50 protein-coding genes and 1 pseudogene (1 of these 51 only partly in view) are annotated in these 55,615 nt (G+C 69.7%); 17 read left to right on the top strand and 34 right to left on the bottom strand.

Annotated elements, in window-relative coordinates:
- Positions 1–370: 370 nt before the first annotated feature.
- The 8 genes from Ahu01nite_RS44865 to Ahu01nite_RS44830 all read right to left on the bottom strand — a co-directional run bounded on the left by Ahu01nite_RS44865 (position 371) and on the right by Ahu01nite_RS44830 (position 7,715).
- Positions 371–724: a histone-like nucleoid-structuring protein Lsr2 gene (locus Ahu01nite_RS44865; protein ID WP_203842875.1), complete on the bottom strand. Its 354-nt coding sequence runs from the start codon at positions 722–724 to the stop codon at positions 371–373.
- 469 nt (positions 725–1,193) lie between these two features.
- Entirely contained in the window at positions 1,194–1,955 is a 762-nt protein-coding gene (locus tag Ahu01nite_RS44860) for a type III pantothenate kinase (RefSeq protein ID WP_203842874.1), read from the bottom strand.
- 11 nt (positions 1,956–1,966) lie between these two features.
- A complete protein-coding gene (gene nadC / locus Ahu01nite_RS44855) occupies positions 1,967–2,824 on the bottom strand; it encodes a carboxylating nicotinate-nucleotide diphosphorylase (protein ID WP_203842873.1) in 858 nt (285 codons plus the stop codon).
- 46 nt (positions 2,825–2,870) lie between these two features.
- Positions 2,871–4,523 carry an L-aspartate oxidase gene (locus tag Ahu01nite_RS44850; RefSeq protein WP_203842872.1) on the bottom strand — a complete coding sequence of 551 codons (1,653 nt, stop codon included), beginning with the start codon at positions 4,521–4,523 and terminating at the stop codon, positions 2,871–2,873.
- A 62-nt stretch (positions 4,524–4,585) separates the two neighbouring features.
- Positions 4,586–5,500, bottom strand: coding sequence for a septum formation family protein (locus Ahu01nite_RS44845; RefSeq protein WP_203842871.1), 915 nt, complete (start codon positions 5,498–5,500; stop codon positions 4,586–4,588).
- Between the two features lie 87 nt (positions 5,501–5,587).
- Positions 5,588–6,016 (bottom strand): aspartate 1-decarboxylase, encoded by a 429-nt coding sequence (gene panD / locus Ahu01nite_RS44840; RefSeq protein ID WP_203842870.1) that lies wholly within the window; start codon positions 6,014–6,016, stop codon positions 5,588–5,590.
- The gene (gene panC, locus Ahu01nite_RS44835) at positions 6,016–6,849 is read right to left on the bottom strand and encodes a pantoate--beta-alanine ligase (protein ID WP_203842869.1); all 834 of its coding nucleotides are present in this window, start codon (positions 6,847–6,849) and stop codon (positions 6,016–6,018) included. The genes panD and panC overlap by 1 nt, the downstream gene beginning before the upstream one ends.
- Complete coding sequence (locus Ahu01nite_RS44830) at positions 6,846–7,715, bottom strand: Rossmann-like and DUF2520 domain-containing protein (protein WP_203842868.1); 870 nt, start codon at positions 7,713–7,715, stop codon at positions 6,846–6,848. The genes panC and Ahu01nite_RS44830 overlap by 4 nt, the downstream gene beginning before the upstream one ends.
- A gap of 135 nt (positions 7,716–7,850) precedes the next feature.
- Here Ahu01nite_RS44830 and Ahu01nite_RS44825 point away from each other — a divergent pair, with 135 nt between their 5' ends.
- Both Ahu01nite_RS44825 and Ahu01nite_RS44820 read left to right on the top strand, forming a co-directional pair.
- Positions 7,851–8,813: an SAM-dependent methyltransferase gene (locus Ahu01nite_RS44825; RefSeq protein ID WP_203842890.1), complete on the top strand. Its 963-nt coding sequence runs from the start codon at positions 7,851–7,853 to the stop codon at positions 8,811–8,813.
- A gap of 21 nt (positions 8,814–8,834) precedes the next feature.
- Positions 8,835–9,959, top strand: a complete 1,125-nt coding sequence (locus tag Ahu01nite_RS44820; RefSeq protein ID WP_203842889.1) for an NADH-quinone oxidoreductase subunit D — start codon at positions 8,835–8,837, stop codon at positions 9,957–9,959.
- A 6-nt stretch (positions 9,960–9,965) separates the two neighbouring features.
- On the opposite strand, the gene Ahu01nite_RS44815 is transcribed toward Ahu01nite_RS44820, so the two are convergent.
- From Ahu01nite_RS44815 to Ahu01nite_RS44800, 4 genes are all read right to left on the bottom strand, one after another.
- The gene (locus Ahu01nite_RS44815; protein ID WP_203842867.1) at positions 9,966–12,080 is read right to left on the bottom strand and encodes a hypothetical protein; all 2,115 of its coding nucleotides are present in this window, start codon (positions 12,078–12,080) and stop codon (positions 9,966–9,968) included.
- 165 nt (positions 12,081–12,245) lie between these two features.
- Complete coding sequence (locus Ahu01nite_RS44810; protein WP_203842866.1) at positions 12,246–13,244, bottom strand: glycine betaine ABC transporter substrate-binding protein; 999 nt, start codon at positions 13,242–13,244, stop codon at positions 12,246–12,248.
- A 191-nt stretch (positions 13,245–13,435) separates the two neighbouring features.
- The gene (locus Ahu01nite_RS44805) at positions 13,436–14,152 is read right to left on the bottom strand and encodes an ABC transporter permease (RefSeq protein WP_203842865.1); all 717 of its coding nucleotides are present in this window, start codon (positions 14,150–14,152) and stop codon (positions 13,436–13,438) included.
- A complete protein-coding gene (locus Ahu01nite_RS44800) occupies positions 14,149–14,871 on the bottom strand; it encodes an ABC transporter permease (protein ID WP_203842864.1) in 723 nt (240 codons plus the stop codon). The genes Ahu01nite_RS44805 and Ahu01nite_RS44800 overlap by 4 nt, the downstream gene beginning before the upstream one ends.
- A 2-nt stretch (positions 14,872–14,873) precedes the next feature.
- Here Ahu01nite_RS44800 and Ahu01nite_RS44795 point away from each other — a divergent pair, with 2 nt between their 5' ends.
- A complete protein-coding gene (locus tag Ahu01nite_RS44795; protein ID WP_203842863.1) occupies positions 14,874–15,878 on the top strand; it encodes an ABC transporter ATP-binding protein in 1,005 nt (334 codons plus the stop codon).
- A gap of 41 nt (positions 15,879–15,919) precedes the next feature.
- On the opposite strand, the gene Ahu01nite_RS44790 is transcribed toward Ahu01nite_RS44795, so the two are convergent.
- From Ahu01nite_RS44790 to folP, 7 genes are all read right to left on the bottom strand, one after another.
- Complete coding sequence (locus Ahu01nite_RS44790; protein WP_203842862.1) at positions 15,920–16,411, bottom strand: hypothetical protein; 492 nt, start codon at positions 16,409–16,411, stop codon at positions 15,920–15,922.
- Positions 16,412–16,516: 105 nt separating this feature from the next.
- On the bottom strand, positions 16,517–16,801 hold the full coding sequence (locus tag Ahu01nite_RS44785; protein ID WP_203842861.1) for a hypothetical protein: 285 nt from the start codon (positions 16,799–16,801) through the stop codon (positions 16,517–16,519).
- Positions 16,802–16,829: 28 nt separating this feature from the next.
- On the bottom strand, positions 16,830–18,092 hold the full coding sequence (locus Ahu01nite_RS44780) for an ABC transporter permease (protein WP_203842860.1): 1,263 nt from the start codon (positions 18,090–18,092) through the stop codon (positions 16,830–16,832).
- A gap of 74 nt (positions 18,093–18,166) precedes the next feature.
- Positions 18,167–18,688: a DUF3180 domain-containing protein gene (locus tag Ahu01nite_RS44775; RefSeq protein WP_239159649.1), complete on the bottom strand. Its 522-nt coding sequence runs from the start codon at positions 18,686–18,688 to the stop codon at positions 18,167–18,169.
- Complete coding sequence (gene folK / locus Ahu01nite_RS44770) at positions 18,685–19,200, bottom strand: 2-amino-4-hydroxy-6-hydroxymethyldihydropteridine diphosphokinase (RefSeq protein WP_203842859.1); 516 nt, start codon at positions 19,198–19,200, stop codon at positions 18,685–18,687. The genes Ahu01nite_RS44775 and folK overlap by 4 nt, the downstream gene beginning before the upstream one ends.
- A complete protein-coding gene (gene folB / locus Ahu01nite_RS44765; RefSeq protein WP_203842858.1) occupies positions 19,197–19,556 on the bottom strand; it encodes a dihydroneopterin aldolase in 360 nt (119 codons plus the stop codon). The genes folK and folB overlap by 4 nt, the downstream gene beginning before the upstream one ends.
- Entirely contained in the window at positions 19,553–20,374 is an 822-nt protein-coding gene (folP, locus tag Ahu01nite_RS44760) for a dihydropteroate synthase (protein WP_203842887.1), read from the bottom strand. Before folP ends, folB begins: the two co-directional genes overlap by 4 nt.
- Positions 20,375–20,759: 385 nt before the next feature.
- Between folP and Ahu01nite_RS44755 the strand changes: the two genes are divergently transcribed.
- Genes Ahu01nite_RS44755 through Ahu01nite_RS44725 form a run of 7 tightly spaced genes read left to right on the top strand, consistent with a single transcriptional unit; the run spans position 20,760 to position 29,352 of the window.
- Positions 20,760–21,053: a hypothetical protein gene (locus tag Ahu01nite_RS44755; RefSeq protein ID WP_203842857.1), complete on the top strand. Its 294-nt coding sequence runs from the start codon at positions 20,760–20,762 to the stop codon at positions 21,051–21,053.
- 13 nt (positions 21,054–21,066) lie between these two features.
- Positions 21,067–21,429, top strand: a complete 363-nt coding sequence (locus Ahu01nite_RS44750) for a hypothetical protein (protein WP_203842856.1) — start codon at positions 21,067–21,069, stop codon at positions 21,427–21,429.
- A gap of 43 nt (positions 21,430–21,472) precedes the next feature.
- Positions 21,473–25,060, top strand: a complete 3,588-nt coding sequence (locus tag Ahu01nite_RS44745) for an ATP-binding protein (protein WP_239159648.1) — start codon at positions 21,473–21,475, stop codon at positions 25,058–25,060.
- Position 25,061: 1 nt separating this feature from the next.
- Positions 25,062–27,053 carry an MFS transporter gene (locus Ahu01nite_RS44740; RefSeq protein ID WP_203842854.1) on the top strand — a complete coding sequence of 664 codons (1,992 nt, stop codon included), beginning with the start codon at positions 25,062–25,064 and terminating at the stop codon, positions 27,051–27,053.
- Positions 27,054–27,068: 15 nt separating this feature from the next.
- Positions 27,069–27,608, top strand: coding sequence for a hypothetical protein (locus Ahu01nite_RS44735; protein ID WP_239159647.1), 540 nt, complete (start codon positions 27,069–27,071; stop codon positions 27,606–27,608).
- Positions 27,605–28,744, top strand: coding sequence for a M23 family metallopeptidase (locus Ahu01nite_RS44730; protein ID WP_203842852.1), 1,140 nt, complete (start codon positions 27,605–27,607; stop codon positions 28,742–28,744). Before Ahu01nite_RS44735 ends, Ahu01nite_RS44730 begins: the two co-directional genes overlap by 4 nt.
- An 11-nt stretch (positions 28,745–28,755) precedes the next feature.
- Positions 28,756–29,352: a hypothetical protein gene (locus Ahu01nite_RS44725; RefSeq protein WP_203842851.1), complete on the top strand. Its 597-nt coding sequence runs from the start codon at positions 28,756–28,758 to the stop codon at positions 29,350–29,352.
- A 1-nt stretch (position 29,353) separates the two neighbouring features.
- Here Ahu01nite_RS44725 and Ahu01nite_RS44720 read toward each other — a convergent pair whose 3' ends face one another.
- On the bottom strand, positions 29,354–29,878 hold the full coding sequence (locus tag Ahu01nite_RS44720; RefSeq protein WP_203842850.1) for a hypothetical protein: 525 nt from the start codon (positions 29,876–29,878) through the stop codon (positions 29,354–29,356).
- A gap of 170 nt (positions 29,879–30,048) precedes the next feature.
- Between Ahu01nite_RS44720 and Ahu01nite_RS44715 the strand changes: the two genes are divergently transcribed.
- The 3 genes from Ahu01nite_RS44715 to Ahu01nite_RS44705 are packed head-to-tail and all read left to right on the top strand — an operon-like array spanning position 30,049 to position 33,532.
- A complete protein-coding gene (locus Ahu01nite_RS44715) occupies positions 30,049–32,625 on the top strand; it encodes an FtsK/SpoIIIE domain-containing protein (RefSeq protein WP_203842849.1) in 2,577 nt (858 codons plus the stop codon).
- Entirely contained in the window at positions 32,622–33,260 is a 639-nt protein-coding gene (locus Ahu01nite_RS44710; RefSeq protein ID WP_203842848.1) for a hypothetical protein, read from the top strand. The genes Ahu01nite_RS44715 and Ahu01nite_RS44710 overlap by 4 nt, the downstream gene beginning before the upstream one ends.
- 11 nt (positions 33,261–33,271) lie before the next feature.
- Positions 33,272–33,532, top strand: a complete 261-nt coding sequence (locus Ahu01nite_RS44705; RefSeq protein ID WP_203842847.1) for a hypothetical protein — start codon at positions 33,272–33,274, stop codon at positions 33,530–33,532.
- Here the strand turns inward: Ahu01nite_RS44705 and Ahu01nite_RS44700 are convergent.
- The 7 genes from Ahu01nite_RS44700 to dacB form a co-directional block, all read right to left on the bottom strand.
- Entirely contained in the window at positions 33,529–33,936 is a 408-nt protein-coding gene (locus Ahu01nite_RS44700) for a RidA family protein (protein WP_203842846.1), read from the bottom strand. The genes Ahu01nite_RS44705 and Ahu01nite_RS44700 overlap by 4 nt on opposite strands.
- Before the next feature lie 4 nt (positions 33,937–33,940).
- A complete protein-coding gene (gene folE / locus Ahu01nite_RS44695; RefSeq protein ID WP_203842886.1) occupies positions 33,941–34,615 on the bottom strand; it encodes a GTP cyclohydrolase I FolE in 675 nt (224 codons plus the stop codon).
- Positions 34,612–36,651, bottom strand: coding sequence for an ATP-dependent zinc metalloprotease FtsH (gene ftsH, locus Ahu01nite_RS44690; RefSeq protein WP_203842845.1), 2,040 nt, complete (start codon positions 36,649–36,651; stop codon positions 34,612–34,614). Before ftsH ends, folE begins: the two co-directional genes overlap by 4 nt.
- A 396-nt stretch (positions 36,652–37,047) precedes the next feature.
- Complete coding sequence (gene hpt / locus Ahu01nite_RS44685) at positions 37,048–37,623, bottom strand: hypoxanthine phosphoribosyltransferase (RefSeq protein ID WP_203842844.1); 576 nt, start codon at positions 37,621–37,623, stop codon at positions 37,048–37,050.
- A gap of 127 nt (positions 37,624–37,750) precedes the next feature.
- Positions 37,751–38,722, bottom strand: coding sequence for a tRNA lysidine(34) synthetase TilS (gene tilS, locus Ahu01nite_RS44680; protein WP_203842843.1), 972 nt, complete (start codon positions 38,720–38,722; stop codon positions 37,751–37,753).
- A 3-nt stretch (positions 38,723–38,725) separates the two neighbouring features.
- Complete coding sequence (locus Ahu01nite_RS44675) at positions 38,726–39,784, bottom strand: zinc-dependent metalloprotease (RefSeq protein WP_203842842.1); 1,059 nt, start codon at positions 39,782–39,784, stop codon at positions 38,726–38,728.
- A 49-nt stretch (positions 39,785–39,833) separates the two neighbouring features.
- Positions 39,834–40,961, bottom strand: coding sequence for a D-alanyl-D-alanine carboxypeptidase/D-alanyl-D-alanine endopeptidase (dacB, locus tag Ahu01nite_RS44670; protein ID WP_239159646.1), 1,128 nt, complete (start codon positions 40,959–40,961; stop codon positions 39,834–39,836).
- A 264-nt stretch (positions 40,962–41,225) separates the two neighbouring features.
- Between dacB and Ahu01nite_RS44665 the strand changes: the two genes are divergently transcribed.
- Together Ahu01nite_RS44665 and Ahu01nite_RS44660 are read left to right on the top strand one after the other, a co-directional pair.
- Positions 41,226–42,080 carry a hypothetical protein gene (locus tag Ahu01nite_RS44665; protein ID WP_203842841.1) on the top strand — a complete coding sequence of 285 codons (855 nt, stop codon included), beginning with the start codon at positions 41,226–41,228 and terminating at the stop codon, positions 42,078–42,080.
- Between the two features lie 380 nt (positions 42,081–42,460).
- On the top strand, positions 42,461–42,961 hold the full coding sequence (locus Ahu01nite_RS44660; RefSeq protein WP_203842840.1) for an inorganic diphosphatase: 501 nt from the start codon (positions 42,461–42,463) through the stop codon (positions 42,959–42,961).
- A gap of 277 nt (positions 42,962–43,238) precedes the next feature.
- Here Ahu01nite_RS44660 and eccD read toward each other — a convergent pair whose 3' ends face one another.
- Complete coding sequence (eccD, locus tag Ahu01nite_RS44655) at positions 43,239–44,678, bottom strand: type VII secretion integral membrane protein EccD (RefSeq protein ID WP_203842839.1); 1,440 nt, start codon at positions 44,676–44,678, stop codon at positions 43,239–43,241.
- A gap of 170 nt (positions 44,679–44,848) precedes the next feature.
- Between eccD and eccCa the strand changes: the two genes are divergently transcribed.
- The gene (eccCa, locus tag Ahu01nite_RS44650; RefSeq protein WP_203842838.1) at positions 44,849–48,823 is read left to right on the top strand and encodes a type VII secretion protein EccCa; all 3,975 of its coding nucleotides are present in this window, start codon (positions 44,849–44,851) and stop codon (positions 48,821–48,823) included.
- A gap of 614 nt (positions 48,824–49,437) precedes the next feature.
- Positions 49,438–50,634 carry a type VII secretion-associated serine protease mycosin gene (gene mycP, locus Ahu01nite_RS44645; RefSeq protein ID WP_275411836.1) on the top strand — a complete coding sequence of 399 codons (1,197 nt, stop codon included), beginning with the start codon at positions 49,438–49,440 and terminating at the stop codon, positions 50,632–50,634.
- A 144-nt stretch (positions 50,635–50,778) separates the two neighbouring features.
- Here mycP and Ahu01nite_RS44640 read toward each other — a convergent pair whose 3' ends face one another.
- The 6 genes and pseudogenes from Ahu01nite_RS44640 to Ahu01nite_RS44615 form a co-directional block, all read right to left on the bottom strand.
- A complete protein-coding gene (locus Ahu01nite_RS44640; RefSeq protein WP_203842837.1) occupies positions 50,779–51,204 on the bottom strand; it encodes a hypothetical protein in 426 nt (141 codons plus the stop codon).
- A gap of 56 nt (positions 51,205–51,260) precedes the next feature.
- Entirely contained in the window at positions 51,261–52,439 is a 1,179-nt protein-coding gene (locus Ahu01nite_RS44635) for a MarP family serine protease (protein WP_203842836.1), read from the bottom strand.
- Positions 52,440–52,461: 22 nt separating this feature from the next.
- Positions 52,462–53,166 (bottom strand): NUDIX hydrolase, encoded by a 705-nt coding sequence (locus Ahu01nite_RS44630; protein WP_203842835.1) that lies wholly within the window; start codon positions 53,164–53,166, stop codon positions 52,462–52,464.
- A gap of 143 nt (positions 53,167–53,309) precedes the next feature.
- Positions 53,310–53,687 (bottom strand): annotated as a pseudogene (locus Ahu01nite_RS52115) (TlpA family protein disulfide reductase); the annotation flags it as partial.
- A 29-nt stretch (positions 53,688–53,716) separates the two neighbouring features.
- Positions 53,717–54,514, bottom strand: coding sequence for an endonuclease III (nth, locus tag Ahu01nite_RS44620; RefSeq protein ID WP_275411834.1), 798 nt, complete (start codon positions 54,512–54,514; stop codon positions 53,717–53,719).
- A 51-nt stretch (positions 54,515–54,565) separates the two neighbouring features.
- Positions 54,566–55,615, bottom strand: partial view of a CapA family protein gene (locus Ahu01nite_RS44615; protein ID WP_203842834.1) — the 3' portion only. It continues 144 nt past the right edge of the window; the window shows 1,050 of its 1,194 coding nt (coding positions 145–1,194); its start codon lies off the right edge, out of view — the gene reads right to left on this strand; it ends in the stop codon at positions 54,566–54,568.

Genomic DNA, 55,615 nt, shown 5'->3' with positions numbered 1-55,615 from the left:
CCCTCGTGCTCCTCACGTGCCGTGCGCCAATTAACTGGCGGGGCCAGCGCACGAACATCGGTGATGCCCGTGCTGTAACCACTCTATCGCCGCTGAGGGACTCTGCTGGGCCCTCGAGCCCGGCCGGAACGTCCCGCACCGATGATTTCCTCAACTTCGCACGCTCAGCGGCTGTTCCCCACCCCTACGGAGTACGCGCACAGCGAAATCCCGGCACCGGCCACGACCGGCGCCCCCGGCGTCCACAGCCTGTGGACAACGTCGTCCACCCCTGTGGATAACTTACGCAAGGGGTGCGAAGAACGAGCGAAAAGCAGCAGGGTCCGCAGCGCCGGAGCGCTGCGGACCCTGTGGAAAACGACGTGCGCGACTAGCGGCCGGGACCCTTTGCGTGGAACTCGTCCACGATCTCCTGGGGAATGCGGCCCCGGTCGGAGATGTCCTTACCGCTCTTCTTGGCCCACTCGCGGATGGCCTTGTTCTGCTCCCGGTCGGCGGTGGCGCCGCCACGACCCCGGGCAGCCCGGCCACCCACGACCACTCCGCCCCGGGCGACCTTCGCTCCGGCGCCCACGTAGGGCGCGAAGACGTCGCGCAATTTCGCGGCGTTCTTGTCGGACAGGTCGATCTCATACTGAATGCCGTCGAGCGCGAACTTGACGGTCTCCTCGGCGTCACCGCCGTCGAGGTCGTCGACAAGCTTGTGAATGATCTGCTTGGCCACGGGCCGTTATCCTCCCGAATACAGGTTCTACGTCAGACGTCAGGCAATCCCCACCGCAACAATAACGCCAAGCCCGCGTGATCCGTCAATGCGGGTTCGATATCTGCCCACGGAGCGCACCAAGGGGAACGCAGACGTTTCCCGAATACCCCGTCCGAGGCCGTTTCCTATTCCACGGCGGCGCCCCGGCTGACATTCCCCACGCCTTGACCCCGGTCAATCCGGACCGCGCGCCACCCACGGATCGTGCACCGTACCGGCTCCATGGTGTGACTCGTTGTCACTTCTGGACGCTGATACGGGGCAATTCCATCGAAGTGCGTCACCATCCGTGATGCGCTGCCGCGTCACGAAGTCGGGCGCCGACGCGGAATCCATTGCGGACAGTCGAAGAAAGCCCCGGATAGAGATCTATGTCCACCGCGTCGCGCAGAGTCACAAAAAATATCCGGGCAGAAAAAGCGCGTGGTCAGCCGACATTCCGCTCATAAACCATCCGCAACCCGATCAGAGTGATCATCGGCTCATACGCGGTGATGGTCCGGCAGGCGTCCTTGACCAGCCCGGCAAGCCCGCCGGTGGCGATCACCGCCCGCACGGAACCCAGCTCCTCGGTCATCAGGTCGACGATCCGATCGACCTGACCGGCCACCCCGAAATAAAGGCCGGACTGCAGGCACTCGACGGTGTTCTTGCCGATGACCGAACGCGGCTTCGCGGGCTCCACCTTGCGCAACTGAGCGGCCCGCGACGCCAGCGCGTCGAACGAGATCTCGATGCCGGGCGCGAACGCGCCACCGAGAAACTCACCGCGCGCGCTGATGACGTCAAAATTGGTCGTGGTGCCGAAGTCGACAACGATCGACGGCCCGCCGTAGAGGGCGTGCGCCGCCAGCGTGTTCACCACGCGGTCGGAGCCGACCTCCTTCGGATTGTCGATGGCCAGCTGCACTCCGGTCTTCACGCCGGGCTCCACGACGACATTCGGCAGATCCCGGTAATAACGCCCGAGCATCGTGCGTAACGTCCGCAGGGCAGCGGGCACCGTCGAGCATGCCGCCACCCCGGTGATCTCGACGGCATCGCCCGCGAGCAGGCCCCGCAGAATCAGGCCCAGCTCGTCGGCGGTGGACCTGGCATCGGTCTTGATGCGCCAGTTGTGAACCAGTTTGTCGCCGTCGAACGTGGCGAGAACCGTGTTGGTATTGCCGATGTCGATGCACAAAAGCACGGTCAAAACCCCTAACGCGCGACGCGCAAGTCCATGGCGATGTCGAGAATCGGCGAGGAGTGGGTCAGCCCGCCCACGGACAGGTAGTCCACGCCCGTGGCGGCGTACGCGGCGACTGTTTCCAGGGTGAGATTGCCCGTGGCCTCGAGCTCGGCCCGGTCGCCCACCGCGGCCACCACCTCGCGCAGCAGGTCCGGGGTCATGTTGTCGCAGAGCAGGAAGTCCGCGCCGGCCCCGACCGCCTCGATCGCCTCCGCCACCGTGGTCACCTCGACCTGCACCGGAACGTCCGGGAAGGTGGAGCGGACCAGCTCGTACGCTGCGGTGATGCTGCCCGCCGCGAGCTTGTGGTTGTCCTTGATCATGGCGACGTCGTAGAGGCCCATGCGCTTGTTGGTGCCGCCGCCGACGCGTACGGCGTACTTCTCCAGGGCCCGCAGACCCGGAGTCGTCTTGCGGGTGTCGAGCACGGTCGCCTTGGTGCCGGCGAGCTCGTCGGCCCACCTGCGGGTGTGGGTCGCGACGCCCGACATCCGGCACAGCAGGTTGAGCGCGGTCCGTTCCGCGGTCAGCAGCGAGCGCGTCGGGCCGGTCACGACCGCGAGGACGTCGCCGCGCGTCACCCGGGTGCCCTCCTCGACCCGCTGGTCGAAGGTCGCCGTGCCACCCGAGGTCGCCGCGAAGACCTGCGCCGCGACGGGCAGCCCGGCCACCACGCCGGCCGCTCGTGCGACCAGCTCGGCCGTGTCGACCTGGGCCGCCGGAATGGTCGCCTCGCTGGTCACGTCGCGGGGCGGGTCGCCCAGGTCCTCGGCGAGCGCGGTGTAGACAACCCGCTCCACCTCGGCAAGGTCCAAGCCGTCACTCATGCCGTCTCCTCAATGGTCTGCCGGCTGCGGGCCGAGGGAAGGTCACTCATGCCATCTCCTCGAAGGTCTGGGTGAGCCGGCCGCGGGGGTCGATCGAGTTCAGCAGGTGGCCGCGCCATTCGTCGGCCGCGTTGGGGTGGTCCTCGCGCCAGTGGCAGCCGCGGGTCTCGCGGCGCTCGGCGGCCGAGGCCACCAGGGCCGCCGCGACGGTGAGCAGGTTGGTGGCCTCCCAGGCGGCGTTGCGGGGGGTGCCGTGCTGCTCGCCGAGGCGGGTCAGCTCCTTGGCGGTGGCCGCGAGCGAGTCCGCCGAGCGCAGCACGCCGGCGCCGCGGGTCATGGAGCGCTGCAGCTCGGCGCGGATGGCCGGGGACACCACCCAGCCCTGGCCGGCCGATGCCGGGGTGGGCACCGGGTCGGCCTGCGGCGGCAGGTCGCGGGCGATGTCGTCGGCGATCCGGCGGGAGAAGACCAGGCCCTCGAGCAGGGAGTTGCTGGCCAGGCGGTTGGCGCCGTGGACGCCGGTGCAGGCGACCTCGCCGCACGCGTACAGGCCGGGGATGGAGGTGCGGCCGTGCAGGTCGGTGCGGACGCCGCCGGACGCGTAATGGGCTGCCGGGGCGACCGGGATCAGCTCGGTGGCGGGGTCGACGCCGGCCGCGCGGGTGGACGCCATGATCGTCGGGAAGCGCTGCTCGAGGAACTCGCGGCCGAGGTGCCGGGCGTCGAGGTAGACGTGGTCGGCGCCGGTCGCGCGGAGCACCCGGTGGATGCCCTTGGCGACCACGTCACGCGGGGCCAGCTCGGCGAGCTCGTGCTGGCCGACCATGAACCGCTCGCCGGCCTCGTCGACCAGGTGGGCTCCCTCGCCACGCAGGGCCTCGGAGATGAGCGGGCGCTGCACCGAGGTCACGCTCGCTGTTACGAACGAGGTCGGGTGGAACTGGACGAACTCCACGTCGGTGACGACCGCGCCGGCGCGCAGGGCGAGCGCGACGCCGTCGCCGGTCGAGACGGACGGGTTGGTGGTGGACGCGAAGACCTGGCCCATGCCGCCGGTGGCGAGCACGACCGCGCGGGCCAGGATCGCCCCGACGCCGTCCTCGCTGCCCTCGCCCAGCACGTGCAGGGTGATGCCGCAGGCCCGGCCGTCGGCGGCGCGGAGCAGGTCGAGCACGAGCGCGTGCTCGACGAGCCGGATCCAGGGGTCGCGGTGCACCGCCTCGTGCAGGGCCCGCTGCACCTCGGCACCGGTCGCGTCGCCGCCCGCGTGCACGATGCGGTCGGCGCGGTGGCCGCCCTCGCGGGTGAGCATGAGCGACCCGTCGGCGTTGCGATCGAACTCGGCACCGATGCGGATCAGCTCGCGGATCCGGGCGGGGCCCTCCTCCACCAGCACCCGCACCGCGGCCGGGTCGCAGAGGCCCACGCCGGCGATCTCGGTGTCGAAGGCGTGCGCCTCGGGAGTGTCGAGCGGGTCGAGCACGCCCGCGATGCCGCCCTGCGCCCAGCGGGTGGATCCGTCATCGATATTGACCTTGGTGACCACCGTGACGTGCAGGCCCTGCTCGCGCAGGTGCAGTGCGGCGGTGAGGCCGGCGACGCCCGAGCCGACCACCAGCACGTCGGTGGTTTCGGTCCAACCGGGCTCAGGGGCGGCCAATCGACGGGGAAGCGCCGGAAGGTCGGCGAGATGCGACATGAGATCAGTCAACATCGCGCGCGCGAGGAATTCATCGCCGGGGCACCACAAAGTGCCAAGCGTTACTGGTATTGAACGGGTAGCGACTTCTCGCCCTTGCCCTTGAGCGACGCGGTCAGGGTCGCGGTGTCCACCCAGAGATAGCAGCGCACCCCGCGGTCACCCATCGCCCACACGTCGTCGCCGCCCGGCAGGGACACCACGCCGGCACGATATTGCAGGTCAGCGTCGTCGGGCACATCGACGTACTTCGCGATCAACGCGCGACAACCGTCATGGAAGCCGTCCCAGTCCTTACTCAACTCCGGGTACGCCGTGGCCGCCCCCGCCTCCCACATCCCGACGAACTCCGCGTTGTGCGCGGCGGCGCACGGAGCCGAGGGCATCGTGCTGATCTTGCCCTCCTTGTCGAGCTGGACGGCGTAGCACGTGAGCAGCAGCGGCGAATTCGGTTCCTTGAGCGCGTTCCGCAGGCTGCCGACCCGTTGCACGAGACCCCCGTCATCCTCGACGGAGCTGCTCACGAGCACCTCGCAGCGGTACCAGCGGGCGCCGCCGCTCCAGGCCGCTTTCGTCGGCTGGGTCACCCCGATCCACAACCGGGCCGTACGCCAAGCCCCGCCCACGTACGCCGCGGTCTTGTCGTCGCAGGTCTCGTACGCCGCCCGCTGCCCCGCCGACTCGGCCTCGGGCGGGCTGTCCGCCTGTGATGCCGGTGCGGCGTACTCGCCCACGTAGACGGTCTCGGTGCGGTGCTTGATCTGACAGTCGACCTCCTCGTAGGAGGAGCGCGATCCGGAGGTCGAGAAGTTCGCCAGGTGACAGGTCTGGGACGCGGGCGTGAACCCGGCCGGCACGGAGATCGCCGCCCAGTTATTGGTGAGGTCGCCGTCTACACCCGGCGGATTCCCACAGCCGGCCGTGACCAGCACCAGGCTCAGCGCCGCGGCGACACCCCAACGGCTGACACGCAGCATGAACCCAGCCCTCCGACCATGTCCGATTTGTCGAGCATAGGGCAAAGGTCGGTACATCCACGTTGCTTTACTACGGAATCGAGTGCCTCAGTGGGCGGAAACGGTCAAGTCCCCGCGTACGAGATCGTCTGCCATGCCGGGGACCGCTGCCGCGGGATCCGTACCCAACTCGATGATCTGGTTTTTGGCATCGACATGGACCACCCGCGGCCGGAAGGTGCGCGCCTCGGCGTCGTCCATCTGGCCGTAGGAGATCAAAATGACCAGATCTCCGGGGTGTACGAGGTGGGCGGCAGCGCCGTTGATGCCGAGCACGCCGGTGCCCCGCTCGCCGGCGATCACGTACGTCTCGAGCCGCGCCCCGTTGGTCACGTCCACGATCGCGACCTGTTCGCCCGGGAGCAGGTCCGCGGCCTCCATCAGGTCCTCGTCGACCGTCACCGAGCCCACGTAGTGCAGGTCGGCCTGGGTCACCGTGGCCCGATGGATCTTGGACTTGAGCATCGTGCGGAGCATCAGCCGGCCTCGCCGAGGTGCACGGGGACGTTGTCGATCAACCGGGTCGCGCCGACCTTCGCCGCGACCAGCAGGCGCGCGGGACCCCCGGCCGGGGCGGGGCCGAGCAGCGGGTCGGTCAGGGCCAGGTAGTCGACGTGCACGCCGGGCTCGTCGCCGAGGATCTTGGTGGCAGCCTCGAGCACCCGCTGGGGGTCGTTCTGCAGCGCACCCTCGCGCAGCGCGTGCGAGAGGGCGAGCGCCGCCTGCCGCTGCTCCGCGGAGAGGAAGCGGTTGCGGCTGGAGAGCGCCAGCCCGTCCGCCTCGCGCACGGTCGGCACGCCGACGATCTCGGTCCGGATCTCCAGGTCCCGCACCATGCGCTTGATCAGGGAGAGCTGCTGGAAGTCCTTCTCACCGAAGAACGCCAGGTCAGCACCGGTGAGCAGGAGCAGCTTGGCGACGACGGTCAGCATGCCGGAGAAGTGGCCGGGTCGGCTGGCGCCCTCGAGGATCTCGCCCATCGGGCCGGCGTTGAGCGTCACCGAGGGGGTGCCCCCGGGGTACATCTCGTCGCGGTCGGGTGCGAAGACGAGGTCCACGTCCTCGGCCGTGCAGGCCTCGACGTCGGCGGCCAGCGTGCGCGGATACTTGTCGAAGTCCTCGTTGGGGCCGAACTGCAGCGGGTTCACGAAGACAGTGACGACCACGAAGTCGGCCTGCGCGCGTGCCTCGCGCATCAGCTGACGATGCCCCTCGTGCAGGGCACCCATGGTCATCACGACGGCTACCCTGCCGGGCGCGCCCGCGAGGCCGGCGGCGAGGTCGTTGCGGGTGTGGACGAGGGCGGTCATGCGGGGCTCCCAACGGTGGAGAGGACATCCAGCAGCAAAATCGCGTCCTGCGGCCGCAGCCGGCCTGCGGCTACGGCTCTTTCGGCGGTTCGTCGGGCGAGAGCCAAATACGCCGGCGCGGACTCCGGCGTGAGGTGATCCAGATGCTTGCGTACGGTCCCCGCGTCGCCGCGCGACACCGGCCCGGTGAGAGCCGCGTCGCCCATCGCGAGCGCGTTGTCGAGGGCAGCGTGCAGCAGCGGCGAGAGCACCACCTCGGGACGCTGAACCCCGGCGGCGCGCAGCAGGTCGGCGGCCTCGTTCACGAGCGTGACCAGGTGATTCGCGCCGTGGGCCAGGGCCGCGTGGTACGTCGGGCGGGCCTGCTCGGCGATCCACTCGGGGATGCCGCCGAGCTCGGTGACCAGGCGGGCGGCGAAGACGCGATCCCGCGCGGTGACTCCCCACGCGATGCCGGGCAGCCGGGCCAGATCGGCGTCCGTGCCGGTGAACGTCATCGCGGGGTGCAGGGCGAGGCCGTTGACCTCACCCAGGACGACGAGACCGTGGGCTCCGGAGGTGTGCGCGACGACCGTACGCGGAGAAAGCGCACCCGTCGCGGAAAGCCCCGCCACCACGCTCCGCAGCGCGTCGTCGGGAACGGAAAGCAGGAGAAGGTCGGTGGCGGCCCGGGCCACCTCGTCGGCCGGAAGAACCGCGGCCTGCGGCAGCAATCGCCGGGCCCGCTCCCGGGACGCGGTGGACACGGCAGCGGTGGCGACGACGTCATGCCCGGCGGCGGCGAGTGCGGCACCGATAACGGCTCCCACCCGGCCCGCGCCGACAACGCCGACGACAAGCTGACGCGCACGCAGCTTTGCGCTCATGTTCGGATCCAGTCCTCGATCAAGGGGTACCGGTCGAGGCAAGTATGCGCCGAGTTAACACGCTCGTGACAAGCACCTGTGAACTACTCCACGCCCTAGATTGAGACCGTGACGAGGGTTGGTTGGCGGGCAGCGATGACCACGGCGCTCTACGGGCCCGGGGGCTTCTTCACGCGCGCCTCGGAGGGGCCAGCGGACCACTTCAGGACCAGCGTGCACGCGTCGCCGCTGTTCGCCGGGGCGTTGCTGCGGCTGATCCAGCGGGTGGACGTCGCGCTGGGGCAGCCCCGGGTGCTGCAGGTCGTGGATGTCGGCGCGGGGCGTGGCGAGCTGCTCGCGGCGTTACGGGCGCTGGCCGACGGCACTGAGCTCGGCGCGCGGGTCCGGTTCACCGGGGTCGAGGTGGCGCCGCGACCGGACGGGCTGCCCGCGGAGATCGGCTGGCAGCCGGATGTGCCGCAGGACATCGTCGGGGTGCTGCTGGCGACCGAATGGCTCGACAACGTACCGCTGGACGTCGCCGAGGTCGACGAGGTCGGGCGGATCCGGCGGGTGCTCGTCGACCCGGTCGGCGGGCTCGAGTCGCTCGGGCCGGACATCGACGCCGCTGACCGGTTCTGGCTGGCGCGGTGGTGGCGCGGGGCCGGCCCGGGCGATCGGGTCGAGCTGGGCTGGCCGCGCGACGTCGCCTGGGCGGATGCCGTTTCTTCGGTACGCCGCGGGAGCGCACTCGCCGTGGACTACGGGCACCTGCGAACCGCGCGGCCGCCCCTGGGCACGCTCACCGGGTTCCGCGGCGGCCGGCAGGTCAGTCCCGTGCCGGACGGCGGGTGTGATCTGACCGCTCATGTGGCGCTCGACTCTGCCGCGGCGGCGGCTGGGTGGGCGTACACCATCGTCAGTCAGCGGGATGCGCTCCGAGCGCTGGGGGTCGACGGCGGCCGGCCACCGCTGGAGCTCGCCCGGACCGATCCGGCGGGTTATCTCCGCGCCCTGAGCGCCGCCGGAGCCGCCGCCGAACTCACCGACCCGGACGGGCTCGGTGGACACCGGTGGTTGCTGCACGAAGTGGGCATCGAGCTTCATGGGACGATCTGACCCGTGAGTGACGTGCGGGAGATGACGGTCGGTACGGGTGCCGGGCTCGACACCGCCGACATGGTGCTCAACATCGGCCCGCAGCACCCCTCGACCCACGGCGTGCTGCGGCTCAAGCTGACCCTCGACGGCGAACGGGTCAAGACCTGCGAACCGATCGTCGGCTACATGCACCGCGGCGCGGAGAAACTCTTCGAGGTCCGCGACTACCGGCAGATCCTCGTGCTCGCCAACCGGCACGACTGGCTCTCCGCCTTCTCCAACGAACTGGGCGTGGCGCTCGCCGTTGAACGGCTCATGGGCATCGAGGTCCCCGAACGCGCCACCTGGCTGCGGATGGCGCTGGCCGAGCTGAACCGGGTGCTCAACCACCTGATGTTCCTCGGCTCCTACCCGCTGGAGATCGGCGCGATCACGCCGATGTTCTACGCGTTCCGCGAGCGGGAGACGCTGCAGGCGGTCATGGAGGAGGTCTCCGGCGGCCGGATCCACTACATGTTCAACCGGGTCGGCGGGCTCAAGGAGGAAGTCCCGGCGGGCTGGACAGGTCGCGCCCGGCAGGCGATCGCGGAGGTCCGCTCGCGGATGCCCGACATCGACAACCTGATCCGCAAGAACGACATCTTCATGGCTCGTACGGTCGGCGTCGGCGTCCTGACCGCGGAGCAGGCCGCCGCGTACGGCGCCTCGGGGCCGGTCGCCCGGGCCAGCGGGCTCGACATGGACCTGCGGCGCGACGAGCCGTACCTCGCTTACGACCAGCTCGACGTGCCGGTGGTCACGCGTACGGCCGGGGACTGCCACTCCCGCTTCGAGGTGCTGCTGGAGCAGGTGTACGTCTCGCTGGACCTCGCCGACGAATGCCTCTCCCGCGTCGACACGATCGGCGGACCGGTGAACGTGCGGCTGCCCAAGGTCGTCAAGGCACCTGAGGGCCACACGTACGCGTGGACCGAGAACCCGCTCGGCATCAACGGCTACTACCTGGTGTCGCGGGGCGAGAAGACACCGTGGCGGTTGAAGCTGCGGACCGCCTCCTACGCGAACGTGCAGGCGCTGGCGACGCTGATCCCGGGCTGCCTGGTGCCGGACCTGATCGCGATCCTCGGCTCGATGTTCTTCGTCGTCGGCGACATCGACAAGTAAGCCCTTTCAACGGCTCTGGTAGACGTTCCGCGCCGGGATCGGGTCCGGGGCGTAGTGGTGATGGTCGTCGTCCCGCTCGTAGCCGACGCCGGTCGGACCGCCGTAGCCGTAACTGCCCGCCGAGACGAAATCGCTGCTGTCGTAGCTGGACGGGGTCTCGGGCGCTGTTGTGCTGCGGCCGTAGGTAGCTGGTGCCGGGGTGCCGTAGGTGGTCCCGTATCCGGCTTCCTCGCGGCCGTAGTCGATCTCCTGATAGCCGCTGTCGTGGTAGCCGCTGTCCTGGTAGTCGCTGTCCGCGTCGCCGTTGTCCGCCGCGTGTGCTTCGCCGGTGTCCGTGTAGCCGCTGCTCGCGCCGTAGGTGCTGCCCTGCTTCACGTAGCCGGGCTGGTCATAGCCCGCGTCCGCGTAGCCTGCCTGCTCGACGTGCTCATACCCGGTCTGCTCAGCCTGCTCGTAGTCGTCCTGCACGGTTCGCGGCGAGCCGTAATGCCCGGCCTGCGGGGAGGCCTTCTGACCAGCCTGGGCTGAGCCGTACTGACCAGCCTGCGCTGAGCCGTACTGACCAGCCTGCGCTGAGCCGTGCTGAGCGGCCTGCGCTGAGCCGTGCTGAGCGGCCTGGTCGTAGCCCTTCTGGCCATAATCCGAATTGCCGTAATTGTCCTGCGCGTAGCCGGTGTTGTCATAGCCCGCCTGGGCGTAGCCGTCGTTCTCGTAGCTGTTGTCAGGGCCGTAGCTGTCGGCGGGCTCGTAACCGCTGGCCTGCCGATAGCTGCTGCCCGACTGGTAGGCGCTGTCCTGTTCCTCGGCGTCACCCGACTGATGAACATCGCCCGACTGGTACGCACCGTCGGCCCGGTAGGCACTGCCGGCTTGATAAGCGCCGCCCTGCCGGTAGCCATCCTCCGCCTGGTAGGCATCGCCTACCTGATAGGTGCCGTCCTGCTGATAGCCCTCGTCGTAGGTGTCGGGGCCTGGGGTGGAGTTGCGCGACGCCGTGCTGCCGTAGACGCCGGGCTGCGGGGTGACGGCGCCGGTCGTGAGCCCGTAGCCGAGGCTCGGCTCCGCATAAGCTTCCCGGGCGAGATCCGTGCTCGTGTCGGGCGCCGCGTGCCGGCGTCTCGGTGCCGCGACGGGTGCCTCCGGCTCGGGAGCGGGCAGCGGGCCGAGCTCATCCATCGGCGGGTCGACCGAAGCCACCGCCGATGCCCGCACCGCGCCCTTCGGAGCTTCGTAACCGGCAGCCGGGTCCTGCTGCTCGTAGGAGTCGTAAGGCTGCGGGGAGACGCTCGCCGGAACCGCGCGGCCCTGCCTCGGACCGTCAGGACGTGCCCGCCCCGTCCGGTTCGCCACCGCCCCGGATTGCGGCGCACCAGACCTCGGCGCGCTGGTCGCGGCACCAGATCTTGGCGCACCCGTGGGCGCTCCGGACCTCGGCGTGCTGGTTGCGGCACCTGGCCGGGGCGCATTGGCCGGGGCGCTGGCACGTGGGGCGCCGGAGCGTGGGGCGCCGGGGCCGCCGTGCAGCGACGGGTCGATCGGGGCGGAGATTCTCGGTGGGGCGGGCTTGTCGGGCGCGCCGCCGGGGACGGCGACGCTGGCCGAGCCGACCCGGGCTGACCCGGCGCCCCGCTGAGCGGGAACCGGAGCCGGACCAGGCACCGATGCTGCTCCGGCAGCGCTGATCGGTGCCGGGATCGGTGCGGAGATGCGGGGCTGCGGCGGGGCCGGCCGGGCTGAGCCCGCGGCGGGTCTCGGTGCAACGGCAGGGCCGGGGACCGAGCGCATCGTGCCCATCTCGTCCTCGAGAGCCTGGACCCGGTTGTTCGTGGCGCGGGCCGTGGCGGTCAGCTCGTCGCGCAGGCCGCCGCGGAGGGCATCGACCTCGGCGGAGACGCGGTCTTCCACGTCCATCCGGTGCAGGACCGGGTCGGTGCGGATCAGCATCGCGGCGCCGATGAGGACCACGCAGACGGCTACGAGCAGCACCGCGAAGCGCATCGCGCCGGTGCTGCCGCCGATCAGGACGACTATTGCCGCGATCGGGGCGAGCCCGATGCCCACCCAGATCAGCCCGGTGAGCAGACGGGTGTGCTGCTTCACCTCGGGGTCCCGGTCCGGCATGGTCGCAGATGTTATCGAGAGTGACCGGGTCGGCGAAACAAGCGGCATGGGATCAAGGATCGCCGTTCGGACTGAATCAGCAGGTGGCCGGGCGGAAACCGGCGTTTGAGAAAAAACCGCCCGCCGGGTGCGTGGGGCACCAGGCGGGCGGATCACATCGGGGGGTCAGCCGGCGGCGAGGGCGCCGTCCGAGCTGAAGACCAGGCCCACGCTGATCGTGCCCTGCTTCAGGCCGGTCTTGGTGAGCGGGCCGCCCGAGTCGAGCGAGCTGAACTTGCCGGCCTGGAAGCCGTACGTGTCCACGAGGCCCTGCTGGCACTTCGGCCGCTGCGGGCATTCCGCGGGGCCGCCGAGCACCGTGGCAGCGCCGGAGCACTTGGCCGCGAGGTCGGAGAGCGTGGTCAGGGCGTACTTGGTGGCGAACGCCTCGGTGACGGCGAACGCGTTCTGGTCCTGCGCCGCCGACGGGGTGCCGAAGGTCAGGCCGGCCTTGTCGCCGAGCGCCTTGAGGTTGGTCATCGTGGTGGTGAGGTCGGTCGAGGACGGGTCCTTGGCGCTGGCCCCGTCGATCTTGCCCGAGAGGAACGTCGCGAGGGTGGCGGCGTACTCCGGGACGATGTCGATGTCGCCCTTGGCGAGCGCGGGCTCGTACAGCTCGCGGTTGCCGATGGTCTGCACCTTGACGGTGTAGCCGGCCGCCGTGAGCGCGATGCCGTACAGCTCACCGAGGGTCTTGCTCTCGCTGAAGTCAGCGGCGCCGACGGTCAGGTCGCCGCCCTTGCCCTTGGTGATGCCCGTGGTGACGCTGTTGGCGGTCACGAACTCCTGGGCCGCGTCCTTGGCCGACTTGCGGTCGACGTCGACGGCCTTGTTGAGCTCGATGAGCTTCTCCGTGTCGAGCGCGGCGGAGACCTTGTCCAGCGCCGCCAGGATCTCCGGGGAGGACGCCTTGGTGTTGATCGCCGGCACCACGTTGTCGGTGTTCTGCAGGGCCTTGTCGTCGGTCAGTACGACGAGCTTGTCGCCGGCGACCGGGGCGCACCCGGAGCCCGAGGCCGCGCTGGGCGGGGCCGAGGTGCCGGACGAGCCGGACTCCCCACAGCCGGCGAGGATGACGGCGGCGGTCAGGAAGGTGCCGGCCGTCAGGAGCAGGTTTCGACGCATACTGCCGCCTTCTGTGTCCCGGCACGACCGAGGTCGCGCCGCGTGTCCGACGGGCAGCCGAAGTGTCGATGCCCGCTCATTTTCGATTGTCGTGCCGCCCACCTGCGGCTGCACCTCAGTTGGTTAACCCCGGGACGCGGCAGGCTATGCCGATCTTCGCCCTAAGTTGCGGATTCGTTACACGCGAACGCTCAGGCGGCGGGTGCCGCGGCGCTGGGGCGACGCCGCCGCCGCGTACGCAGCGGGCGCGGGGTCACCAGCCGCTGCACCAGGGCCAGGATGCCCTCGACGAGCAGCGCGAGCCCCGCCACGACAATGCCGCCGGCGACGATCTGGCCGCCACCGCCGTTGCTCATCCCGATGCCGAACCCCGCCGAGATGATCTCGCCGAGCCCGCCGCCGTTCACGAACGCCGCCAGGGCCGCCGTCGCGACCACCTGCACCGCGGCCGTACGCAATCCGGCAGCGAGATAGGGCACCGAGAGCGGAAGCTCGACCTGCCGCAGCACCTGCCCGCCGGAAAGGCCCATCCCGCGCGCAGCCTCCCGCGTCTCCGGGTCGATCTGCCTGAGGCCCGTGTACGCATTGGCCAGCAGCGGCGGCACCGCGAAGACGGCGAGCGCCACCACCACGGGCGGCTTGCCGAACCCGAGCGGGGTCAGCGGCAGGATGGTCAGCAGCGCCAGCGTCGGCAGCGCGAGGGTCAGGTTGGCCACCGTGATGACCGCGCCGCCGCCCCGGCCCCGATGCCCGAGCCAGATGCCGAGCGGCCAGCCGATGGCGCAGCCGAGCAGGACCGCCCACAGGCTGATCACCAGGTGCTCCTGGAGCCGTTCGAGCAGGCCGCCCGGGTTGGTCCAGTTCAGCGGGTCGTTGAGCCAGACGATGCCCTCGTGGAAGTAGTTCACGAGCGCCGCTCCCGGGTCCAGGGCGTCAGCAGCCGCCCGATGCCGGCCAGCGCCAGGTCGAGGACGAGGGCGAGCGCCACGCAGAGGATCGCCCCGGTCAGGATCTCAGCCTTGTAGAAGTTGTTCCGGAAGCCGCCGAGGATCATGTCGCCGAGGCCGCCCTGCCCGATCAGCGAGCCGACTGTGACCAGCGCCACCGTCGACACCGTCGCGAGCCGCAGCCCGGTGAGGATGCCCGGCAGCGCGAGCGGCAACTCGATGCGTACGAGGCGGCCGAACCGCCCGTAGCCCATGCCCGCCGCCGCGTCGCGCACCTCGCCGGGGACCTGGGTCAGGCCCGCGAGCGCGTTGCGCACGAGCACCAGCAGCGCGTACAGAACAAGGGCGATCAGCACCGATGTGTCGCGGGTGGTCCCGACCGCCGGAGCGATCAGGGCGAGCAGTGCCAGCGACGGGATCGTGTAGAGGACGCCGGAGAGTGCAAGAATCGGGCCGGTCAGCGGACGCCACCAGTAAGCGACGACCGCGAGCGGCAAGGCGACGATCAACGCGATGATCACAGCACGCGCGGTGAGACCCGCGTGGAACTGCAGCGCGGAGAGAATCTCGTCAGCGTTGTCGTGGACATAGCGCCAGGAGAACCACGGATTTCCCGGCCCGTCATCAGCGGGGGCGGCCAGGGGCCACGCAGGCGCCGGGGCCCTCGACAGGAAGGACATACGTGGACGCTACCGCGATCACCGACACCGGCGCTGGCCGGACCGCCGCGTCGATCACGCTCGAGAACCTCGGGAAGGTCTATCCCGACGGCACCGTGGCGGTCGGCGACATCAGCCTGGAGGTCGAGGCCGGCGAACTCGTCGTGCTCATCGGCCCGTCCGGCTGCGGCAAATCCACGATCCTGCGGATGCTCAACCGGCTGATCGAGCCGTCCAAGGGCCGGATCCTCATCGACGGCGAGGACGTGACCGAGCAGGACGCGGTCCAACTGCGCCGGCGCATCGGATACGTCATCCAGAATGTGGGACTCTTCCCGCATCAGAGCATCCGTACCAACGTGGGGACCGTGCCGCGGCTGCTGGGCTGGGACAAGAAGAAGATCCGGGCCCGCTCCGAGGAGCTGCTCGAGCTGGTCGGTCTCGACCCGAAACGGTACGGCGGCCGCTACCCGCACGAGCTCTCCGGCGGCCAGCGGCAACGTGTCGGCGTGGCCCGGGCGCTCGCCGCCGACCCGCTCGTGCTGCTGATGGACGAGCCGTTCTCCGCGGTCGACCCGATCGTCCGCGGCCGGCTCCAGGAGGAATTCCTCAGTCTGCAGGCCGCGGTCCGCAAGACCATCGTGCTGGTCACCCATGACATCGATGAAGCCGTACGCCTCGGCGACCGGATCGCCGTGCTCGGCGAGGGCGGCCGGCTGCTGCAGTACGCGAGCCCGGCCGACCTGCTCAGCGATCCGGCGTCCGAGGAGGTCAGCGACTTCGTCGGCAACGACCGGGGCGTCCGCCGGCTCGCGGTCACTAAGGTGCGCGGGGCGATGCGGCCGATCGGCCAGGTCGAGGAGATCGAACGGCTGCCGACCGTCGACGTGGGCGGCACGCTCTACGACGCGCTCTCCGCCATGCTCACCAGCGACTCGCTCAACGTGGTCGTGACCGAGAACGGGAAACCGGTGGGCAGCATCTCTCGTTCAGCGCTGTTCGACGTACCGAACAAAGCCGCCGTCTGAGTGGCCGCGGCCCGGGCTCTATCGCCCGGGCCGCGGTCGCGTCAGCGTGTTCCCCGGCGGCCGCCGAGCGTGGCCAGGCCGATGATCCAGCCGATGAACAAGCCGTAGGTGGCCCCGTCGCCGGCCGACCGGAACGCTCCGAGCAGCGTCGGGTTCGCCAGGAACAGCGTCGTGAGCAGCGCGGCGAAACCGCCGGCGAAGATGTAGGCCGCCCAGCCCGCGAAGAACTGGCTGAGCGTGCCGCGGGCCCGGGCCAGCTGGGATCCGGGCAGCAGGTAGAGGAACAGGGCGGTCAGCACCACGACCAGGATCGCCTTGAGGTCGGCGATCAGGATCGAGCGCAGCGAGTCGTCGGAGTCGAAGCGCCAGTGCGGCCACGACAGCAGTCGCAGCCACCAGCCACCTGCCGTCTCAGGGTTGGTGTTGTCCGCGGCCCAGTCGGCGAACCAGGGGCTGCCGAAGACCAGGACCAGGATGAGCGCGGCGAGGGTGCCCGCACCCGGCGCGGATTTGTAGCGGTTGGTGAGAGCCATGGCCCGCTATTTCCCAGCTACCGATCACTTTCAAACGACGTACGTAAATCCCATCCAACCACCCCAGCGCCGCCCTAAGCCCGACTAAAGGCTCGAATCAGGTGGCTAATGTTTCTGGAGATAATCGATGAAAGCGGCGCGAAGTAGCGGCTCCTGCTCTCCGTACCCGTGTCCAGTCAGTTCACGCCAAAGCGCCACGGCTTCTTCGATGGTCGGGCCGACCGTGTTGGGCGCGCCGTCCAGCGAGGCGGCCTCGTCGGAGTCGGGCAGGTGCTTGAACACCGACCAGAAGAAGCTCAGGTCGTGGCGCTCCCGGGCCTTCGCGAAGGCGCGTTCGCGCAGCTCCTCAGTGGGCAGGGCATCCAGCTCGGCGAAGGTCGCGTCGGTCATGGAGCCAGCATAGGGCGGCCGCCCGCACTCAGCGGCCGGTGCCCCAGGGACCTAGATCCCATTGTTCGTTCGTCCTGGGCTGCTGCGGTGCGGCGGCCGACGGCGTCCACGTCTCGGGCAGGTCCGGCGACCATCCCGTGCCGGTGGTGGGCGCGGCGTTCCAGTCCACGTCGGTGCCCGTCGGGACCGCGCGCCCGTACGTCTCGACGAGCCGGGTCACCAGCAGACCGGCACCGATCGTGGCGGCCGCGATCGCGAACAGGGCGATGTCGAAGTTGCGCCGGTCGGCATAGTCGAGGAAGAGCGCGATCCCCGCCACCGCCAGCAGCGTGCCGAAGATTCCGCCACGCCGGCCGTACGCGCTGGTCCCGGCGAGCAGCGCCGCACCGAACGCGATGCCGGTCCACTCCAAACCGGTGCCGGGCACGATCGGCCCGGTCGACTTGGCGGCCAGCAGGATGCCGGCGCCGACGGCGAAGACCGAGGAGAGCAGCAGCGAGGCGATGATCGGCAGGGCAGCGATCCCGCCGCGCCGCTCCGCCGGGTCGCCGTACGGGCGCATCAGGCCGACCAGCCGCCGGACCGGGGTGATGGTGCCGAACGCGCCACCGAAGACGGCGAGCAGCGCGAAGCCACCGAACAGGTAGAAGGCGTGGTCGGACGGGTCGTAGGTGCCCTGGACGTTGACCGGGCCGGTGCGCAGCTGGTCGTACACGATGACGCCCATCGCCGCGGCCAGCGTCGCCACCCACCCGGGGATGTGCAGCATCAGCACGAGGAGCGCGACCACCAGGGCGCCACCCGCGGCGATGCCCAGCGCGGGCACCGCGGCCGAGAGCAGGCCCCGGTCACCGTTCTCGGCGTAGTGCAGCGACGCGGCCAGGGCGATCGGGCCGACCGCGAGATTCGGCACGCCGGCCCGCAGCGTCAGCCCCGCGCCCAGTGCCAGCAGGCCGATCGCGGCGCCTGAGATGAGCAGGGTGTCGAGCGCCGGACGCTGCAACGCGGCCGGGTCCAGGCGGTAGAGCAGGAACGCGAGCGCGGCCACCGTCAGCAGCAGCACGATCTCCCAGCCGATGTGGACGCCCAGCCGGTCCCGCCCGCCCTCGAGCTCGGGACGCCGGACGATCTCCAGCGAGTCGGTGGTGCGGATGCCCGACGTGTCGTCCGGGTCGAGATCCCGGCGGCGGTTGCGGTAATCCGTGGCCGCCACGCCCGTGCGGTATGCCGAGGGATCGCTCGGCTGATCCCCACCAGCGTTGCGACGGTATGCGGTCTCGTCGTATGCCATCTCGTCCACCTCCTCGCCGCGGCCCAGCATACGGATCCGAGGGGGTTTCGGTTCAAGCTCGAGACCCGGTCACCTCAGGTCCGCTCGGCACGCCTGCCCGAGTCGTCCCCGTTCTTCCGGTCGGGCTCATCGGGAACCCGGCAGGACCGTTCCAGCCAGAGCGCCGCACCGACCAGCGCCAGCGCGGTCACCACCCCGCCGACGGCCGCCGGGATGTCGTTGCCCGCCGCCTCGGTCGACTCCAGCGCCAGCCAGGCCAGCAGCCCCGCGGAGTAGCCCGCGAACAGGGCTCCGGCCAGCGAGGACGCCTTGGCGAGCACCACGAACCGGGCGACCGCGAGCGGGTTGATGCGCCCCGCGCCCGGCTTGTGCTGGATCCGGGCGGCTGTGTTCTGCGCGAGGGTGGCCTCGGCGATCGCGAGCGCCGCGAACACGATGATCGGCATCCAGGGCAGCCGGTAGTCGTGGTCGTAGTAGAGGAAACCGAGCAGCAGCCAGCCGACCGCGGCGGCGGCCAGGCCGGCGACCAGGAGCGCCGAGATGCTGGTCGGCCGCAACGACGGGTCGGGGGCGGCTCCGCCGGGGTTGCTGCTCACGCCTCAGACTCTATCCGCAGATCCGGGCGAGGGGTCAGCGCGTGCGTATCGGCCGCGAGCTCCGGGGTGTCCAGCAGGCCGGCGACCGAACCGTACCCGGGCAGCTCCGCGTGTGGATCGATGTCGAGCCACGGCTTGAGCACGAAGGCCCGCTGGTGCGCGCGCGGGTGCGGCAGGGTCAGCTCCGGATCATCGCTGAGTACGGGCTTGTCGTCGTCCCACACCGCGATCACGTCCACGTCGAGGGTGCGCGGGCCGAAGCGTCGCTCCGGGTCCCGCACGCGTCCCGCCGCGGCCTCAAGACTGCGCGCCCGCTCCAGCCAGGCCCCGGCACCGGCGGCCGGGTCACGGACGAGCACCGCGGCGTTCAGATAGGCGGGCTGGTCGGCGTCGCCCCACGGCGGCGTCTCGTAAACCCCCGAGACCGTCCCGCCCAGAGCAGACACTGCTTCTTTGAGGTACGCCCACCTGTCGCCGAGGTTGCTCCCGATCGACAACAACGCCCGGGTCATCGGGTCCTCCGCAGCGTGACCGCCACATCGGCGAACTCGTGCGAGATCGGTGCCTGCGGCTTGTGCACCGTGACCGTGGCCGCGGCGACCCTGTCGTCGACCAGGCACACCGCGATCAGGCGGTCGGCGAGCGTCTCGATGAGGTTCACCGGCTCGCCCGCGATCACCTCGGCGAGGCTCTCGGCCAGCTCGCCGTAGTGGACAGTGTCCGACACGTCGTCGGTCGTGGCCGCCTTGGCGAGGTCGAGCTCGAGGTCCACGTCGATCACGAAGTCCTGCCCGTCGCGGCGCTCGAAGTCGAAGACGCCATGGTGTCCGCGGACCCGCAGCCCGCGTAGCTGGATCAGATCACTCATGCCGCTCCTCCTCCAGTACGCAGACGCGGGCTACCCGTGGCCCGCCAGACGGCGAGCGCGTCGACGGTGGCGCGGACGTCGTGGACGCGTACGCCCCAGGCGCCGGCAGCGACCGCGAGCACCGAGGTGGCGACCGTCGCGGCCTCCCGGCCTTCCACCGGACGCGGCTCGCCCTCCGGCCCGGACAGCAGCCGGCCCAGGTACGTCTTGCGCGACGCGGCGAAGAGCACCGGGAACCCGAGATCTACCAGTTCGTCCAAGTGTGCGCTCAGTGCCCAGTTGTGTTCGGCTTTCTTGGCGAAGCCCAGCCCCGGGTCGAGGATCAGCCGCCCGGGGTCCACGCCGGCGGCGACCGCGTCCTCCACCCGCTGGAGCAGCTCGGCCCGCACCTCGGCCACCACATCGCCGTAGACGGCGAGGTCGGCCATCCGGTTCGAATGGCCGCGCCAGTGCATCAGGATCCACGGGCAACCCGCCTCTGCGACAACCGCGGCCATGCCGGGGTCGGCGAGCCCGCCGGAGACGTCGTTGATCACCGCGACACCGGCTTCGAGCGCGGCGGCGGCCACCGCGGCCCGGGTCGTATCGATGCTGATCGGCACTCCGGCGGCGACGAGCTCCTTGATCACCGGGAGAACTCGATCGATCTCGGTCGCCGCGTCCACCCTCCCGGCGCCCGGACGGGTGGATTCACCGCCGACGTCGACAAGATTGGCACCCGCACGCCGCAGTGCCACACCGTGTTCGACCGCGGCATCGATGTCGGCAAACCGACCGCCGTCCGAGAACGAGTCCGGCGTCACATTCAGGACGCCCATCACGACCGGGTGATCTTGCCGGAAAAGCAGGTCGTCGCTGACCTGGGCAGTCGTAGCGCTACGGGTCGACTCAGTCACCGGACGACCGTACCGGGCGCTGGCCTTTCGAACACGTGTACGATGGAACATGACTCACGTTCAGTCACGTCTTTACCTTGGGTAACGAATCAGGCAGCTTGTAGGTAAGAAGTACGGCCCGTACTCTTCGGAGCTAGGCATCATTAATGAACCGAAGAGAGCAGAGCGGTCGTGTGGAGGACAGCAGTGCCCTTACGGTCTTACTCGACGTGGTGAGCGGGAAGTAGCACCATATGGGCGTCGCCGTCAGGCTTCACTACTGCAGCGTGTCCGGCGCCCTCACGCTGGTCACCCGGGAGGTTTACCGATGATCGCCACAGAGTTCGCCGCACAGGCCGTCACGGCGGTTCAGCACACAGCAGTGCTGGCAGCCGACCCCAAGGGAATCAACACCGAAGGCATCGTCACCTTCTTCGCCAGCAACATCGCGCCGATCCTGCTCGCCGTCCTGGGCATCATCTTCATCGGACGGGCCAGCCGGGGCGAGATCTCCAAGGTGCTGACGAGCTCCGCCATCGCGATCGTGGGCCTTGCCTTCATCGCCGGCGCCGCGACGCTGTTCTTCGTGGGCGACTACCTCATCGACATCATCTTCGGCTGAGGCCCCGGGTCCCATGCGGCTGCGCACAGACGATGACATCTACCGGGCACGCCTTGTCTACCTGGGCCCGCCCGGATACACGTTGCCCATGCACCTGCCGTACGCCCAGTACGGGATGTTCGTCCTGCTGGTCCCGGTGTTCGTGTTCCTGCACTACCTGATCAGCTGGAAGTTCGACGCGTTTCCCGCCTGGGAGATCGCGTTGGCCATGGTGACGACTTCGTACGTCTTCCGTCACGTCGACCCCGACCAGCCGGCTCGCATGGTCATCCGCACCGCCATGACCGACTGGCGGCGCACCCGCGAGCCGTCCGTCGAGCAGCGGGACCCGAGACTTGTCGCCACTCGCATCCGGGTTAGGGAGGAGTTGGTATGACCATTTTTGCCACTCTCGCTGCATGCCCGAACGGGGTCGTCGCATGACCGCTTCCCCACCGCCCGGGCCTTCCCGCGCGGACGCCAACCGCCAGGGCAGGCAAGGTAACGTTCCGCGTTCACCTGACTACTCTGCGGATGACAGTCCGGAGCAGGTGGCCGGGCCCGGCCACGGTGCGGTCGCGGTCTTCCAGGCACCCCAGCCGGTGCGTCCCCGCGGCGCCAACGGCAGCCCGCCGCCGGTCGACCCGCTGGACATCGACTCGCCCTTCCTCGACCTGTTCGGCGGCACCGCGCCCCGGCAGGCCCCGCCCGGGGACGAGCCCCCGCCGGACGACCCGGACACCGACTTCGACTACGGGTTCGAATTCGAGTCCGAGCCGGACAACTCGCCGGCGCCCGTGGCCGGGCCGGGCTCCGGCTCCGCTCAGGCCGCCAACGGGCAGCCCCTCGTGACCCCACCACCGGCCAACCCGCCCACCGCGGACGTGCGGTCGTCGATCCCGTCTGCCGTGCCAGTCCCGCAGCCCTCGGCCGTGCCAGTCCCGCAGCCCTCGGCCGTGCCGGCCCCGCAGCCCTCGACCGTGCCGGCCCCGCAGCCCCCGGCCATGCCCGTCTCGCAGGCCCCGGCCATGCCCGTCTCGCAAGCCCCGGACGCTCCCGTCTCACCGTTCCGGCCGGCACCCACCGGGCCGCGGGCCGACTTCTACGACGAGAACACCGCGGCCGACAACGACTTCGAGGACTGGCCCGGGTCCGGCACCGTCACCGGCGCGCCGGTCCAGCCACCGCCGCCGGACCGGGTGCCGGCTCCTCCCGCGCAGACCCCGCCGTTGTGGCAGCAGGTCGGCGCCCAGCAGCCGCCGATCGCGCCGGGAGTGCACCCGGTTGCGCCCGTCACGGCGTACCAACCTCCTGCGGTTCTTGAAAACCGTGAGCGGCACGCCGACCTGGCACAGATGCCGGAGAAGGCGCCCGCGCCCCGACGGGAGAAGGCACCGGCCCGCAGGAAGAGCCGCAAGAAGGACGAGCTGGAGAACCTGCCGGTCAAGGCTTCCCCGCTGCGCCCGCACAAGCTGAAGTTCAGCGACCGCGACCCCAGCATCGAGCTGGAGATCAGCGAGATCGCCGGGCACCTGACGTTCACCCAGAGCACGGTCACCGCCTGGTATTACCTGCCCGAGGTGCGCTGGGCCTTCCGCCCCGACGCCGAGCGGGAAGCCCTGCTCTCCGCGATCTCCGAGCAATATGCGGGTCTCGCCGGCTTCCGCCTGCACCTGCGCCGCACCAACCGGCCCTTCCCTGCTGACGAATGGGCCCGCACGGTCGACTCGTTCACCGCGAAGCCGCTGCCCGACGTCACCGGTGGCACATCGTGGAGCGACCACCTGGTCGCCGCGCAACGCCACCTGCTCTCGGTCAACCACGCCGAAGGCCAGACCTACCTCGGCGTCACGTTCGCGCGGCGCTCGCTCGGCGACACGTTCAGCGAGCGCATCCTGCGGATGTTCGGCAAGGGCACCTCCGACGGCGAGCGGCGCAAGCTGGGCCGCACCGTCGAGCAGTTCGACGAGGTGCTCAACGCGTTCGGCATGCGTGGACGCCGGGTCACCCCGCAGGAGCTCGAGTGGCTGCTCTTCCGGTCGGTCGCGCTCTGCATGGCCCCGCCCGGCCCGCTGTCGCCCGTCTCCAACGGGCAATGGGAGCGGGGCGATCTGCTGGCACTCACCGAGCAGGTCGAGCGGTACCGCACGCCGTACGGCTCCACGGTCAAGCTGGTCAACCGGATGACCGGCGAGGAGCGGCACGTCGCCGTGCTCTCCGTCGGGCGGATGGAGCCGCTGGAGATCCCGGAGAAGCACGAGCCGTGGATGCACTTCCACGAGCGGCTCCCGTGGCCCATGGAGCTGTCGTCCCGCATCGACATCCTCGGCTCCAACAGCTCCTTCAAGAACCTCGAGCACCGGCTGCGGATGATCCGCTCCCAGCAGCTCGACTACGCCGAGCACGGCATCGACGCGCCACCCGAGCTCGAACGCCTCGCCAAGCGTGCTCTGGTGATCGGCGACGAGATGACCACCGGGCTGCCTGTCGAGTCCGCTCGCGCACACGGGTGGCACCGGATCGCGGTCGGTGGGCGTACCCGTGAGGAATGTCTGGAAAGGGCCCGCCGGCTCATCCAGCTCTACTCCCGCGAGCTGCGTATCTCGCTGCAGCACCCCAAGAACCAGGACCAGCTCGCCCGGGAGTTCATCCCCGGCGAGCCGATCGCCAACACCGGATATGTGCGAAGGATGCCGGTCAAGCTGCTCGCCGCGGCGCTGCCACAGGCCGCGTCGACGGTCGGTGACCGGCGCGGGGACCTGATCGGGCGGACGGCGGGCACCTGCCGCAGGCCGGTCTTCCTGGACCTGCACTTCCCGATGGAGGTCCGGGAACGCTCCGGCCTCGGTGTCTTCGTCGCCGAACCAGGCGGTGGCAAGTCGACCCTGATGGGCGCCCTCGGCTACCTCAACGCCCGGCGCGGCGTCCAGGTCACCCTGCTCGACCCTTCCGGCCCGCTCGCCCGGCTGTGCCAGATGCCGGAGCTGCGACCGTACTCCCGCGTGCTCAACCTGACCGGTTCCGAACAGGGCACCCTCGCTCCGTACGCCCTGATCCCGACCCCGATCCGCACCGAGTTCGCCACCGGCCCCGGCGGCGACCGCGAATACGAGATCGCGGTCTCCAACGCCCGCGCCGAGCGTCGCATGCTCGTCCAGGACATCTGCTCCATGCTGGTCCCGCCGCAGGTCGCCAAGGAAGCCTCCACGGCCACCCTGCTGCGCCACGCGGTCCGCCAGGTCCCGGCCGAGGAGACCTCGACGCTGGACGACGTCGTCGCCACCCTGCAGGGCCTCGACGACGACGGCAAGGAGCTGGCCAACCTCCTGCTCGACACCGCCGAGATGCCGCTGGCCCTGCTCTTCTTCGGCCGCCCGCCGCAACACCTGCTCGGCGCCGACTCAGCGCTCACCGTCATCACGATGGCCGGCCTGCGCCTCCCCGACCTCAAGATCGAACGCGAATACTGGTCAGCCGAGGAGTCCCTCGCCCTGCCCATGCTCCACACCGCCCACCGCCTCGCCGTCCGGCGCGCCTACGGCGGCTCGATGTCCGCCCGCAAGATGGTCGGCCTGGACGAAGCCCACTTCATGGAGGGCTGGCGCTCCGGCCGCTCCTTCCTGGTCCGCCTTGCCCGAGATTCCCGCAAATGGAACCTCGCCGCCATGGTCGCCTCCCAGAACCCGCGGGACATCCTCGGCCTGGACGTGCAGAACCTGGTATCCACTGTCTTCGTCGGCCGCATCGCCGAAGACCAGGAGATCGCCTCGGAAGCCCTCCGCCTCCTCCGGGTCCCGGTCCACGACGGCTACGAGGCAACCCTCGCTTCCCTCTCCCAGGCGGACGCATCATCGTCATCCCGCCTCGGCTTCCGAGAGTTCGTGATGCGGGACGTGGACGGCCGCGTCCAGAAGGTCCGGGTCGACGTCTCCTACGTGGACGGCCTCCTCGACGCCCTGGACACCACCCCCGCAGCGGCGAAGGCCGCCCCCACGGCCATCCCCAGCCTCTCCGACCTGGAGGTCTGACATGCTCCGCCGGGTCTGCGCAACGCTCATAACGATGGCAATCGCAGTGGTGGCCAGCCTCGCCTGGGCAGTCGCCACCCCCTCCCCGGCGTCAGCGGCCCCCGTCAGAGCACCCGCCGGACTGTGCAGCACCGACGAGTGGAAACAGGACTTCAAGGCCTGCGTGGAGCGGCTCAAGGCCGAGGCCAAGGACACCGCGCAGTGTGTGAAGCCGCCGATCCCCAGCACGCCGGATTCCGGGCTCGGCGGGTGGTTCGCGGAACGCCCCGCGTCCTCGACGCTCAACGGGCCGCAGGGCATCTACAGCCAGTACGGATATGCCGGCTACAACTTCATCACGTACGACCTCGAAGGAGGTTGTGCGGCGTCCCTGACCGAGCCCGACAGCAAGGTCGAGACGACCATCGCCAACGGCGAGTTCATGATCGCCACCGCGGTGATCGGCGCCTCGAACGCGCTCCGGGAACGCGCCTGGGACCCGCAGTCGTTGTGGGGCTGGGCCGACACGCTCGTCGATCAGGCCACCAAGGCGGTCTACGAGAAGGTCTTCAGCGTTTTCGGCGTCATCACCCTCGCGATCGTGGGTCTCTACCTGATCTGGCGCTCGCAGCAGGCGGACATGGGTGCGGCGACCACGACGGCAGGCTGGGCAATCGTGGTCATGGTGGCAGTTACTGCCATTGCCGCATGGCCCGTGAAGGCTGCCAACGTGGCGGACGGCACTCTGACCACGACGCTCAGCGTTGTCCACGATGCGGTCGGTCCGCGCGCTCAGGACGGCGATACCACCGCCGGTTGCAAGCTCGGCAAGCCCGACGCCTGCAAAGACAACCGCCCGCCGGCCGTCCGAGCCAGCGACACCTCGACCGAGACCATGCTCTACCGGAACTGGCTGCGAGGGGTTCTCGGGTCGGCCGACAGCGTGACTGCGCAGAAGTACGGCCGGGCCCTCTACGACGCGCGATCGTTCACCTGGGACGAAGCGCAGAAGATGCGAGACAACCCGGAGACCCGCAGCGCGACCACCGACGCCAAGGGCGCGCAGTGGAACCTGGTCGCCGAACAGATCCACACCGAGGATCCCGAAGCCTACGAGTATCTGACCGGGGCCAACGGCATGGACCGGATCGGTGCCGGCTTCATCGCGATGCTGGCGTCGGTCATGTTCGCGATGTTCGATCTCACCGCGTCCATCCTGGTGCTGCTCGGCTTCCTGATCTTCAGGTGGGCCGTGATCGCGGCGCCGATCCTGGGGACGGTGGGCCTGTTGCGGCCCGCCAGCTCGGGGATCCGGCGACTCGCCAATGCCGTGGTCGCGGCGGTGTTCAACATCGCGATCTTCGGCACCGGGGCGGCGATCTACCTCTTCGGCGTCGACCTGATCATGAATACCGCAAGCCTTCCCGGCTGGCTGCAGGTCGTGCTCGTCTGGCTCTGCGGAGTCGTCGGCTGGCTGCTGCTCCGGCCCTACAGACGGATCACCCAGCTCGGCGGTAAGGACGGCACCGCCGCGATCACCTCGGCCGGCTCCTGGCACCGGCGCTTCTTCCGCGACATGCGGGAGGCCGCGAAGATCGACGTGGTGGATGCCGGCGGGACCAACGAGCCACGCTTCAACAGGGGTCGCACAGTGTTCGCCGAGCAGACGAACCTGCGCCCCGAGGCTCGGCTCGAGGACCCGTCCCACTCGGCCGCCGGCCGCTCCGGCCTGGCCGTCGCTCCCGCCCCCGTCACGGCCGGCAGAACGCCGATCACGCGGTCCGAGGGCAACGAATCGGTGCGGGAGGAATCATCGCCCGCCACCGACCGCTCCCCGGCACCCGTGGGTGGCGGTGCACCACCGACCCGGTCGCGCAGATCCGCGTCGACCTGGACCGATCCCGACGTCTCCGACGGAGCCTCGTCCTACGCGATCTACCGGCCCGCGACCGGCAGCACGACCCGCGAGCCGGCGGCCCCGGCCACGCCCAGGATCCGCACCGAGGCCCGGTGACCTGCCGTGCCCCCGATGCTGGAACGTGGCCTCACCGGACTCTTCCGGTCGCGCTGGGGCGTCGCGGTTGTCATCGCCCTGCTCGTCCTCGCGGTTGTGGGGATCGGCCGGCTCTTCGCCGATGACGACAGTGAGCGGCCCCTGCTCGATCCGGTGGCGCCGGCCACGACCGTCAGCGTCGATCCCAGCCACGAGGACGGGGTCGTTCTGGACGACGACCCGCCGGCGACACCCAAGACCAGTCCGGGCACGGCCCAGCCCGAAGCTGTCGCGTACGCGTTCGCCTCGGCCTGGGTCGACCACGAGAGCGTCTCCGCCAAGGCCTGGCACGACGGCATCATGCCCAACTCCACCAAGAATCTCTCCGATGAACTCGACGGCGTCGATCCCGCCGATGTCCCCGCGGACCGGGTGGTGGGGCAGCCGAAGCTGACACCGGTCGGCGACGGGCTGGTCAATGCGACCGTCACCGTGGATTCGGGCACGCTGACGCTGCAACTCGTGGCGCCCGACGGGCGGTGGCTGGTCGACGGTGTCGACTGGGACGGCTCATGATGCGCTGGCGGCCCAGGCGGGCCGCTCTCCTGATCGCTCTGGTGTCCACGCTCGTCCTGCTCTGCTGCGGCGGCAGCGTCACCGCCCTCCTGCTCGGCGACCTGAGCGGGAAGGGTGAGGATCTCAAGCTGTACACCACCGGCTGCGGCACCGGCGGACCCGTCGACCCCGACGCCAAGTTGCCGAGCCTGCGGCACTACGGCGCGGCGCAGATGCGGAACGCCGCCGTCATCATCAACGTGGGCTCCAACCTGAAGTTGCCGCCCCGGGCCTGGGTGATCGCGATCGCCACGGCCATGCAGGAGTCGCGCCTGTCGAACCTTGGCAACCTGGGCAAGAGGAACGACCACGACTCGCTGGGCATCTTTCAGCAGCGGCCCAGCAGCGGCTGGGGAACCCCCGCACAGGTCACCGACCCGGTGTACGCGTCGACCAAGTTCTACGACAAGCTGAAGACCATCGACGGCTGGGAGACGATGCCGCTCACCGAGGCGGCTCAGCGTGTGCAGATCAGCGCCTACCCCGATGCGTACGCGAAGCATGAGCTTGTCGCCACGCAGATCGTGAACCTGCTCGCCGACGGAGCGGCCAACGCCGTCGGCAATTCGCTCAAGATGGTGTGCGCCTCCGCCGAGGATGTCGCCGCTTCCGGCTGGACGAACCCGCTGGCGGTGAAGGGGCCGGATGCCCACAAGTGGAACGTCGGCTCGGGGTTCCGCACCTCGGACCGCCCGACCCACCAGGGTGTGGACCTGATCGTGGAGACGAGGACGCCGATTCGCTCGGTGGCCAGCGGCGTGGTCTCGCGGATCAAGTGCGACGAGACCTTCACCGGCAAGAAGGACTGCGACCGGCCCGGCTACTCCGGTAAGGGCGGTTGTGGCTGGATGCTGGAGATCCGGCATGCTGGCAACATCATGACTCGTTACTGCCACCTGGTTCAGCGGCCCAACCTGAAGGCCGGCCAGCGCGTCGCCGCCGGGCAGGTCGTCGCCCTGAGCGGCACGAGCGGCAACTCGTCCGGCCCGCACCTGCACTTCGAGGTCCACCTCAACAATGACCGGTCGAGCAAGAGCGCGGTCGACCCGGTGCAGTTCATGGCACAGCGTGGAGCACCTCTGGGCGGCTCGCAGTGACGGGCGGAGCGATGCCGGACCCGTTCGCCGGCCATTCGGACTGGGCGCCGGACCCGCCGCGCCCGGTCGTGCCGACACCGGCCACCATGGGCGGCCAGCTCCGCGGGCGGCGGGTGCTGATCGGCCTGCCGGGTCATGGCTGGCGGGCGGATCTGCGCGCGGACGAAAAAGTGGTGCAGGGCAGCCGTACCTATGTGCCGGTCATGCCGGAGGCGGAGTGGTATCGCGCGGAGGCAGAGCAGACCGAGGTCTTCGCTCCGCTGGTGCCGGTGGAGCGCGTCTGGGTGGAGGAGCTCGGCATGGCCGGGTTCGGGGCGGCGAAGAAGCCCTCGGACGTGATGTCCCGCCTGGTTTCGCTCGACGACCCGCCGCGCCGTAACCCGACGGCCGCGCTTGACGCTGACACCCTCACTGGCCGTCGCGTAGTGCAACTACTCGAGGACGGCGGCGAGCGCCGAGACCTACGCGCAGTGACGGAGCTCCACACCAGCGACGCCGGCGACATCTGCGCACGCGTGGCGACCGAATTGGACTGGTACCGCTGGGCCTGGAGCGGCAAAGCCCCCCGCACCCTCGAGGTGCCTGTTCACCTTCTCTGGCTCGAGTAGGTCAGGCCACGGGCAGCGCGCCACAGACACGCCAGCCGTCGTCGTCGATCACGGGAAATTGCCAGCGATCCGTCGTTCGTTCGCTGCCATCCGCGATCATGCGTCGAATGTCGGTGGTTACGGTGGTCTTCCCGTTATCGGAGGAAACCGTGAGGCTCGTCCAATCGGCCCGGATTCCTATAGAGAATCTCTGCTCGCGGCTCTGAATGTCCGTGCGGAACGCTTCCAGCCGGGAGAGGTCCAGCCCTGACTTGCAGGTATAGAGCGAGGCTTCCTGATCGTCGCGGTTGACGAGGTATGCGCGGAGGAAGCTGTCGACCACCGCGTCGGGGGCCTTTCGCTCGATTTTGGTGGCTTCGTCGTAGAAGGAGACGAAGACGCCGACTCCGCCGAGGCAGAGCAGAGCCATGATCCCGCCGGCGAGGGCGACGATCAGGCGTACCCGCCGGTTTTTGGGCTTGGGGGGCGCAGCGGCCGGGGCCGGGGGCGGAACCGCCGGCTGGGCGGGTGGGTTCGAGGGCTGCACCCTTACCAGGTTAGTGGTTTCCCCTGTGGACGCGAGTCCGGTCGGCGGGAGGGGGCGCCCCGCGCGTCACCCCGTCGACCCCGCACTGGGAAGATTGACCAACGGCTGCGCGTCGCTAATTCGTGGGCTGGCGCAGGGTACGGTTTGAGCGCACATATGGAGGTGGGGCGGTGGAGCCGACGGGGCGCATCGGTCAGGCCGCTGCCCTGCACCGCCAGGCGGAGGCCACCGTCGCGGCGGCCGCTGCTGCTCTGGAGACTCAGGCGTTGCCGGCTGCGGATTCGTTGGAGCAGTTCCGGCTCGCTGAGGAGATGCGGGCGGCCGCGGGTGAGCTGGCTCCGGGGTGGCTGGGGGCTCCGCTGGATGCGCTTGCCGCCAATACGCCGCTCGGGGGTTCGCTTCCGCCGCAGTTTGTGCGGCTGGGGGTGGCGCAGCCGCTCGATGACGTCCGCTTTCCCGCGATTGTCCCCCTTCTCGGCACGGGTCATCTGACCGTCGATGCCGACGCGCGGGATCCCCGGGTTGCCGGGTTGCTGCGTTGTCTCATGCTGCGTCTGCTGGCTGCCGCACCGGCGGGGTCGTTGCTGGTCCGCGCCGTTGACGGCACGGGTGGCGGCAGTGTGTTCGCGCCTTTCGGTGTGCTCGCCGACGCCGGGCTGATGTCGCCGCCCGCTATCGACCGGGCCGGGTTGCGTGATGTGCTCACCGAGGCCGAGAAGTGGCTGCGGCCGGTTCACAAGAACAGGGGCGGGCGACGTGACCGCGTCATGGTGCTCATCCTGGCGAGTTTGCCGGAGCTGACCGAGGGTGCTGATCTCGTGCGGATCGCCGCGCTGGCGCAGCAGGGGCCGGAGTCGGGTCTGCACCTGATCGTGGCGGGCTGGCCGCCGCCGCCGTTGACAGCCGAGACCACGCAGCCGCCGTTGCCCCGGACGACGCAGGTGTCGCTCCGCAACCCCTACGCCGTGATCGGCAATCCGCCCGGGGCGACGTTCGGTTCGATCCCGGAGGCGGTGTGGCTCAACGCCCCGGTCTTCCTGGACGAGGATCCGCCGCCGCATCTGGTGGATGCCGTCTGCCGCGAGCTGGCCGAGCATTCCGCGGCCGCTTCCGAGGTGAGTCTCACCCAGCTGCTGCCCGATCCTGCGGAGGAGTTGTGGTCCGGCGACGCCGCCGACGGCCTCGGCACCACGGTCGGTCATGACGGTGAGACCCCGGTTGTCCTGCGGTTCAACGATCTGACACCACACTGGATGGTCGGCGGGCGGTCCGGCGCCGGCAAGACGGCCTTCCTCATCAACGTTTTGTACGGGCTGTGCGCGCGCTACAGCCCCGATGAGCTGAACCTCTACCTCCTGGACTTCAAGGAGGGCATCTCGTTCGCCGAGTTCGTGCCGACGGCGCGGGACCGGACCTGGTTGCCGCATGCCCGGGCGGTCGGTGTCGAGTCCGACCGGGAGTACGGCCTGGCGGTCCTGCGGGAGCTCGACGCCGAGATGACGCGGCGTTCTGTGGCTTACAAGCGCGCGGGTGTGACCCGGTTCGCCGATCTGCGCGCGGTCGCCGCCGAGGAGGGCCGCGGGAAGCCGATGCCCCGGGTGCTCTGCGTGATCGACGAGTTCCAGGTGCTGCTGGCCGGCAACGACCCGATGGCGACCGAGGCGGTGCAGCTGCTGGAGTCCCTGGCGCGTAAGGGCCGGTCGTACGGCATACACCTCATCCTCGCCAGCCAGACCGTCCTCGGTGTCGAGGCGCTGTACGCGAAACGTGACTCCATCTTCGGCCAGTTCCCGGTCCGGGTGGCGCTGCCCGGCGGCGGTGACGTGCTGGAGCCCACGAACGATTCGGCGGCCGGTCTGCCCCTCGGCACCGCCGTCATCAACACCGCGGGTGGCCTCGGTGGCCCCCGGGGTGCGACCCGCGGCCACGAACGCATCGTCCGCTTCCCGGACCCGCACTCCGACCGTGAGGTGCTGGGCGAGCTACGGCACCGGTTGTGGGCCGCCCGCGATCCGGAGTCGGTGCCGCCGCGCATCTTCGCCGGGTACGCCCACCAGCATCTCGCCGACGACCCGACCTACCGCGCCGCGCTGGCGGGCCGGGCCGGGCGTCCGTCCGCACTGCTCGGCCGGGTCATCGATGTCGGGCTGTCCACGGCCGCGTTCCCGTTGGACGCCTCGCCGGGCCGGCATCTGGCGATCTTCGGGTCGCAGCCGGTCGGCGCCGCGGTGCTGGCAGCCGCAGCGCGTAGCGTGGCAGCTTTCCACGCCCCGCGTACGACACGCTTCGTGTTGTCGTCCTTGGTCGCCGAGGGTGATGACCTGGTGAAGGAGCTCGCCCTGGAGATCGGCCATCGCCAGGAGGTGACGGTGGTGGACGCCGCCGGTCTGGCCGCGGAGCTCGACCCCGGGCAGCCCGGCTATCGGGTGGTGTTCGGGATGGACGCCGCCGCCCCGGGATCGCTGCCGAAGCTGCGTCAGCTGCTGCGTGAGGGCCCGAGCCGCGACGCGCACCTGTTGTCGTGGTGGCGGGGGCTGCGCCGGTTCTCCGAGGAGACGGGCGGCAGCACCGGTCGCGAGGACGTGGCCGGCCTGGTCTTCCTGAACATTCCCGGATCGGATGTGTCGATGCTGCTCGGCAGGGCCGTCGACTGGCAGCCCCGGGAGAACAGGGCGCTGCTACACGACCGGCACGCCGACCGCACGGTGACGATAGTGCCTTTCGTCCAGCCGGAGGACGAACGATGAGTGACGAGTCCGGCCCCTGGGCGGATTATCTCGCCGCGGCCCGGCGCCTGGACGCGGTGCGCCGGGCGGCCAGTTCCGCAGCGGGTGAACAGGCCGCGACGCTGCAGGCCGCGCATCAGGAGCTGTCCGCCGTACGAGCCAGGTTGGCTCCGCAACGGGCGCGACTGGTGCAGGATCTCGGCGTACCCGAAATGGTGCTCTTCCCGCAGCCGGCCGAGCAGGCGCTCGCAGCCCAGACGATGTCGGGTGGTCCCGCGGCGGTTCTCGGCGCGCTGCGGCAGGCCCGTGCGACGGCTGATGCCGCGGATGCCGGAATGCTGGCTCCCGCGCCGGCGTCGCCGCTCCGGCCATGGGCCCGCAACCTCTTGGTGTACGGCCCGTTCGCGGCCGCCGTGCTGATAGTCCAGATCGTGCTCTATGTGGTCGCGCCCTCCGGCTCGTTGCCGACGTACGCGTTGCTCTGCGGTCTGAGCCTGCCGCTGCTGGCGTTCGGGCTGGGCTGGCTCACCATCGGCTTCGTCTACGGCGGGGCCGGGCAGAAGGTCGACCGCACCCCGATCGTCGGGGCTGTCGCGTGCCTGACGCCGGTCCTGCTGACCTGCATGGGTGTCGGCCTTCTAGCGTTCATCCAATAGGGAGGCCCGGCATGGCCAGCGTTGAAGAGGTCAAGGCGAACGTCGCGGCATCGGTTGACGGCACCCAGCGGGCGGTAACGGGCATTCAGCAGGTGAACGACCAGCTGGAGGACGCGTTGATGCGGCTGCGGATCACCGCGGTGGGGTCGATGCACCCGTCGATCGCAACGGCGATCGCCCATCTGGAGCAGGCCCGCACCCGCCTTGACGAGGCCGGCGTCCTGGCGCGCGCCGCCATGGACAGCGCCGACAACTACCGGATGATCGTCTAATTCTCGGGGAGCGCCGCGGTCAAGTCGATCTCGATGAGCTGGCCGGTGTAGCCGAGCGACGCGACGCCGAGCAGCGTGCTGGCGGTCGTGAAGGCCGGTGCCAGCGGCGACTCGCTGAGCCGGTCCCAGACTGCGGAGAGCACCGTGCTGTCCGGGCTGACGACGTAGACGATCGAGCGGACAACGTCGGCCGGGGCGGCGCCGGCGGCTTCGAGCACCGCGAGGCAGTTGGTGATGACCTGCTCGGTCTGGGCCGCGAAGTCGCCCTGGTCGCCGACCACTTTGCCGGAGAGGTCCAGCGGGCACTGCCCGGCAAGGTGCGCCAGGCGGCCCACGGAGCTGATGGTCACGTGGCTGTACCCGGACGGCTCGTGCACCGTCGTCGGATTGAACTTCTCGATCATCGAATCACCTGGCGTTGATGAGCATCATGGCTTCGGCACGAACTTTGCCGTCCCGCTGGAAGGCTCCACGCACGGCGGAAGTGACCGTACGCGCGCCGACCTTGCGGATGCCACGCATTTCCATGCACAGGTGCTCGCACTCCAGCACGACGATGACGCCGCGCGGGTCGAGCTTCTCCATCAGGAGGTCCGCTATCTGCGAGGTGAGCCGCTCCTGGACCTGGGGCCGCCGGGCGAACACCTCGACCAGCCGGGCGAGCTTGGAGAGGCCGGTGATCCGCCCGTCCGTGCCCGGGATGTAGCCGACGTGGGCCACACCCTTGAACGGCAGCAGGTGGTGCTCACAGAGGCTCATCAGCTCAATGTCCTTGACGAGCACGAGTTCCTCGTGGTTCGCCTCGAACGTCGTGGTGAGCACCTTCGCGGGGTCGACGCGGAGCCCGGCGAAGAGCTCCGCGTAGGCCCGCGCCACCCTCGCTGGGGTGCGCTGCAGACCGTCACGGTCCGGGTCCTCACCGATGGCGATGAGGATCTCCCGGACCGCTTTCTCGATGCGCGCCAGGTCGACGGTGTTCTCCACCGGTGAACCGGTGACCTTGCCGTCGACCAGACGCGCAGCGAGATAGTCGAGCTCGTCGTCGGAGTCCGCAGGCTCCGTCGCGCTGCCGTCGGTGCTCAGTGCCCCTCCACGGTGCCGTTCGGGTTGAGGTCCGACGTGGTGGCGTTGCTGCTGCCACCGCCGACTGCGACCTGACCGTCAGCCTCGGCCTGCGCCTTGAGCTTCTCGCGCTCGGCCGGGGTGACCACCGGGGGTGCCTCGGAGGGAAGCCGCTTGCCGAAGCCGTTGAACGGCGACATCGGTGCGCGCTTCGCAACCCGGACACAGATCCGGTCCATGTCCTCGCGGGTGATGGTTTCCTTCTCCATCAGCTCGAGGACCATGCTGTCGAGCACATCGCGGTATTCGACCAGGATCTCCCACGCCTCGTCGTGCGCCAGCTCGATGAGCGCGCGCACCTCGGCATCGATCTCGGCGGCGACCGAGTCGGAGTATCCCCGCTCGTGGCCCATCGAGCGGCCCATGAACGGCTCGTCGTTGTTCGAGCCGTACTTGACCGCACCCAGCTTGGTGCTCATGCCGTACTGGGTGACCATCGCACGGGCCAGAGCGGACGCCTTCTCGATGTCGTTGCCGGCGCCGGTGGTGGGCTCGTGGAAGACGAGCTCCTCCGCCGCGCGGCCACCCAGTGCGTAAGCCAGGGTGTCGATCATCTCGGCGCGTGTCTGGGTGTACTTGTCCTCGGTCGGCAGCACCAGCGTGTGGCCCAGCGAGCGGCCACGCGGCAGGATCGTCACCTTGTGCACGGGGGCGGAGTGCGGCAGCGCGTAGGCGACCAGAGCGTGTCCACCCTCGTGGTACGCGGTGATCTTCTTCTCGCTGTCGCTCATGGCCCGGGTGCGCCGTTCGGGACCCGCGATGACCCGGTCGATCGCCTCTTCGAGGAAGTAGTTGGAGATCGCCCGCTTGTCGTTACGGGCGGTCAGCAACGCCGACTCGTTGATGACGTTTGCCAGGTCGGCACCCGAGAAGCCGGGTGTGCGACGGGCGACCGAGTCGAGGTCGACGTCGGGCGTGAACGGCTTGCCCTTGGCATGCACCCGCAGGATGGCCTTGCGACCCTCCATGTCGGGGTTGTCGACAGGGATCTGCCGGTCGAACCGGCCCGGGCGCAGCAGCGCCGGGTCGAGGATGTCCGGCCGGTTGGTGGCGGCGATCAGGATCACGCCACCCTTGGTGTCGAAGCCGTCCATCTCGACGAGCAACTGGTTGAGCGTCTGCTCGCGCTCGTCGTGACCGCCACCCATGCCGGCACCGCGGTGCCGGCCGACGGCGTCGATCTCGTCGACGAAAACGATCGCCGGCGCGTTGGACTTGGCCTGTTCGAAGAGGTCGCGGACCCGGCTCGCGCCGACACCCACGAACATCTCCACGAAGTCCGAGCCCGAGATCGAGTAGAACGGCACCCCGGCCTCACCGGCAACGGCACGCGCAAGCAGCGTCTTACCGGTGCCTGGCTGGCCGAAGAGCAGCACGCCCTTGGGGATCTTGGCGCCGAGCGCCTGGTACTTGGCCGGGTTCTGGAGGAAGTCCTTGATCTCGTGGAGCTCCTGGACGGCCTCGTCGGCGCCCGCCACATCGGCGAACGTCGTCTTGGGCATGTCCTTGGTCAACATCTTGGCCTTGGACTTGCCGAAGTTGAGGACGCGCGAACCGCCACCCTGCATCTGCGACATGAAGAGCAGCAGCAGGATCACGAGGATCGCGATCGGGAGCAGGTTGACCAGCAGACTGAGCAGAATGCTGTCACCCGAGACGGTGGCGTTGACCGTGCCGGTGATCCGGCCCGCGGTCTTCGCCTCCTGGACGTCGTTCCAGACCTCATCGGTCAGCTCGTAGGGGTACTGGGTCTCGATCTTGTCCGTGGTCTTGCCGTCGAAGCGTTCGGGGGAGGCCAGTTCCAGCTGGAGCGTCTGCTCCTTGTCCTCCTGGATGACCTTCTTGATCCCGGGCTGGTTGAGTCGCTCGAGGACGACGGAAGTATCAACTCGCTGGTAGCTCGGACCACTGGTGAAGAATGAGCTCAGCGCAATCGCACCGATGATCACCAGAATGATCCAGACCACCGGGCGGCGGAAGAAACGCGTACGTTCCATACTGTTGTCGGGCGCTTAATGCGCCCGGACCCTCCTGATCGGCGTCCTGGTCACCTGGGTGGACATATCCCCATTGCCGACCGCCGATCAGGCGAACGAGCAACGGAGACGCTGCCGGTTCGAGATAACCGCCGGGCCGCGAGCCAAACCCCTCGCGAGGTAACCCGGCGGCCCGTCCGTTACCGGTCCGGCTCCTCCGGCGCTCGTGACACTGCGCCATCGGTCACTCGACCGTACACCGTGGGTGCCTCCTGCGACTCCGTGAGCCCGCCCCACGGAGACGCCCTCGTCACCAGCTGTTCCCCTTTGGGGCGCTTAGAAATCGCCTCAAACTCGGACAATACTCCTCAGTTCAGGGCCAGATGGCCGATTCCTGAGAGTCCGCTGGGAGAGCGTTCAGCTACGGGCGTAGACCTCGGGCTTGAGCACCCCGACATACGGCAGCTCGCGGTAGCGCTCCGCGAAGTCCAGGCCGTAACCGACCACGAACTCGCTGGGGATGTCGAAGCCGACGTACTTGGTCGGAACCGGCACCTTGACCGCCTCGGGCTTGCGGAACAGCGCGACCACCTCGACGCTCTCCGGCGCGCGCGACTTGAGATAGCGCATCAGCCACGAGAGCGTCAGCCCGGAGTCGACGATGTCCTCGACGATGACCACGTGCCGGCCGGAGATGTCGCTGTCCAGGTCCTTGAGGATGCGCACCACCCCGGAGGACGTGGTGCCGGAGCCGTAGGACGAGACGGCCATGAACTCCATCTCGCAAGGGGGGCCCTGCCGGCCCAGTGCACGTGCGAAGTCCGCCATGAACATGACCGCGCCCTTGAGCACACAGACCAGCAGGATGCCGCCTTCGGCGTCCGCGTAGTCCGCTGCGACCTGCTTCGCGAGCTCTTCGGTCTTCTCGCGGATCTGCTCCTCGGAGATGATCACGCGGTCGATATCGGCGTCGTACCAGGAGCCGTCTGCCATGCACCTAGCCTGCCGCATGCAGGGTGCAACGCGCGGCCGGGGGCAGCGGTCCACATCGGGACAAGCGCAGGTTATGGGGCGAATCCCCCCGAGACCTCCCCGCCTGGACCACTCACAGTGACCACTCTCACAACCCTATCCGGACAAGGTGCCCGTTTTGTCGGGCCACTCCGATCCCTCCGGGTAACACAGTGTGACCTTGGCCGTGCCAGTCGGTGACCAAGGCGTCGAGTGCGGCCACGTGACGATGCGAAAGAGCAGACCCCGGCGCCCCCAGCGAGAGGGACCAGGCGTGCAACACGCGCCCTCGGATCGCTGGGTTCAGATCCGATAAATCCGAAATGCGGAGGCCAACAGCGGAACGTGATGCAAGCAGAGCCGCCCGCGCAAGATCATCAAGAAAAGCAACATCGGCGGCGACCAGCGAGGCCGTCCGAGCCAGGTTCGCCACCACCCCCGGCCCCAGCGTCGCGGTCAGCGCGGGAAGAGCAGAGGCCCGAACCCGGGACCGCGCGTACGCAGGATCGGCATTGTGTGGATCCTCCCAGGCCACCAGCCCGAGCGCCGCGCAAGCCTTGTGTGTGTCAGCCCGGGACACGTCCAGCAGCGGCCGGAGAAAGAACCCCCGCCGTCGCGGCATCCCGGCCACCCCCCGCGGCCCGGAACCCCGTGCCATCGCCAGCAACACCGTCTCGGCCTGATCATCGCGGGTGTGCCCGAGCAGCACCGAGACCGCCCCGAGCCGCGACGCCGCGGCGGAGAGCGCCTCGTACCGCGCTTCCCGGGCGGCGGCCTCGGGACCACCCCCACGCCCGCCGACCTCGACCGTCGCGACCTCGACCGGATCCAGCCCGGCCGAACGCGCCCAGTCAGCCACCGCCGAGGCCCGCTCGGCGGACCCCTCCTGCAGCTGGTGGTCGACGGTGACGAGACCGGCCCGCACCTCGAGACGCACGGCGACGAACGCGGTCGCCGCGGCCAGCGCCAGTGAATCAGCGCCGCCCGAACACGCGACCAGCACCGGCCCGCGCTCGCCGGACGCGAGGGCCTGACGCACCGCGCCGCGGACGTTGGCCACCGGCGCCGGGATCCGGGCCATCGGTTACGAGACCAGACCCACCGGGCCGTGCACCCGCGCCACCCACGCATCGGGGTCACCCAGCTCCTCGAGCCGGGGCAGGGTCAGCGGCGAGCTGAAGATCTTGTTGAAGCCCTCCATGCCGACCCGTTCGACAACGCCGTGCACGAACTTGCGGCCCTCGGCGTACTGACGCATCTTGACCTCGATGCCGAGCAGTCGCCGGATGGCCTTCTCCAGGGGGTTTCCGCCCTCGCGGCGGTGGTTGAACTTCGACCGGATGGCCTCGACCGACGGGATGACGTCGGGCCCGACCCCGTCCATCACGAACTCGGCATGCCCCTCGAGCAGGGTCATCAGCGCGGTGAGCCGGTCCAGGACCGCCTTCTGCGCGGGCGTCTGCACGATGTCGAGCACCGAGGAGCGGCTGTCGGGGTCACGCAGGGCATCGGACATCGAGGCGACGCCCCGGCGCATCCGCTCGAGGACGTGCTCGCTGTTCTGCGAGGCGTCGACGAAGGCCTGCACCTCACCGAGGAAGTAGCCACGCATCCACGGCACCGCCTGGAACTGGGTGAGGTGGGTGACCTCGTGCAGACAGACCCAGAGCCGGAAGTCGCGGGAGTCGGCACCGAGCTTGCGCTCGACCTCGACGATGTTGGGCGCGTTGAGCAGCAGCTGCCCCGGCTCGGCGGAGAAGACCTCATACTGCCCGAGCACCCGGCCGGAGAGATACGCGAGCACCGTGCCGGCCTGCACCCCGGTCACCCGCGACCCGATGGCGTCGGCCACCGGGCTCGGCTGCCGGTCCCCGGAGAGCCGGCTGACCAGCGGAATGATCACCTCTTTGAGCCCGGCGATGTTCACCGCGGCCCAGTCCTTGCGGTCGACGATCCGCACCGGCGGCCCCTCGACCTGCGGAGTCAACCCCGTATAGGCGGCGACGTGCAGCCGCGCCTCATCGGTGAGCTCACGCAGCTGGGCAACCACCTGCGTCGCTTCCTCGTAGGACACCGCGGGCCCGGACTTCGACAGCGCGCCCGCGGTGGCGGCGGCCAGATCCCAATCAACGAACTGCGCCATGCTGACCACCGTACCCGCGGCGTACCAGCTCCCGACCCTGAGAAATCCCCTACTGGCAGCCGCAGCCGACCAACGTGGCAGCGATCCGGTCCAACGCCTGCCGGGCCGCCCCCGACTCCCCGGTCGCATCAGCCATGATCGCGAAGACCAGCAGCCGCCCGTCCCTGGTCATCAGCTCGCCGGAGATCGCATTGACCCCGGTCAGCGACCCCGTCTTGGCCCGGACCACACCCCGCCCGATCTGATTGGGCGCCGGAGTGGCGAACCGGGTCCGCAACGTCCCCGACCACCCGGCCACCGGCAATCCCCCGAACAAGCTACTGACCTGCGGATTGGTACCCCCCGCCGCCAGCTCGAGAACGTCGGTCAGCAACTTCGGACTGATGCCATTGTGCCGCGAGAGCCCGCTCGCGTCGTACAGATTCGCCTCATCGGACGTCAGCCCCAGCTCATCAAGCTCGGCCAGCATCGCCGCGGCAGCGCCCTCGAACGACGCCTTCTGCCCACCGGCAAGCGCCACCTGCCGAGCCATAGCCTCGGCAATGACGTTGTCGCTCTGCTGCAACATCCAGTCCACGACGTGCACCAGCGGAGGCGACTCCACCTTGCCCAGCTCGCCGGCAGCCGCCCCAGCTCTGCCCCTTTTCACGGCGGAAGCGGGCACTCCCAGCTGCTTTGCGAAGGCCTTACCAGCAGCCATAGCGGGATCAGCGAACCGAGGATCACCCCCGACCTCGTTGTGCACCGGCTTGACCCGCCCGGCATTGGTCATCAACGCCTGAATCCGAGCGACCTGCCCCCCACCGATCACATCCCCGTCCCACCCCACAGCGGTCTCAGGCCCGGAGTAGAGAGAGGTGTCGATCGTGACCCTGGTAGGAGCCTGCCCACCGAGCGCCTTCTTGACCTGACCAGCAAGCTTGTCCAGCCGAGCAGCCCCGGGAAACTGCCCGTCAGCCCCGACCGACAACGTCGGATCACCCCCGCCGACCAACACCACCTCACCAGGCGCCACCCCGGCGACAGCCCTGGTCACCAACCGGTAGGCAGGCCCCCGAGCCGCAAGAACAGTCGCCGCGGTCAGCAACTTCGTGGTGGACGCGGGCGTGGTCATGAGATCCGCGTTCTTCTCGAACAACGAATCCCCGCTAGCCGCATCAACCACCGAAACATTCACCCGGCCACCCAGCGCCGCAGCCTTCGTCAACGGCTCAATCGCCGCCTTCACCCCACCGGCACTGGGCGCACTGCCCCCCACCCCAGCAGGTGCCAACACCGGCGTAGGCGTGGGATCAGGCGTAGGCGCCACCGTCGGCACCTCGGCCGGCTCCGAAGCCAACCACCCCTCAACCGGCCCGGGCCGCACCACAAAAACCGCCCCGACCAGCACAATCAACACCACAACCGACAAACCTATATATGTACGCTTCCCAAAACCGCCTTGGCCTTGGCCCTGGCCCTGGCCCTGGCCAGTCGGACTTTGCCCGCCCTGGCCCTGGCCAGCTTGGGCCTGACCCACCTGGGCCCGCCCTACCTGAGCCTGACCAACTTGAGCCTGACCAACTTGAGCCTGACCAACCTGCGCTTGGCCGACCGGGGCCTGACCCACCTGAGCCTGACCGCCAGGTGTCACACCCGTCGCGAACTGGCCACCGGACTGCCGCTCGACGAACGGCTGAACCTCTGGCTCGCCCGGAGGCAGCTTCTCCTGCCGGTCGGACATCGCGACCTGAGTTCCACCATCGAAAGGCCCCTGAGCCCAAGGCGACGAAGGCGCCCAACCCTGCGAACCAGGCTGACCCGACGTCCCGCCCTCCGGCTCACCGAGCCCCTCGCCCGACGCGCCGCTCCGAACCTGGCCTGGCGCACCACCCTGAACCTGGCCCAGCGCACCGTCCTGCGGCTGGCCCAGCGCACCGTCCTGCGGCTGACCCGGCCCACCACCGTGCGGCTGGCCCGGAGCGTTTACCTGCGCCTGACCCGAGGTGCCGCCTCGCGCCTGACCCGACGTCCCTGCCTGCTCCTGACCCCCTACCCCGACATCGGCCTGACCTGGCGTACCAGCCTCAGTCCGGCCACGGGCCTGTCCCGAGGTACCCGTCGGAGCCGGGGCTTCAGGCTGAGCCTGCGCCTGGACCGGCTGCTGACGCTGAGGCTGGCCCGATTGGTGAGGCTGCGCAGTCGGCTGAGCCTGGACGGGCTGCTGAACCTGCGGATCTGGCTGAGTCTGCGGGTGCGGCTGCGGCTGCGGCTGGACCGGCGGATCAGTTGGCTGTTGGACCGGGGGCTGAGCTGACTGCTGAATCGGCGGGGAAGTTTGTGGCGGACCTGGTGGTGGGGTATGCGGCCGGACCGGGGGCTGGGCGTGGCTGAGCGGGACCGAGGCTCGCCCGTACGTGTTACCCGGTGGACGCTGGACAATTGGGGTATTGGTGGGCAAATCGGATGGCACTACCGGAGAATTGTCGTTCTGATGGTCCGACACGCCGTCATACTCAGGGGTGTTCTGTGAATCTTGCCTCCCCACGCGGCCCTCCTCAGTACGTAGCGGCAGACTTAGGGGAGACTACAAACATCCGGCACACCGGTGCGCACGGATCTGGCGGCTCGCGGGCTGCGTCCCCGCCGCCCGGAAACCAGCCGGTCCTCCGGGCCGGGCGAACAAGGGAGCGAACGATGGATTTCGACGTTACGGTTGAGATCCCCAAGGGCCACCGAAACAAGTACGAGGTCGACCACAAGACCGGTCGTATCAGGCTCGACAGGACGCTCTTCACCTCGACGCAGTATCCGGCCGACTACGGCTTCATCGAGGGCACCCTCGGGCAGGACGGCGACCCGCTCGACGCGCTGGTCCTGATCCAGGAGCCGACCTTCCCAGGCTGCCTGATCCGGGCCCGCGCCATCGGCATGTACCGCATGTCCGACGAGAAGGGCCGCGACGACAAGGTCCTGTGCGTGCCCTTCGAGGACCCGCGCCAGGAGCACCTGCGCGACATTCACCACGTGGCCGAGTTCGACCGCATGGAGATCCAGCACTTCTTCACGGTCTACAAGGACCTGGAGCCGGGCAAGTCCGTCGAGGGCGCGACCTGGACCGGCCGCATGGAGGCAGAGGAAGAAATCCGCGCCTCCTTCAAGCGCGCCGAGGCCGCCGAGCACGACGAGGCCCACTGAACCACCCGCACCACTGAGCCACCGGAGCCCGCAAGGGCCCGAAAGCACAAATGACGACGGCCGGGCCCCACGCCCGGCCGTCGTTGTTTACTGCCCGGAGCACAACCCGACCAACACCCCAACCGAACCCAATCGGCGGCCCACCGCGTGGCGGCCCGATGAGAACAATCCGGCAGAAAAGGGCCCGAGCCAAGGTGGCCCGGCTTGAAGCAGCCCGGCCCGGCTCGTGGGAGTCTGCGAGGCCGCGCCCGCGCGCCCACGAGCCGGCAGCGGCGGGTCAGCCGAGCTTGATGTTGCTGACCAGGCTGTAGAGGCCGACCACCGCGCAGGCCACCGGAATGACGGCGATGACCGCGAGGCTGTCCAGGAGGTCGGTGACCCGGCCGAGGTACGGCGAGGGCGCGCGCCGGGTCCAGGTTGCCCCGGCGGCGACCGTGGCCATGGCGAGGAGCAGACCTGCCACGCTGAGGCCGATCAGCATCGTTGAGCCGGCGCCCCACAGCAGGTCCACCCCGAGGACGAACGCGCCGAACAGGCCTGCGGTGATCAGCGGCACCCGCTGGCGCAGGGTGACGAAGAGCCGGGAGCGCAGCAGGAGCGCAGCGACGGCCAGGCCCATCAGGATCTGGGCGGAGAGGCCTCCCGCCGCGGCGAGGACCACGAAGGCGCCTGCGGCGAGGACGGCGTGGCCGGTGAGCATGCCGGTGAGGAGTTCTTCCGTTCGGCTGACGGCGGCGAAGACGCGGGCGCGGTCGGGGCGTTCGCGGGCGGCGTCCATTGTTGTGTTGCGGGCGCCGGTGAAGGTCTGTTCGGCTTCGCTGCCGGTGGGGAGGGTGACCGGCGGGGTGGGCATCTTGCCGAAGCGGATGGCGAGCAGGGGCAGGGCGCCGATGCCACAGACCAGGATCGAGATGAGTACGGCGGCCGCGCCCGCTGCCGAGGTCAGGAACCCGACCAGGGCGGTCACCGCGCCGAGCACGCCGACGGTGACGCCGGCCGCGAAGATCCGGAGCGAGGATGCCACTCCGACGCCGCCGAGCGCGGCGAGCAGGAGCAGTGCGACCGAGCCCGCGAGGAGTTCGGGGCCGCCCAGCCAGGGCAGCAGGGAGAAGGCCCCGGCGCGGTCGACGGCACCCTCGGTGACCAGCACCGCTCCGCCCGCGAAGGCGTACGGCAACGCGAGCCCACCCAGCGCAGCCCCGGCGCGCGCGTCACCGTACGCGCGGGAAGCAGTGATGCCTGAAAGCGAGAGCACCACTCCCACACCGAGCCCGACGAAGGCCGAGCCGTCCCAGGCCGGCCCCGTCACGAGGACGGCGAGCAGCCCCAGTGAGAGGAGCACAGCAGCGCCGACGAGCGTGGCCGTGCGGGTCGACGCGGTGGACCACACCGTGCCGCGGCGGCGGGCTCCTTCGGCGATGGCTTCGACCACGTCGTCGTACTCGAGCTCGGGCCACTGGTCGCGGGCTGGGACGAGGTGAAGTACCTCACCATCGCGTACGCCCTGGGGAAACAGGCCCTGAGCAGTGGCAAGCGCCACACCGTCGGTGCGCCGGAGCACCCAGCCGCCGTGTTTTTCGCCGTCGTCGGCGAGCCCCTCGCCCGCGTGGCGCAGGACTTCGGGGAGCAATTCGGCCAGTGGCACGTGCTCAGGCAGCGCGACGTCGACCCGGCGCGAAGGCGCGCTGATCGTGACTCGAGCAAGACCTACGCTCATGGCCCAATTTCCCATCGATGAAGGCGAGGCTGCGGAACTCAGGGGACTTTACCTATCCTGGGCCCAGCATGGTGCCCGGTCACGGGCGCCGTGAACGGGGAGCCGCCATTCGGCCCGGGTGGATGATCCACCCAAAAGCCGTGGTGGCTGACGAAAGGGATTGAAGCGGTATGAGCACGGTGGTGATCAAGCGGGCGGCACGACGCCCGGCTCCTGAGATCCCGACCGGCGAGCTCGCCGTCGATCCACCGCCCGAGATCCCTCAGGCGGTCGGCGGGCGCTGGCAGCAGGCCTTCATGGTCCTGCCGATGCTCGGCGGCTCCGTGGCGATGGCGATGATGATGGGCCAGGGCCGCGGCGGCGGAATGTCCTATGTGATCGGCGGCCTGTTCGGCGTCTCCTCGCTCGCGATGCTCGCGACGTCCTTCGGCGGCAACGGCACCCCGAAGAAGGCCGAGATGATGGCCGCCCGCCGCGAATATCTGCGGCACCTGTCCGGCCTGCGCCGCCGCGTGCGTGACACGGCGAGCCGCCAGCGAACCGGCCTCTACTACCGGCATCCCGATCCCGGGCAGCTCTGGTCGACCGCGAGCAGCCACCGCGTCTGGGAGCGCCGCCCGACGGACCCCGACTTCGGCGTCGTACGCCTCGCTGTCGGCCCTCAGACGCTCGCGACCCCGCTGATCCCGCCGGTGACCCGCCCGCTCGAGGATCTCGAGCCGATGACCGCGGGTGCGCTGCGCCGTTTCCTCGACGCCTACTCCGTGGTCCCCGACCTGCCCGTGGCCGTCTCCCTGCGAGGCTTCGCGCGGGTCTTCCTGCGCGGCAACGGCGGTGGCGGCGAGGCTGACGCCCGCGCCCTGACCAGGGCGATCCTCACCCAGCTCGCTGTCTTCCACGCCCCCGACGACCTGCTCATCGCGGTGTGCGCCGGCCCCGAGCGCCGCGCCATGTGGGAGTGGGTCAAGTGGCTGCCGCACAACCTGCACCCGGCCCGGATCGACCGGCTCGGCCAGGTCCGCCTGGTCGCCAGCGCCGGCCCCGACCTGGAGAAGCTGCTCGAGGACGTCATCGGTAACCGGCCGCGGTTCAACCCCGCCGGCATCAGCGGGTCCAGCCCGCACGTCGTGATCGTGCTCGACGGCGCCGACCTGAAGGGCGCCACCCAGCTCGACGACGGCATCGACGGCGTCACGGTGCTCGACCTCGACGAGATTCCGCCGCGGATGCTCGACCGTTCCCTGCTGGTGCTCGAGGTGCGGGGCGCGGGCAACGGGCGTGAGCTCCACACGTACGCGATGGATCATGCCTCTGAAGTGGGTATGCCCGACCGGCTGAGCGAAGAGGAGGCCGAGGCCGTCGCGCGCCGGCTCTCCCCGCTGCGGCTGGGCGCCATGTCCAAGTCGACGGACACCCCGCTGGCCACCGAGATGGGCCTCGCCGAGCTGCTCAACATCGGTGACCCCGAGTCGTTCAGCGTTGCCCAGGCGTGGCTGCCGCGGCCCAACCGCGACAAGCTGCGGGTGCCGATCGGTCTCGGCGCCGACGGCTCCGCCATCGAGCTCGACCTCAAGGAGTCGGCCCAGGACGGCATGGGTCCGCACGGCCTGCTGATCGGTGCGACCGGTTCCGGAAAATCCGAGTTGCTCCGTACGCTCGTGCTCGCCCTCGCCGCCACCCACTCGTCCGAGGTGCTGAACTTCGTCCTCGTCGACTTCAAGGGTGGCGCGACGTTCTCCTCGCTCGACCGGTTGCCGCACACCGCCGCGGTCATCACCAACCTCGCCGACGAGCTGCCCCTGGTCGACCGCATGGTCGACGCCATCGACGGCGAGCTGATCCGGCGCCAGGAACTTCTGCGCAAGGCCGGCAACTACGCGAGCCTCCGCGACTACGAGAAGGCCCGCGCGGGTGGCGCCGCGTTGCCGCCGCTGCCGTCGCTGCTGGTGATCTGTGACGAGTTCTCCGAGCTGCTGTCGGCGAAACCGGACTTCATCGACCTGTTCGTCCAGATCGGACGGCTGGGGCGTTCGCTCGGCGTGCACCTGCTGCTGGCCAGCCAGCGCCTCGAGGAGGGTCGCCTGCGTGGCCTCGACACCCACCTGTCGTACAGGATCGGTCTGCGGACGTTCTCGGCGCTGGAATCCCGCGCGGTGCTTGGCGTGCCGGACGCCTACGAGTTGCCCCGCTCCCCCGGTCACGGTTACCTGAAGTTCGGCACCGAGCCCCTGATCCGCTTCAAGGCCGCGTACGTCTCGGGAACCTTCCGTAAGGCCGGCAGCCGGGGTCCCGGCGCGTCCCGCGACGGTGCGGCGCCGCAGGTCCTGTCCTACTCGACCCACTACGTTGCAGCACCGAAACCGGTGAAGCCGGCCAAGCCGAACCCCGAGGACGAGCAGGCCGGCGAGAGCGTGCTCGACGTGATGGTCGACCGGCTCAACGGCCAAGGCCCGCCGGCGCACCAGGTGTGGCTGCCGCCGCTGACCAAGTCGGCCGCGCTCGACGAGCTGCTCGGCCCGGTCACCGTGGACGCCGCCCGGGGTCTGGCCTTCGCCAACCCTGAGCTGCACGGCGCCCTGCAGGTGCCGATCGCGCTCATCGACAAGCCCCGCGAGCAGATTCGTGACGTCATGTGGCTGCAGCTCGCCAGCGGCTCTGGTCACGTCGCCATCGTCGGAGGCGCGCAGTCCGGCAAGTCCAGCGCGTTGCGCGCGCTGATCCTCGGTCTGGCGCTCACCCACACCCCCGCCGAGGTGCAGGTCTACTGCCTCGACTTCGGCGGCGGTTCGCTCGGCATGCTGCGCGACCTCCCGCACGTCGGTGGCGTCTCGCAGCGTCTCGACTCGGTGGGTGTGCGGCGTACCGTCGGCGAGGTCTCCACCCTGCTCTCCCAGCGTGAGCGCCGCTTCGGCGAGCTCGGCATCGACTCGATGGGCTCCTACCGCAAGCGCCGCGCCGCGCAGGCCGGCCTCAACAACGGCGCCGACACCGATCCGTTCGGCGACGTGTTCCTGGTCATCGACGGCTGGACCACGCTGCGCAAGGACTACGACGAGCTGGAAAGCGTCATCACCGACATCGCGACCCGTGGTCTGTCCTACGGCATCCACATCGTGACCAGCGCACCCCGCTGGATGGATTACCGCCCGGCGATCCGCGACCTCTTCGGCTCGCGGGTGGAGCTACGCCTCGGTGACCCCACCGACTCGTCGATCAACCGGCGCGCGGCCATCAACGTTCCGGAGAAGCCCGGCCGCGGGATCATCGAACACCCCAACGACAAGAACAAAGCCCTGCACTTCCTCACCGTACGGCCGGAGCTCGCCAACGCCGAGTCAGCGGAGCTCGTCAAGATGATCGCGACGAACTGGTCCGGCCCCGTCGCCCCGCGCGTACGTCTGCTGCCCGACTCGTTCCCTTACGCGAACATCGATCTCAACGCGAGCACCGGTCTGCGCCTGCCGATCGGCATCGCCGAGGCCGACCTCCAGCCGGTCACGATCGACTTCGCGAGCGACCCGCACTTCCTGCTGTTCGGCGACGCCGAGTGCGGCAAGTCGTCGTTCCTGCGGGCCCTGGCGACCTCCATCACCACCCGGTTCCAGCCGACCGAGGCCCGGATCATCCTGGTCGACTACCGGCGCAGCCTGATGGACCTGCCGGAGACCGAACACCGCATCGGGTACGGCATCCAGGCGCAGAAGGCCCTCGAGCTCATGCAGTCCGTGGCCGGTTACATGGAACGCCGCCTGCCCGGCCCCGACGTGACCGCCCAGCAGTTGCGCGACCGGTCCTGGTGGAACGGCCCGGAGCTGTTCGTACTCGTCGACGACTACGACCTCATCGCGTCGGGCCCGACAAACCCGCTGCAGCCGATCCTGGAATACCTGCCGCAGGCCCGCGACGTCGGCCTGCACCTGGTCGTCACCCGCCGCGCCGGCGGTGCCAGCCGAGCCATGTACGACCCGGTGATCCAGCGCCTGCGCGAGCTCTCCTCACCCGGCCTCGTGATGTCCGGCCCGCCCGACGAGGGCATGCTCATCGGCCAGGCCCGCCCGACCCCGATGCCGCCAGGACGTGGTCGTCTGGTGACCCGCCGTGAAGGACTGCGCCTGATCCAGCTGTCGCACCTTCCGCCCTTCTGACCCGTTCACCAGGACGAACGCACCAAGGGTGCGATAGTCGTCCACATACAAGGGCACCCACGTGCAGATTCGGAGTAATCTCCCACCATCGACCGCCCATGATGAGAATGGCAACGCCGACCAGTGAGAGCTGTGAGCGAAGCACCGCAGGCGTCCCGCCCCCCGCGGCGGGCCACTTCCACGCGACCCCATGCTTGCCGGCCCACCGCGTCCCGCGCGGCACGGCCCGAGGCCAGGGCGTGCCAGACACGGCATGACCCGGCCCAGGTAATCACCCAGGGTCGCGGTGGTGGCGGTGGCCGCGGTGGCGTCGGTGCTGGTAGTGGTGCTGTTGCTCCGCGACGGCCCCGGCATGGCGGTGCGCGTTGGTAGGCCACATCCCGGCCCGCCTCGCAGCCGCGACCTCAGCCGCCTGCCTCTGCGCCACCCTCACCGTCGCCCCGGCCCTTTCCGCCCCACCCACACCACGAGCCCAGGGCCATCCCGCCCTCACCGTCCCGACCGCGTCACAAAGCGGCTCGGCAACGGATCTGGGCGGCTCGGCCACGGCTTCGGGCGGCTCAGCAACAGGTCTGGACGGCTCGGCCACGGCTTCGGGCGGCCCGGCAACAGGTCTGGGCGGCTCGGCAGGTGGGCTGAGGGCGGGCACGGCGGTGGCGGCGCCGGTGATCGGCGATTCGGTGCGGGCTGAGCAGTGGCATCTCAAGACGCTGAACGTCGCGGGCGCGTGGAACTACTCGACCGGCGAAGGCGTCACGGTCGCCGTCATCGATTCCGGGGTCGACGCCGACCATGTCGACCTGCAGGGCCAGGTACTCAAGGGCCTCGACCTGGTCGACCCGGAGGGCGACGGCGACACCGACCTCGTCGGCCACGGCACGACGGTCTCGGCCATCATCGCGGGCCGCTCCGACGACAACGCAGGCGTGGTGGGCATCGCGCCCAAAGCGAAGATCCTTCCCGTGCGGGTCCTGGACCGCGAGAACCGCTACGACGACGCGATGATCGTGGCAAAGGCAGTCCGCTGGGCGGTCGACAACGGCGCCCGCGTCATCAATCTCTCGCTCGGTGGCAACGGCAGCAGCGCGGCGCTGGCAGCGGCCCTCGACTACGCGTTCGCCAAGGACGTGGTCGTGGTGGCCTGCACGGGCAACGCGAGCACCTCGACCTCGACCGGCGTCTGGTATCCGGCCCGCGAGCCCGGCGTGATCGCGGTGGCGGGCATGGAGAAGGACGGGACCGACCTCTGGTCCGGCTCGATCACCGGCAAGGAAACCGTGGTGACCGCCCCAGCGACCCAGCTCGTCGGCGCCCGCCCGGACGGCTACTGGCGGGTCCAGGGCACCAGCTTCGCCGCCCCGATGGTGTCGGCCACCGCAGCCCTGATCCGTTCCCGCTGGCCCACGATGCCCGCCGGTGAAGTGGTCAACCGCATCCTCAAGACAGCCAAGGACCGCGGCGTCCCCGGCCGCGACGACGAGTACGGCTACGGCATGGTCGACCCGACCGGCGCCCTGACCGCCGAGCTCCCCACCGTCGTCCAGAACCCCCTCGACACCACGGCGTCGCCCGGTGTGGCCCGCATCGGAAGCGCCCCCGCATCCGGCGGCCAGGCCCAGTCAGCCCCGGACACCACCGGCAAGGGAACGGTCGGCGCCCTCGTCCCCGGCACCAACGCGGGCAGCGCCATCGCCGGCGGCCAGGCCGAAGCCCCCGCAGAAACCCACACCTGGTGGCCCGCCGCAGCCCTCTTCCTGCTCTCCACGCTGGCAGCGTTACTAACGGTCCGCCGCTTCGCCGGCGCCACCTAGCCCCCGCCCAAGGTCCGAGCGGACCACCCCAGTCGCGAAAGGTCCCAACGGGCCACCCCGGTCGCGAAAGGTCCGAGCGGACCACCCCAGTCGCGAAAGGTCCCAGCGGACCACCGCAGTCGTGAAAGGTCCGAGCGGACCGCCTCAGTCGTGAAGCGGTAACCGTTGTTCCCACCACGGCGAACCGCCCGGCTGGTGTGGATCCATGCGCGTGTGCCGGCGGAAGTCGTCGTCGAGCGGGCCGATCAGGTTCAGCAGGCGCCGAGCGGTGGGCGTGGTGAGACCGTCCATGGCTTCCTGCAGAAGCGCCCGCGGATGACGGCCGCAGCAGGCGCACGGCAGAAACACCCGTGTCCGGGGCTGTTCGACGATCTGCTGCCAGGCCTTCAGCGCTTCGCCGACGGCGCCGGGCCAGAGACCGCCACGAGCCCAGTCCTGAGCCGTTCTCCATTCGATGCCGCTGATCTCATGCTGGCTGCGTTTGTCGACGCCCGGCACGTGGGGCACGTCGTGCCACAACGTTTTGGGCAAAGAGGTCTGCCGAAGGATGCTTGGCCGCTTCCGCGGCATGATGCCTTCTTCTCAGTACAGGGAAACGGTCAGGCTCAGCGCACGGGGGGGGGCGGTCAGGCGCATTCGCCGGTTTTGACGCCTCGGGTGCGCTGGATGCCGAGGGTGGCCGTGCCGGCGGCTTCGGCTGCGGTGAGCGCGAAGCCGACGTTCCGGTCGTCGGCCGCGGCGGCGAAGATGACGCCGAGGACGTCGCCGTTGGGGGCGATCAGGGGGCCGCCGGAGTTGCCGCTCTGGACGAGGGCCCGGATCGTGTAGATCTCGCGGGTGACCTTGCCGGCGTCGTAGATGTCGGGGCCGGTGATTTTGCTGACGTCGCGGACCCGGGCGCCCTGGGCGTTGTAGGGGCCGTCGAGGGGGAAGCCGAGGACGATGGCGTTGGCCCCGGTGGCGGCGGGCTTCTTGACGAACGGCATGACCGGGGCTTTGAGGCCGGGGACGTAGATGACGGCGAGGTCGCGCTCCGGGTCGTACACGACGACTTTGCCTTCGAGTTTGTCGTTCTGGGTTTCGATCTGGACGTCGCGGGTGCCGGCGACGACGTGGGCGTTGGTCATGATGCGTTCGTCGGCGTAGACGAAGCCGGAGCCCTCGATGCGACGGGAGCAGCTCGGGGCCGTGCCCAGCACCTTGATGACGGACTTGCGGGAGTTGACGACCACCTGGGATTTGGCGAGGGCCGGGTCTGGTGCGGCCACTTCGCGGGCGTCGGTGCGGGTGAGGCCGCCGAAGACGTCGGGGAAGCCGTTGGTGTTGAGGGATTCGCGCAGGCTGGAGGAGAGTGCCTGGGCTTCGGCCGGCATGAGCGAGTTGATGCCGTTGAGGACCGAGCTGCTGCGCACCTGGCGGTTGATGTCGGGGAACGGCGTCGAGCCGAGCGGGACCGCGATCAGCCAGGCGACCAGGAGCACCGCCACGACCGAGACCAGCGCGCCGCCCGCGTCGTCGAGGCGTTGCAGGGGGCGGCTCTCGATGGCGCGGCGGACCTTGGTGCCGAGCCAGCCGGCGAGGGTCTGGCCAAGCACCGCCAGCGCGAAGATGGACACCAGGGCCACGATCAGGCGGGTGGTGCTGCTCGCGAACTGGTTGGCGATGAGCGGGCCGATCTGCAGGCCGATGAGCAGGCCGCTGAAGAATCCGCCGAAGGACAGTGCGCCGATGACGAAACCCTGCCGGTAGCCGCTGATCGCGAAGACCACCATGAGCAGGATCAGGATTCCATCGACCACAAGCACTCGCTCAGGATAGAAGTGACGGTCACGAGACCACCTCGTCGGAGGCGGTCGGTGCCGCAGTGGCCGGGTCGGAACCCCGTGGGGGCAGGATATCGAGCCCCTCCAAACCCAGGACACGGCCCGCGTCCCAGGGCACGCTCCAACCGGCCATATCGAGCAGCGTCGAGATGACTCCGGCGGTGAAACCCCAGACGAGCATGCCCTGGACCTGGAACGCGTCGCCGACCCAGCCGCTCGGGTGGCGTACCCGTAGGCGGTTGGCAGGGTCGACGAGCTCGGCGATGGGCAGCCGGGCGACCCTCGCGACCTCCGCGGGCTGGCAGGGCCAGACCGGGTGCGGGGCGTGCCACCAGGCCAGAACCGGGGTGACCACGAATCGGCTGACCGGGATGTAGAGCTCCGGCAGCGTCGTGAGGACCGTCGCCGTCGCCGGGTCGAGACCGACCTCTTCCTGAGCTTCCCGCAGAGCGGTCGCTGCCGGGTCGCGGTCCGTCGGATCGGCCGCGCCGCCCGGGAAGGCGGGCTGACCGGCATGGGTACGCATGGTCGCGGCCCGCTGCAGGATCAGCAGGTCCGGCTCTCCGGGTTTTTCCTCCCCCATGAGTACGAGCACAGCGCTCGCCCGTCCCCCACTGCTGGGCGGCCGGATAGGCGTGAAGTCCTCGCTACGTGCCGTGCTGACCCGCGTGAGCAGCGGCTCCCACCAACTCGGCAGGCCGGCGCTCATCCGGTCACCGTCACACCGGTGTGGGTGCGCACGAGCGTCCCAAGGGTGGGTTTGTCCAGCGCCGTACCCGTGTAGACGAAGCGTTTCCCGTCCGCATCGAGGAACACGGTCACGGGCAGCGCCGTCTTTCCGAGGCCCAGCAGCAGTTTCCGGTCGCGGTCGTAGAGGGTGGGGAACGTGACGCCGAAGTCCGTGGCGAACGACGCGGCCGCGTCCCGAGTGTCGAAGGTGTCGACGCCGAGCACCTGAAGCTTGCCCGTGGTCGCGTCGGCCAACGCCTGCATCACCGGCAACTCGTCGCGGCACGGGGCGCAGTTGGAGCTCCAGAGGTTGATGACCGCCGGCCCGCGCAGGTCACCGGTCTTTACCTCGGCGCCGCCGGTGAAGCAGGGCAGGGTCACCGCCGGCAGGTCTGGCGCGGGGCCGTTCCCACCCGCGAAGGAGCAGCCCGCAAAGGGGGATGAAACGGACGGGGTTGGCGTCACTGCGGTTGCGGCGCAGGCGGAGAGGAGCAACGCCATCGGCGCGATCGACCACCGGAAGCCACGGATCACGGAACGTCCGGGGTCGCGATCGCCGCCGCGGGCACGAGGTCGGGGTCGAGGCCGACCTGGACGGCCAGCTCGCGGGCGCGGGGGCCCTTCAGGAGCTTCGCGGCGGGGGCTGCCTCGGTCGGGCCGAGGCCATATGACGGGCACATGGTGGCCAGGCTGCAGGCGCCGCACGCGGGCTTCTTGGCGTGGCAGACGCGGCGGCCGTGGAAGATGATCCGGTGCGAGAACATGGTCCAGTCGCGTTTCTCGATGAGATCGGCGACCAGGAACTCGATCTTCACCGGGTCTTCCTCGTGCACCCAGCCGAAGCGGTTGACCAACCGGCGGAAGTGCGTGTCGACGGTGATGCCCGGGACATCGAATGCGTTGCCCAGGATCACGTTGGCCGTCTTGCGCCCGATGCCCGGGAGCGCGACCAGCTCCTCGAGCGTGTGCGGCAGGACGCCCTCGTGCCGCTCCTCCAGGGCCTGACCCAGCTTGATCAGCGAGTCGGTCTTGGCTCGGAAGAAGCCCGTCGGCCGGAGGATCGCCTCCATCTCCATCCGGTCGGCCGCCGCGTAGTCAGCCGCGCTGAGGTAGCGCTTGAAGACGATCGGGGTGACCTCGTTGACCTTCTTGTCGGTGCACTGCGCCGACAGGATGGTCGCGACGGCCAGCTGCAGCGGCGTCTCGAAGTCGAGCTCACAGTGCGCGTCGGGATGCGTCTCGGCGAGCACCCGGGCCATCTTGCGGGCCCGGCGCTTGCGGCCGATCGGGGTCTCCCCGGCGAACCGCTTCGCTGACCGGGCCAGCACGGCGGAAACGGGCAAGGTTGCGGGACGACTCACGCGGCCAAGAGTACGTCGTCACGCGGGCGGTTCGATCGATCCGTCCTTACCGATCACCGCGGCCGTGTCCCCGAAGTCAGCGGTGGAGAGCTCCCGGACGCGCGCCAGGCCCCGCTCGTTCTCGCTGTCCCGGGTCGGCGTCCCGACGGAGTTCAGCGCCGTGGAGAGGAACTTGCCACCCTTGAACGTTCCGTCCTTGGTGATGGTCACGTGCAGGATGCCGCCGTACCCGAGAACCCCGGTGCGGCTGAGCGTCTTACCGCCGCCGGCGAAGTTGCCGAGGCTGTAGGCGATCAGCTTGCCCTTGTAGAACTCCATGCCCCGCAGCACGTGCGGCCCGTGCCCGACCACTACGTCGGCACCGGCGTCGATGACCGTGCGGGCGAACTTCTTGGGGTCGCCCCGGTTCTCGCCGAAGAACAGCTCGCTGCCCGACTTCACATGACCCTTGTCCGAGCCTTCGGCGCCCATGTGCACCTGGACGACGACGAGGTCCGCCTGCCCCTTGGCCTCCTCGATCACGGCCTTGGCGGCGGCGTAGTCGTTCACGTTGTTCGCCGTGGCGTACGGCGAGAAGCCCACCACCGCGACCTTCACGCCCTTGACCTCGGCCACCGTGATCTCGCCCTTGGCACCGGTGTGCTTGAGCCCGGCGCCGTCCAGCGCCTTGACCGTGTTGGCGTAACCCTGGGGCCCGAAGTCACTGGAGTGGTTGTTCGCGGTGTTGAGCAGCTCGAAGCCGGCGTCCTTGAGGTGCTCGGCGTACGCCGGGGGCGACCGGAACGCGAAGCAGTTGGCGCGCGCCGGGGAGCCGCACTTGGAGGTGCCGGTGTCGGTCGTCAACGGCTGCTCGAGGTTGCCCATGACCAGGTCGGACTTGAGCCCCTCCTTCACCGAGTCGAAGAAGTCGTCGCCGTCGCCGGCGGGCAGCTTGTTCGGCGCGCTGCCCATGATGATGTCCCCGGTAGCGGAGAAGGTAATGGCATCATCACTCTCAGTAGCCGACTCGGTCGTCGGCTTGGCGGCTCCTGACGCCTTGGAGGACGTCGCCGCGGGGGCCGGCTTCCA

Origin of the sequence: Winogradskya humida (assembly GCF_016862215.1) — a bacterium.
Lineage (GTDB): Bacteria > Actinomycetota > Actinomycetes > Mycobacteriales > Micromonosporaceae > Actinoplanes > Actinoplanes humidus.
Note: the sequence above shows the minus strand (reverse complement) of the source record. Positions and strands in the feature narration are given on the sequence as shown.

What these genes read in the sequence shown, in the direction of transcription:
- nadC (WP_203842873.1), bottom strand. Translation starts at nt 2,824, where the DNA reads ATGAGTGACGGCTTGGACCTTGCCGAGGTGGAGCGGGTTGTCTACACC.
- Ahu01nite_RS44850 (WP_203842872.1), bottom strand. Translation starts at nt 4,523, where the DNA reads ATGTCGCATCTCGCCGACCTTCCGGCGCTTCCCCGTCGATTGGCCGCC.
- Ahu01nite_RS44845 (WP_203842871.1), bottom strand. Translation starts at nt 5,500, where the DNA reads ATGCTGCGTGTCAGCCGTTGGGGTGTCGCCGCGGCGCTGAGCCTGGTG.
- panD (WP_203842870.1), bottom strand. Translation starts at nt 6,016, where the DNA reads ATGCTCCGCACGATGCTCAAGTCCAAGATCCATCGGGCCACGGTGACC.
- panC (WP_203842869.1), bottom strand. Translation starts at nt 6,849, where the DNA reads ATGACCGCCCTCGTCCACACCCGCAACGACCTCGCCGCCGGCCTCGCG.
- Ahu01nite_RS44830 (WP_203842868.1), bottom strand. Translation starts at nt 7,715, where the DNA reads ATGAGCGCAAAGCTGCGTGCGCGTCAGCTTGTCGTCGGCGTTGTCGGC.
- Ahu01nite_RS44825 (WP_203842890.1), top strand. Translation starts at nt 7,851, where the DNA reads ATGACCACGGCGCTCTACGGGCCCGGGGGCTTCTTCACGCGCGCCTCG.
- Ahu01nite_RS44820 (WP_203842889.1), top strand. Translation starts at nt 8,835, where the DNA reads ATGACGGTCGGTACGGGTGCCGGGCTCGACACCGCCGACATGGTGCTC.
- Ahu01nite_RS44815 (WP_203842867.1), bottom strand. Translation starts at nt 12,080, where the DNA reads ATGCCGGACCGGGACCCCGAGGTGAAGCAGCACACCCGTCTGCTCACC.
- Ahu01nite_RS44810 (WP_203842866.1), bottom strand. Translation starts at nt 13,244, where the DNA reads ATGCGTCGAAACCTGCTCCTGACGGCCGGCACCTTCCTGACCGCCGCC.
- Ahu01nite_RS44800 (WP_203842864.1), bottom strand. Translation starts at nt 14,871, where the DNA reads ATGTCCTTCCTGTCGAGGGCCCCGGCGCCTGCGTGGCCCCTGGCCGCC.
- Ahu01nite_RS44790 (WP_203842862.1), bottom strand. Translation starts at nt 16,411, where the DNA reads ATGGCTCTCACCAACCGCTACAAATCCGCGCCGGGTGCGGGCACCCTC.
- Ahu01nite_RS44785 (WP_203842861.1), bottom strand. Translation starts at nt 16,801, where the DNA reads ATGACCGACGCGACCTTCGCCGAGCTGGATGCCCTGCCCACTGAGGAG.
- Ahu01nite_RS44780 (WP_203842860.1), bottom strand. Translation starts at nt 18,092, where the DNA reads ATGGCATACGACGAGACCGCATACCGTCGCAACGCTGGTGGGGATCAG.
- folK (WP_203842859.1), bottom strand. Translation starts at nt 19,200, where the DNA reads ATGACCCGGGCGTTGTTGTCGATCGGGAGCAACCTCGGCGACAGGTGG.
- folB (WP_203842858.1), bottom strand. Translation starts at nt 19,556, where the DNA reads ATGAGTGATCTGATCCAGCTACGCGGGCTGCGGGTCCGCGGACACCAT.
- folP (WP_203842887.1), bottom strand. Translation starts at nt 20,374, where the DNA reads ATGGGCGTCCTGAATGTGACGCCGGACTCGTTCTCGGACGGCGGTCGG.
- Ahu01nite_RS44755 (WP_203842857.1), top strand. Translation starts at nt 20,760, where the DNA reads ATGATCGCCACAGAGTTCGCCGCACAGGCCGTCACGGCGGTTCAGCAC.
- Ahu01nite_RS44750 (WP_203842856.1), top strand. Translation starts at nt 21,067, where the DNA reads ATGCGGCTGCGCACAGACGATGACATCTACCGGGCACGCCTTGTCTAC.
- Ahu01nite_RS44745 (WP_239159648.1), top strand. Translation starts at nt 21,473, where the DNA reads ATGACCGCTTCCCCACCGCCCGGGCCTTCCCGCGCGGACGCCAACCGC.
- Ahu01nite_RS44740 (WP_203842854.1), top strand. Translation starts at nt 25,062, where the DNA reads ATGCTCCGCCGGGTCTGCGCAACGCTCATAACGATGGCAATCGCAGTG.
- Ahu01nite_RS44735 (WP_239159647.1), top strand. Translation starts at nt 27,069, where the DNA reads ATGCTGGAACGTGGCCTCACCGGACTCTTCCGGTCGCGCTGGGGCGTC.
- Ahu01nite_RS44730 (WP_203842852.1), top strand. Translation starts at nt 27,605, where the DNA reads ATGATGCGCTGGCGGCCCAGGCGGGCCGCTCTCCTGATCGCTCTGGTG.
- Ahu01nite_RS44725 (WP_203842851.1), top strand. Translation starts at nt 28,756, where the DNA reads ATGCCGGACCCGTTCGCCGGCCATTCGGACTGGGCGCCGGACCCGCCG.
- Ahu01nite_RS44710 (WP_203842848.1), top strand. Translation starts at nt 32,622, where the DNA reads ATGAGTGACGAGTCCGGCCCCTGGGCGGATTATCTCGCCGCGGCCCGG.
- Ahu01nite_RS44705 (WP_203842847.1), top strand. Translation starts at nt 33,272, where the DNA reads ATGGCCAGCGTTGAAGAGGTCAAGGCGAACGTCGCGGCATCGGTTGAC.
- Ahu01nite_RS44700 (WP_203842846.1), bottom strand. Translation starts at nt 33,936, where the DNA reads ATGATCGAGAAGTTCAATCCGACGACGGTGCACGAGCCGTCCGGGTAC.
- ftsH (WP_203842845.1), bottom strand. Translation starts at nt 36,651, where the DNA reads ATGGAACGTACGCGTTTCTTCCGCCGCCCGGTGGTCTGGATCATTCTG.
- hpt (WP_203842844.1), bottom strand. Translation starts at nt 37,623, where the DNA reads ATGGCAGACGGCTCCTGGTACGACGCCGATATCGACCGCGTGATCATC.
- tilS (WP_203842843.1), bottom strand. Translation starts at nt 38,722, where the DNA reads ATGGCCCGGATCCCGGCGCCGGTGGCCAACGTCCGCGGCGCGGTGCGT.
- Ahu01nite_RS44675 (WP_203842842.1), bottom strand. Translation starts at nt 39,784, where the DNA reads ATGGCGCAGTTCGTTGATTGGGATCTGGCCGCCGCCACCGCGGGCGCG.
- Ahu01nite_RS44660 (WP_203842840.1), top strand. Translation starts at nt 42,461, where the DNA reads ATGGATTTCGACGTTACGGTTGAGATCCCCAAGGGCCACCGAAACAAG.
- eccD (WP_203842839.1), bottom strand. Translation starts at nt 44,678, where the DNA reads ATGAGCGTAGGTCTTGCTCGAGTCACGATCAGCGCGCCTTCGCGCCGG.
- eccCa (WP_203842838.1), top strand. Translation starts at nt 44,849, where the DNA reads ATGAGCACGGTGGTGATCAAGCGGGCGGCACGACGCCCGGCTCCTGAG.
- Ahu01nite_RS44640 (WP_203842837.1), bottom strand. Translation starts at nt 51,204, where the DNA reads ATGCCGCGGAAGCGGCCAAGCATCCTTCGGCAGACCTCTTTGCCCAAA.
- Ahu01nite_RS44630 (WP_203842835.1), bottom strand. Translation starts at nt 53,166, where the DNA reads ATGAGCGCCGGCCTGCCGAGTTGGTGGGAGCCGCTGCTCACGCGGGTC.